The sequence below is a fragment of the Brachybacterium paraconglomeratum genome (assembly GCF_039541415.1).
In the GTDB taxonomy this organism is placed as follows: domain Bacteria; phylum Actinomycetota; class Actinomycetes; order Actinomycetales; family Dermabacteraceae; genus Brachybacterium; species Brachybacterium paraconglomeratum_A.
Genome location: NZ_BAABGE010000007.1, coordinates 283,737 through 341,200, shown reverse-complemented (window position 1 = coordinate 341,200; position 57,464 = coordinate 283,737). Strand labels below are relative to the sequence as shown.

Below are 57,464 nucleotides of genomic sequence, written 5' to 3'. Positions count from 1 at the left end.
GCGAATCCTTCGTGCATGGTCGTGGTCATCATGACTCCACCGTAGGAGCCCTCCACCGTGCCCGGCAATCATGGGCGACCGAGCGGTCGACGATCAGCGGTCGACGATCAGCGGTCGGCGATCAGAGGTCGAAGACCCGCAGCACCACCGCATGTGCGCTCCCGGAGGCCGCTCCCCCCTCGGCGAGGATCTCGGGGATGAACTCCTCGGGGCGCGGATGGCCCTCGACGTGGGCGAGATAGGCCTCATGGGCACGTAGCGAGTCCACCGCCGCCTGCACCTGTGAGGCGTCGACGGCCTTGGCGTGGGTCGGCGCGGGGTGCCCGGCCACCAGTAGCGCACGGGCGCTCCACGGTGCGAGCCCCTCGACCTCATGCAGCTCCCGGAAGACCCAGGGGTTCGCCGCATCGCGAGCGCCGTCGGCCGCGGCCAGCCCGGCGACCCGGTGGTCGGCCTGGTTGAGCCCGCCGTAGGCCTCCACCTCGAAGTTCGCGGTGAGCACCAGGTCGGGCCGCAGCTGCCGCACGACGCGGGCGATGTCCCGGCGCAGCGCGAGGGAGGCCTCGAGCATGCCGTCGGGATTGTCGAGATACCGCAGCTCGGAGACGCCGACGATCTCGCGGGCCCGGCGCTGCTCCCGCTCGCGCAGCGGGCCGACGATGGCCGGATCCTCGGCCATTCCGGCCTCGCCGCGGGTGAGCAGGAGGTAGCTGACCTCGATCCCCGCCTCGGTCCACGCGGCGACAGCGGCAGAGGCGCCGTACTCCATGTCGTCGGGGTGGGCGACGATGCACAGCACACGCTCGACCCCCGTCTCGGGCAAAGTGGTGAGCAGAGTCTGTGCCATCTCGTCCATAGCCCCCACCTTAAGCGTGCTGGCGCTCGGCAGCGAGGTCCTTGACCAGGCGCGACACGGCGGCCCGGCCGGCCCGGTTGGCGCCGATGGTCGAGGCGCCGGGGCCGTAGCCGATCAGGTGGATCCGCGGATCGTGGGCGACGGCGGTGCCATCCATCGTGATGCCCCCGCGAGGATTGTGCAGGGACAGCGGCCGCAGGTGACGCAGCTCGTGGCGGAACCCGGTCGCCCACAGCAGCACGTCCAGCGGCGTGTGGGAACCGTCCGCCTCCTGCACCCCGTCCGGGGTGAGGGCCGTGAACATCGGCCGCCGCTCAAGGACCCCTCGCCGCCGGGCCTGGCGCAGCTCCGGGGTCCAGGCGAGTCCGGTCGCAGAGACGACGCTGCGCACCGGGAGCCCCTGCCGCACCCTCTCGGTCACTCCGGCGATGACCTCCCGTCCCACCTCTTCGGTGAACGGTCGGTCGGCGAAGACCGGCTCGCGGCGGGTGTACCAGAAGGTCTGCCCCACCTCGGCGATCTCGAGCAGGTGGCCCAGCGCGCTGATGCCACCGCCGATGATCCCCACCCGCTTGCCGGCGAAGTCCTCGGCTCTGCGGTAGTCGGCGGTGTGCAGCTGGCGGCCGCGGAAGCTCGTCGCCCCGGGGTAGGCGGGTCGGAACGGCCGGGTCCAGGTGCCGGTCGCATTGAACACGGCACGCGTGCGCACGGGCGGCCGCCGCACACCGTCTGCCCCGACCGAATGCACCAGCAGCGGGAGCGGCCCGTCGCTGTCGGGATCTGTCGACGGATCGTCCTCCACCAGCGTCACCCGCACCGGGCGCTCGATCGGCACCTCGAAGCGCCGTTCGAAGTCGGCGAAGTAGTCCGGCACGGCCTGGTTCGAGGGCTGATCCGCGGCCGCCTCGACGACGGGCATGCCCGGCAGCTCACGGATCCCGTTGACCGTCGCCATCGCGAGGCTGTCCCAGCGGTGGCGCCAGGCCCCGCCCGGGCCCGCCTCCGCGTCGAGGATCACGACCTCAAGCCCGCCTCGGCGCAACAGGTGATAGGCGGCGGAGAGACCCGCCTGTCCAGCCCCGATCACCACCACATCCACGGTGCGCGCTGAGCTCTCCATACCCGGCACAACGGCACCCGCTCGCGGATTCTTCCCCGAGGCGATCGGAGTCACGCCGCCGTCGGCACCGTCGTGCTCACCACCCGGGCCGCCTGGAGCCCCCGTGCGAGATCTGCCCACAGGTCCTCGAGGTCCTCGAGTCCGACGCTGAGTCGCACCGTGCCCGGCCTCACCCCGCAGGCCGCGCGCTGGATCTCGCTCAGATGTGAATGGGTGGTGCTCCCCGGATGACAGACCAGCGAGCGAGCATCTCCGAGGTTCACCGCGATGGTCCACAGCGACAGCGCATCGCAGAAGGCCGCGGCCGCTGCCTCTCCTCCTGCGAGCTCCAGGGAAAACACCCCGGAGGTGCCCCGCGGGAAGTCTCGCCGCGCGAGGTGCGCATCCGGGCGACCCGGGATGCTGGAGTGCTCGACCGTGCTCACCCCCGGCAGTCCATGCAGCCGGCCAGCCAGCGCTGCGGCGTCCGTGCTGACCTTCCGCATCCGCAGGTCGAGGGTCTCGATGCCGACCAGGATCTGCTGGGCGCTCGCGGCAGGCAGGGTGGTGCCGAAGTCGGTGACGTACTTGGCACGGGCGTAGGCCAGCAGCCCGGAGCCTCCGCGACGGTACTCGTCGGCGAAGGTCACGCCGAAGCGCCGATTCGGGGTGGTGAGCTGCTGCCAGCGCTCCGGCCGCCGCCGTGGATCGAAGCGGCCGGTGTCCACGATCAGCCCGGCGATGGTGGTGCCGTGCCCGCACAGGTACTTGGTGGCGGAGTGGACCACCAGGTCGGCGCCGTGCTCTCCGGGCCGGTAGAGAGCCGGGCTCGCAAGCGTGGAGTCGACCACCACGGGGACATCGTGAGAATGGGCGATCGCGGTCAGTGCTGCGAGGTCCACGAGCTGGGCGCCGGGATTCGCGATGGATTCCACGATCGCCGCCCGGGTGCGGTCGGTGAAGGCGGCCTCCCACGCCGGAAGGTCCCATGGATCTGCCACCGTGCAGGTGACACCGAAGTCGGCGAGGGTGTCATCGAGGACCTCGGTGGTGCCGCCATAGAGCCGTGAGGAGGCGACGACATGTCCGCCGGGGGCGACCAGGGCACACAGGGCGATGGTGGTCGCGGACTGTCCCGAGGCGACAGCGATCGCGCCGATCCCCTGTTCCAGGGTGCTGATCCGCTGCTCGAGCACTGCTGTCGTGGGATTCCCGGAACGGGAGTAGGCGAAGCCTTCGGCACGTCGCTCGAACAGCGCCTTGAGCGAGGAGTGGGAGGCCTGGGCGTAGGCGCTCGAGGCGTAGACGGGCGGGGTCAGCGCGCGGTGGCCGTCGGCGGCTGGACCCCATCCCGCGTGTATCCCTGCCGTGCTCATAACGCCTCCTCGAGGTCTCCGGTGCTCACCGGACCATCGTCGGACGGCGCGGCGCCAGCGCGCGAGAACTATGACGGAGTGTGGCTCTCCGCGATCGCTGTGCCATCCACTGCTGTGCCATCCGCTGCCCAGATCCCCGAGCTGCCCCGCCGATGGGAGCCCAGCAGGTGGGTGTCGACCACCCCCAGCGCCTCCATCAGCGCGAACATGGTGGTCGGGCCGACGAACCGGAACCCGCGGCGTTTGAGCTCCTTCGCGAGCGCCACCGATTCCTCGCTCGTGGTGGGGACCTCCGCCGGCGTGCGGGGCTGTGGAGTCTGCGCAGGCTGGTAAGACCACACCAGATCCGCGAGCGTGGTTCCCGGCCCCCGCTCGTCCCGCAGGGCGATCGTCGCGCGGGCGTTGGAGAGGGTCGCCTCGATCTTTCCGCGGTGCCGGATGATCCCGGTGTCCGCGAGGAGCCGTTCGACATCCTCGGGGCCGAAGTTCGCGACGGCCTCGACGTCGAAGCCCTCGAACGCCCGCCGGAAGCCCTCCCGACGGCGCAGGATCGTGGCCCAACTCAGCCCCGATTGAAAACCTTCGAGCGCGAGCCGCTCGAAGACTCCGCGCTCGTCGCGCACCGGCATGCCCCACTCAGTGTCGTAGTAGAGGCGCAGATCGTCGTGCGTGGAGGCCCAGGCGGGGCGGGCCAGCTCGTCGGCGCCGATGATCAGATCCATGCTGCGTGCCCAGCCTCAGTCATCGATCCGGCCGACCGGCTCACGCTTCTCGGCCTGGAACTGGTCCTCGATACGACCCAGGGCCCAGTAGGCGGAGATCGAGATCTGCTCGCGCGGGATCCTCGCTTCCTTCACCAGCACCCTGCGCAGCAGTTTGGTGATGCCTCGCTCGACGTGGCAGAAGACCTGCAAGCCCTCGTGGTCGCTGAGCTCGAGCGCGGCGACCCGGTCGACCAGCAGCTGACGCTCACCGATCAGCCAGTGCAGCTCGACCCCGGCGGGGTGCTCGAGCGTGAGGCGATCCTCTTCACTGTCCAGCTGGATCAGCACCGTGCCGACCGCGCCGGGGTCCATCGACTCGAGGGCGGCGGCGATCGCGGGGACAGCGGCGTGGTCTCCGATGATCAGATGGCGACGGGTCTCCGGCTGCGGGGTGTAGCCGCCGCCGGCGCCGGACATGGCGATGCGCTCCCCCGGCTGTGCCTCGTCGGCCCACCGAGCGGCGACACCGTTGTCCGTCCCGTCTCCGTGCAGAACCACATCGATGTCCAGGCGCTGGTGCTCGTCGTCCCAGCGGCGCACCGTGTAGGTACGGCGTGCGGGCATCAGCTCGGGGCTCTGCTCCCGCAGCGCGTCCATGTCATAGGGGGGATGCAGGCCGGCGGCGGGATCCGCGATGAGCAACTTGACGTAGGCATCGGTGTGCTCATTGCGGTTCAGCGCGGCGTAGCCCTCTCCCCCGAGGGTGAGGCGCAGCAGGCGGGGCGAGATGCGGGTCTTGCTCAGCACCTCCAGGACGGCCTGGGTCTGAGGACGGCGCGCAGGGCGCCCCGCGGCGGTCTCGGCAAGGGCGGGCGATTCAGTGGTGGTCTGCATATCCTCCACATTACGCTACGCAGCACTTCCGTAAATGGGGAGGGGAGCGAACGCACCTCCTCTAGGCTGGGCAGATGAGCACACAGCCCCAGCCCGAGGTCGACGCAGTCGTGGTGGGTTCGGGACCCAACGGCCTTGCCGCCGCGGTCACCCTGGCGCGGGCCGGGCTCTCGGTGCAGGTGCTCGAGTCTCAGTCGACGATCGGCGGCGGTGCTCGCACCCTCGACCTCGGCCTGGCGCCCGGGATCGTGCACGACATCTGCTCTGCCGCCCATCCCCTCGCGCTCGCGAGCCCCTTCTTCGAAGCGTTCGATGTGCGGGCCCGCGGGGTCCGGGCGATCGCGCCGAACGCTTCCTATGCCCAGCCTCTGGACGACCAGCCAGCGGCGATCGCCTGGCGCGATGCCGAACGCACTGCGGACGGCCTCGGCGCCGACGGCTCCGCCTGGCGCGCCACCATCGGCACCCTCGCCCGGTATCAGGACCTCGTGGTCGAGCTCGCCCTCGGGGACAAGCGCTCGATCCCCCTCTCACTGCTCACCCCGCGGACTCTGCTGGCCGCGCCCGTCTTCGGTGCCCTGATCGGCCTGCAGGGCACGCCGGCGTGGGATCTGCCCTTTCGCACCGAGCGGGCCCGTGCCCTGCTGGGCGGCGTGGCCGCGCACGCCATCGGCACGATGCCCTCGCTCGCGCTGTCGGCGACCGCGGGGCTGCTCAGCGCGATCGGCCATGGGGTCGGCTGGCCGATCCCCGTCGGCGGCTCGCAGTCGATCATCGATGTCCTGGTGGAGGATCTCCGCGCGCATGGCGGGCAGATCATCACCGGTCACCATGTGCGCAGCTGGCGCGACGTGCCCCCCGCGCGTGCGGTGCTGCTGGATACCCCGGCGGGCGCCGCAGCGGACATCCTCGCGAACCGTCTGCCCGCATCGCTCGAGCGGGCGCTGCGCCGCTTCCCTCACGGCGACGCCGCAGCGAAGGTGGACTTCGTGCTCTCCGGCCCAGTGCCCTGGCGAGATCCGGAGGTCGGCGAGGCGGGGACCCAGCATCTCGGAGGCACTCGTGCCCAGATGGCTCATGCCGAGGCGCAGGTGGCGGCAGGGCGCGTCCCCGAGCAGCCGATGACGCTGGTCAGCGATCCGTCCGTCGCAGATCCCTCCCGCATGCACGGCGGCCTGCGCCCCCTCTGGGCCTATGCCCACATGCCCGCCGGGGACACCACCGACCCCACCGAGCTGGTGACCCGCCAGATCGAGCGTTTCGCCCCTGGGTTCCGCGACCTGATCGTCGCCTCGCAGGGAATACCGGCCTCACAGATGGCCCTGCACAACCCCGCCCTCGTCGGCGGCGACATCTCCATGGGCCGAGTCACCATGGCCGGGATGATCGCCCGTCCGACCGCACGCCTGGACCCCTACCGCCTGGCGGAGACGGGTTGGTACCTGTGCTCGCAGGCGACCCCGCCGGGTCCCGGAGTGCACGGGATGTCCGGCTGGCACGCCGCACGCCGGGTCCTCGCCCACGAATTCGGGATCGGCGAACTGCCGGACCTCTCCCCAGCGCCGACACAAAGGATTTCTCCGGCACTCGGCGACTGACCTCTCACACCTCGCGCCCTCTGTGTTGAATTGCTTTACCACATGCCACAGAATGGCTCACCGTGAATTCTTCAGACGGCCCAGCAGCCGATCCGACCGCTCCGCGCGCGGATCCGCACAACCCCACCGGCCGCAGCTTCCTGGGCCAGCCCGGGCCGCTCGCGAACCTGTTCAGCGTCGAGCTGTGGGAGCGGTTCAGCTTCTACGGGATGCAGGGCATCCTCGCGATCTACATGTACTTCTCCGCCACGCAGGGCGGGCTGGGGATCGACGAGACCGTCGCCCTCGGCATCGTCGGCGCCTATGGCGGCTCGGTGTACCTCTTCTCGATCCTCGGCGCGCTGGTCTCCGACCGCCTGCTGGGTCCGGAGAAGACCCTCTTCGGCAGCGCCGTGATGATCATGCTGGGGCACATCGCCCTGGCGTTGGTGCCGGGGGTCCCCGGCCTGATCGCCGGCCTGCTGCTGGTGGGCATCGGCTCGGGCGGCCTGAAGTCCACCGCCGCGACCCTGGTGGGCTCGCTGTACTCCCGCGACGATCCGCGCCGCGACGCGGGCTTCTCGATCTACTACATGGGCATCAACATCGGCGGCCTGCTGGGCCCGCTGATCACCGGCTTCGCCCAGCAGCTCTGGGGATTCCACCTGGGCTTCGCGCTCGCGGCCGTGGGCATGGCGGTAGGCCTGATCCAGTACGCGCTGACCCGCAAGGGCCTGCCGGAGAGTGTCCACGCCGTCCCGGATCCGCTGCCGCGCTCGCAGTACCCGCTCTGGTCCGGAATCGCTGTGGGCACCGTGGCGCTCGTGCTGGTGCTCGTCCTCACCGGAGCGCTCAATGCCGGGAACCTCGCCACCGTCGTCTCGGGCCTCGCCGTGGTCGGCGCCATCGTCATCTTCGCGCTGCTGCTCACCTCGAAGAAGCTCGATGCCGACGAGCGCTCCCGCGTGGTCTCGTTCATCCCGCTGTTCATCGGCACGGCCGCCTTCTTCGCGCTGTTCCAGCAGCAGTTCACCGTGATCACCCTGTACTCGGACACCCGCCTGGACCGCGAGATCTTCGGCTGGGAGATGCCGATCTCGTGGGTGCAGTCCTTCAACCCGTTCTTCATCATCGCGCTGGCCCCCGTGCTGGCTGCTGTCTGGACGAAGCTCGGCCCGCGCCAGCCCTCCACCCCGCGGAAGTTCGGCGTGGGCATCATCCTGATGGGCTCTGCCTTCCTGCTGTTCCTGCCGATGGCCTCGGTGGTCAAGGTGCCAGTGATGTGGATCGCGCTGATCATGCTGGTCGCCACGGTCGGCGAGCTGTGGCTCTCCCCCGTCGGCCTCTCGCTCGCCACCAAGCTGGCGCCGCGCTCCTATCCGGTGATGATGATGGCGCTGTACAACCTCTCGGTCGCCCTGGGCACCTCGCTCTCCGGGTCACTGGCGACGTTCTACTCGGCCGAGAACGAGGTCGCGTACTTCGGCGCACTGGGCGCGGTCACGATCGGGATCGGTGTGCTCATGCTGCTGATCGCCAAGCCCGTGGGCACCGCCATGCGCGGCGTGCGCTGAGCCTCAGCTCCCCAGCACCGGGAGCAGCACGCCGATCACGGCGCACACGATGCCCAGCGCCCCGGCTGCCCGTAGCAGCAGCCGGGCGCCGGGATCCTCCCAACCCTTGAGCAACCCGAGGGCCAGGAAGAGGACGAAGCAGAGCACCGCGATCGCGCCGACGACGCTGAGCAGGACGATCATCGCCGATTCCCCACCACGGCGAAGCTGACGCCGATCACTGCGCAGAGGATCCCGAGGCCCCCAGCAACGGCGTTCAGCGTCGCTCCCGCATCCCCGCTGATCACGAGGGAGAGGACGAAAGCCAGGACGGCGAGCAGCCCGACCACGGTGATGGCGACGAGCTGGAGGCGGCGGATCGGAGAGGCGGCGTGGGGCTCTGGGGTAGATGCCATCCCCTCACCCTAGGAAGTTCCGAACAAGTGTCCAAGGAGTCACTTGGCGCAGCTCAGTCCCGCAGCAGCGCCACCACCGCCACCAGCAGCGCTCCCGAACCGGTGAACCGACCCTGATCCTCCCTGAGCGCCCCGAGCGCGACCAGTGATTCGAGGTCATGCCTGACCCCCATCCACCGTGCCACCTCGTCACGGTCCTCGAGCACCTCCGGGTCCGCGCTGCGGAGGTCCCGCATCTCCAGCCCGCCCTCGCGGCAGGCGATCATCAGTGCGGCCAGCGTGTCCGGCATCCCGCGGAAGCCGCCGTCCTCGACCTCGCGAGCATCTCTCCCCAGCAGCAGCGCGGTCAGCACCGCATGGCCGAACTCGACGAACCCGGCAGGGTCCTGCGCGGCAGCGACGAACGGGATCGGCCCCCGCTCGCGATGCACGCGGCCGGCCCTCACCTCGAGCCAGCCGCCGTCGCGCAGCGTCACCCAGGGGCCGACGAGCTCCGGGTGGTCCCACATGCTGCGGACCCCGCGCACGTCCTGCTCGATCCCGCACCGTGCCAGCAGCTCCCCAGTGTCCGCACGCCCGAGCGCACCGGTGGCAGTGATCCGCCGCCCCTGGCCGACGAACTCCAGCAGGGCGACCGTGCAGCGCACGAAGCTGTTGCCCGCGTAGACCTCGGGATCCTGCTCGAGGTCGAGCGACATCAGCGCCTCGCGGGAGGTGGACGGCTCGGGCAGGAACCAGGGCCAGCCGGCGGGTGCGGGGTCGTGCGCTTCCTCTGCCACGGCTCGCAGCGCGGCTCCTCGGTCATAAGGCCGGGCGGGGTCAGCGAGCCGTCCCGTCTCGCTCAGGGCGACGCGCTCCTGGTCCGCCAGCGAGTTGTACCAGTGCATATAGGCCGCGAGCTCCCGCTCGTCCTCGAGGTCGATGCCAAGGTGCATCCCGTACCCGAGGATGTTGGTGGAGAAGGAGCGGCGGGTGGGGTCGTCGGCCGCTTCAAGGGTCGCGAACTCGAGCTCGGTGAGCACCGCGGGCGCCGCGCTGGCGCTCATCGACTCGGAATCCCAGCGCCCGGTCTCTCGCAGGTAGGTGAAGAACCGCGTCAGCGTGGGCACCATGTCCATCACCTGCTCGCGCGGCTGAATCACGGTGCGCGGAACCACCTCGGTGAGCAGTGCGATGACCAGCGACTCGGTCCAGTGGCCGGGGTTGGAGCTGTCCAGTCGATCGGCTTTGAGCCGCAGGAGGGTCTCCAGCGTGCGGACTTCGTCGACGGCCGGGGCGTCCTCGTCCGCCGTGACCCTCCAGGTCCCATATTCGGACAGCACCAGCTCACGCTCGCGCTGCTGTGCCTGCTGCTCGTCCGTCATCCCTCCAGCATGACGGCCCGAGCGGTCGCGTGCCAACGGCGGCTCACAGCGTTCCCCGCCGTGCGGTGCCCGCGTCGAGCATCCGCTGGGCCCGGGCGATGGTGTGGGAGTCGTAGGCCCCAATCGAACGCGCCTCGTTGAGCGCATCCTGCTGGACCTCCAGCAGCAGCTGGCTGAGCTCCGGCAGCTGCGCCTTCAGCGGTTCCTGGACTCCTGCCGGCTGCGGCTCCTGCGTGCGGCTGTGGAGTCGCCGGAACTTCTCCAGCACGGCGCTGTCGAAGGGTTCACCGCCGCGGCGTCTGAGGTCCGGGTTGTCCAGGACCTGCACGGCGGAGGCCTCCCGCAGCTCCCCCAGCAGGAGCGACAACTCTCGCTGGGCCTGCTCCTCGTCGGTGCCGCGGATGCCGAGCACCCGGATCAGCAGCGGCAGGGTCCCGCCCTGACCCACCAGGGTCACCACTGCCACGACGAAGGCGAGCAGGACCAGCTGCGAACGGTAGGGGAAGTCCAGGGGCAGAGACTGGACGGCGGCGAGGGTGACCACTCCGCGCATCCCGGCCCACGCGATCACCGCTCCCCCGCGCAGTCCCAGCCCGTTGCCGGCGTAGAAGCGGGCGTCGGCCTGATGGCGCTGCAGCCAACGTTCGATGCGCGCCCGACGGGGATGCTGCGGGAGCCTGTCGTCTTGGGAGACCTGGTCGAGGATCTCCTCGAACCGCCGAGCCTTCTCCAGATGACCGGAGCGGCGGCGGCGCGCGGCGAGCACCACCGGGACCACGAAGACCGTGCGGATCACCGCCAGAGCCAGCACCATCGCGATCCCGATCCAGACCGAGTCGGTCACGGAGAGCCCGGCGCTGCGCACATCGGCGACCAGCGTGCGCAGCTGCAGACCCATCAGCAGGAACACCCCGTTCTCCAGCAGCAGCTGGATGGTGAGCCAGTTCAGCCGCTCGGCGGTCCTCCCCTGGACGCTCAGCCGACGCACGCCACCAGCACCCGTGGCCAGGCCAGCCGCCACCACGGCCAGCACTCCGGACGCCCCCAGAGCTTCGGCAGGGAGGAACGCGATGAACGGCACCACGAAGGAGATCGCCGTGGTCAGGGCGGGCTGGTCGATTCGGGACCGTACCCGGACCGCGAGCACGCCGACGAAACCGCCGATCACCACCGCGATCACCACCGCGTAGGCGAAGTCCCCGGCCGCCTGCCAGAAGGAGAAGGCACCGGCGGTCGCGGCCACGGCGGTGCGCAGCAGCACCAGCGCGGTGGCGTCGTTGACCAGCCCCTCGCCTTCCAGGATCGTGAGCAACCGAGGTGGCAGCCCGAGTCGCTTGCCGATCGTGGTCGCGGCAACCGCATCCGGCGGGCTGATCACGGCGCCGACGGCGATCGCGGCAGCGATCCCCAGATCCGGGAAGATCCACCACAGCAGGGCACCGGTACCGAAGGCGGAGACCAGCACGAGCACCACCGACAGCGCGCCGATGGTTCGCAGATCACGACGGAAGTCCACCACTGGCATGTTCACCGCCGCGGAGTACAGCAGCGGCGGCAGCACCCCGGCGAGGATCAGCGCCGGGTCCGGAGCGATCGGCGGCATCCCGGGCAGGAAGCTGAGCCCCAGCCCGAGCAGCACCAGCACAATCGGAGTGGCCACTCCGAACTTCCCGGCGAAGTAGGAGGACGCGACGATCAGCAGCACGCCGACGACCGCGACGAGCTCGAGCTGTTCGACTCCCATCCCCAGAGCTTAGGACCACGGCACGCGCTGTTCGGTCGCCGTGCAGGTCCTGGACACCCGACCGTCCGCAAGAATTCGATGGTGGGGAGGACACTGATCGGAGACACTGGAACTACCCGGGCTGACTACAGCAGCCGATGGGCGGAGGTGACGCAATGGCACAGGTACGGGTCTACAACCTCGGATTCGACCCCGACACCGGGGTCGGCGAGCTCCTGCACACCACCAGCGTGCGCCACGCCTTCGGCATGATCCGGCGAGAGGTCGCGCATCCGGTCGAGCTCACGATCATCCAGGACAGGATCATCCCCACCGCCCTCGAGCTGTCCCGTGAGCTGAGCGGTGCCTGGGTGGAAGGTGCCGGGCAGCGATCGATCGGATTCTCCTACCGGTCGATCCATGAGCGGGATCGCTGGACCTGTGCGTACTGCCGTCGGCGCGTGTCCAAGAGCCCGCCCTGCGAGGGCCTGCTCGCCACGGTGGACCACATCCTCCCGGTCTCTCGCGGCGGCCCGTCGTCCTGGACCAATCTGGTCTCCGCGTGCAAAGAGTGCAACAACCGCAAGGCAGATCGCACCCCGGAAGAAGCGGGGATGCCGTTGCGGGTGCATCCCTATGACCCGGCTCTCGTTCAGAGGTTCCTCGGGGGCGCACGCCGGCTTCCACTGCTGATCAGCAGGTGACCTTCACCAGGCACTATTCGGCAACGTGAGCATCGCCGCACTCCCTCTCATCAGCAGATATCTCATCTATGAGTTACGGTCACGAGATGACTGAGAACGAGGACTACCTGGCACGGATCGGCACCTTGATCCGCGACGCCCGTCAGCACTCCGGCCTCACCCAGGCCCAGCTCGCCGCCGAGCTCGGCACGAGCCAGAGCGCCGTGAACCGCATCGAGAAGGGTCAGCAGAACCTCACCTTGGAGACCATCTCGAAAATCGGATCCGCTCTCGACTCCGAGCTGGTGGGACTCGGCGCTTCCGGCGCGAGCCACCTGCGCGTGCAGGGCGAGACCACCCTGTCCGGCGCGATCGACGTGAAGTCGTCGAAGAACGCCGGCGTGGCCCTGCTGTGCGCGTCGCTGCTGAACACGGGGACCACCGTGCTGCGCAAGGTCGCGCGCATCGAAGAGGTCAACCGTCTGCTCGAGGTGCTCACCTCGATCGGGGTGAAGGCCACCTGGCTCAACGAGGACAACGACCTCGAGCTGCGCGTCCCGGCCACCCTGGACCTCTCCTCGATCGACGCGGACGCCGCCCGCCGCACCCGCTCGATCATCATGTTCCTGGGCCCGCTGCTGCATCGCGCCGGGAAGTTCCAGCTCCCCTACGCCGGCGGCTGCGATCTGGGCACACGCACCGTGGAGCCGCACATGTCGGCTCTGCGCCACTTCGGCCTCGAGGTGGTGGCCACCGATCACCACTACCAGGCCAGCACTTCTCCTGTCTCCGGCAAGCGGCGCCCGATCGTGCTCACCGAGCGCGGCGACACCGTCACCGAGAATGCGCTCCTGGCCGCTGCGCTCTATGACGGCGAGACCCTCATCCGCAATGCGAGCCCGAACTACATGGTCCAGGACCTGTGCTTCTTCCTTGAGAAGCTCGGCGTGACGATCGAGGGCATCGGCACCACCACGCTGCGCGTGCAGGGGAAGCCCGCGATCTCCACCGATGTGGACTACGCGCCGAGCGAGGACCCGATCGAGGCGATGAGCCTCATCTCTGCAGCGATCGTGACGCGGTCCAGCATCACGGTGCGCCGGGTCCCGATCGAATTCATGGAGATCGAGCTGGCGCTGCTCGAGGAGATGGGCCTGCAGTACGACCGCTCCGAGGAGTACCTGGCGGAGAACGGCAAGACTCGTCTGGTGGACATCACCACCTATGCCTCGGATCTCAAGGCCCCGATCGACAAGATCCATCCCATGCCGTTCCCCGGTCTGAACATCGACAACCTCCCGTTCTTCGCGGTGATCGCGGCGACCGCGGAGGGGCAGACGATGCTCCATGACTGGGTGTATGAGAATCGGGCGATCTACCTCACCGAGCTGACCAAGCTCGGCGCGAATGTGAAGCTGATGGATCCGCACCGGGTGCTCATCGAGGGCCCGACGCGGTGGAGCGGTGCAGAGCTGGTGTGCCCGCCCGCGCTGCGCCCGGCCGTGGTGATACTGCTGGCGATGCTCGCTGCGAAGGGCACCTCGGTGCTCCGGAACGTCTACGTCATCAACCGCGGCTACGAGGATCTCGCGGCACGGCTGAACAAGCTGGGTGCTCGGATCGAGACGTTCCGGGATATCTGAGCCTGGGGCCTGAGGCCTGAGGCCTGAGGCCTGAGGCCTGGGGTCCGAGGCCTGGGGTCCGAGTCCTCGGGCCTCAGCCTTCGTGTCGGTTCAGAAGGGTGGTTCGGTCTCGTCGTAGGTGAGGCCGGGTGGGATGATGCGGCGGCCGCGGTGTTTGGCCCACGCGGCGCGGCGGTCTTCTGCCGCGCGTTCTTGCCGGGGTCGGGCTTTCTCTTCGGCGTGGAGGCGCAGCGCGTCCTCGTGGGCGCGTTGGTAGGTCCGCCAATCCCGTTCGAGGATCCGGGCGAGGCGTGGGGTCAGCAGATCCGTGTCCTCTACCGTGCGTAGCCGGATATCCCGCCCGATATCCCACGTCGTCGCGAGCGGCCCAGCGGTCGTGGTCCCGTCACCACCAGCGGGGTCATCGGCCGGGTCACGTTCGGGGTCGATCATGCCAGCGGTCTTCTGTTTGTGGTGGAGCCAGCAGAGGCGGTGCAGATTCCATAGCGAGGTCTGCCCACCCTGGCCCGGGTGGTCGTGGTCGTATTCGATGATGTGGTCATCCTCCGCAGCGATCACCGTCGCCCGGGTGCAGCCCGGCACCGCACACACGGGGTGCCGCAGCCGCAGCTGCAACCGCATCTGGGCGGTGGGTGAGTACGTCTCCGCCGTCACCGGCAGGTACGCGCCGGTGATCGGGTCGGTGAGGATCCGCTGCCACGTCGGCTCACCCGCAGCCAGGTCTCGGGCGAGCTCTGCGGGCAGGGGCGTCATCCCATCCAGCAGCGCCGGCGCGTCACTATGCCCCATCAACGTCAGGGCCGGGACGGTGACCAGGATCTTGTACGGCCGTGCCGTCTCCTCGACCGGATCGATATCCAGGACCGAATGCGTCAAAATCGCATACCTCAGCGTCCGGAGCGACAAGGCCGTCCCTCGGTCGGCGAGGTCACGATCAATATCGAACGGCAACGGCCCCTCCGCCCCGGCTTCGAGCGCGTGACGCTGAGCCTGCTGGACGGTGCGGGCGGCGATATCGAGCCGGTGGGCAAGGGCCTGGATCTCCGGGATCGGACCGGTCACCATCAGCGACGCGGTCCCCGTCTCGGTATCAACCCCCACGATCTCCACATTCCGTGACTGCGACGGCAGGGCAGGCAGAGTCCCGGCGGTCGCGAGAGCGACACCGAGCCGGACCTGCTTCTCGAACGTGTCCTGCGAGACCGACGGGATCTCGACCGCAGCCATATGCGCATCCACCTCCCGCGCCTGGTCCTCGGTCAGGCGACGGGTGTGGCGGATCAGGTAATGGTGCCAGTCCTCGGGCAGCTCCCCGCGCCGCAGATACGTGAACGTCACCGGCATCCACGCAACCGCCAGATGCGCATCACGCACCATCGCGTGGGCCTGGAGATAGGTGCACCGCAGCCCGGCGGCGACCTTCAACGCGGTGATGTCCGCGTCATCGAGCACGCCCTGCACCTCGGGATCCTCCCGAAAGAACGTCGAGAGCTGACGCAGCTGATGCGCCCGCAGACTCGCCCGGAACCGCATCGTCCGATGCAGATCCATCACCCGCCCCGCATCCAAACTCCCCGGCACAGCCTCAGCGAGGATGTACTCCGCATCCAACTCCCGCCGCGCCCGCACCCTCCACGCCGGCAGGCCTACCGGAGCGGTACCGGGCTCGGCAGAGGAGCCGGGCGCGGGCGCGGGTTCAGCGGGAGCATCAGGCGCACCAGGCTCCGCTACGGCGTTGGGCGAATCTACGGCACCGGCGACAGCGGGGACCGAGGAGCGCGCGGCAGAGACATCGCTGTCAGCCGCGGCTTGCTCGGCAGGACCGTCCTCACGCGCAGGGGCCCCGGCCGGCTGCTGACCCGCCGCGTCGTCGGACGCGAACTGACCCTCCTCGAACTCACCCACCGAAACCCCTCCTCCCCGCACACCAAAAACCTGTTCATCAATTCTGCGACACCCCTCAATACTAATTCCCCACCGCCGCTTACTGAAGGGTCAGTGCGAAATGGGGATGAATCTGTGGATAACCCACGAGTGGGGAGGAACCGTCGCACAAAGGGAAGGCAGACGAGGTGCCATTGAGGTGCCATTGAGGTGCCAGCGAAGCGTGAATTAGGCGCCACTGAAGCGCAGCTGGGGCACCGGTAGGCATGATTGAGCACCAGCGGAACACCGCCACCGGGGCACGACGTACCTGGTGGTGCGTCCGGAACCCGCCAAGAGGGCCAGCGGCGGCGGCGCCCGCAGGAAACATGTTCCGCCTAGACGAACAATGTCGGCGACTACAACGTCGAACGGAACGCCGAAGTAACTATCTAATTGTCAAGACCCGTCCCGAGAACGTGGATAACTCGCACTGTGGAGGAACGGTGCACCCATATCGACCGTGGCGGAAGCGGCTGTCTTCCCGATGCGTCCGCCATTCCGGAGCGACGAATGCACGGCACTGGGCCGACGGCCGTGCGACCCATGCATCCGGGGCGCTCCAGGTGACCGATCTCAGTCAGTGCGGGCCCATGGCTACGCGATGCTCCCCTGCCGAGCCCACACTTCCGCCCCCGCCAGGATCTGCTTGGCCGCGACATCCGCCCCCGCGAGCAACGGAGAGGGAACCCCAGGGGTGGCGCCGATCGCGGAACCCGGCTGGGTCGATGCTGCAGGGATCCCGAGGACGATCACGGACTGATCCACCGTGCCGTCGGCTGCGATGAGGTTGTGCCCTCCGAGCACCTCGTCGGAGATCTCGGCCTGGGTGGCCTCCATGCTGTCGGTCTGCACGCCGTCCACAGCATGAATGCGGGCACGACCAGTGTCGAGCAGGGAACGCAGCAGCGGATCGCTGGTCTGCGGGATCTTCCCCTTCGACATCCGTGTCTCCAGCAGGACGGCGGAGGTGACCACCCGCCCGGTGACCGGAGACGCGGCGCGGAAGAGGCCGGAGGTCTCGTCGGCCTCGACCACCATCTCGGGACCGATCAGCTCCACCACCCCCGCCTCGATCAGGGCGAGCACGAGGCGCACCCGCTCGGCGGGAGGCCCGGAGGCGAGCGCCAGGGAATCGCCATCGAACCAGCCCAGCACATCCCGGGCGAGGGACTCACCGGTGAAGGCGCCGAGCCTGGTGAGGCGGCCGATACGGCGGCGCAGCGCCCCCATGGCGCCGTTGACCGCTGCGCGCGGGTGCCGCCAGGGATCGGACATCGAGCCCAGCTCGTCGGTGATCAGTCGCCGCACCCGCTGCGACCAGTCCTTCGCCCCGACCGGTTCGCCATGGGTGGGGCGGTGCAGCTCATCAAGGGTCCAGGTCCACTGAGGATCGATGACTGCGGCCGCGAGCACCGCATCGACCGCGTTCTGCGTCTCGGCGATGTCCAGTCCGGGGAGCCATCCTTCGGCCACTGCGTCGGGCGTGAACTCGGTGAGGGCCTCGAGGTAGACGCGGGCGAACTCCCGGGCGAGGACCGGCCAGACCTCCGCCCGGAAGTCGACGTCGGAGCGCCCGCCCAGGGCAGCGAACCACTCCTCTTGCGCCCAGCGAGGCGCAAAAGGTCGCACCGAGCGGCCGCCGTCGGGCTTGGAGCGGTAGGGGACGCCGCGCCGCGAGCCGACCACCAGCTGCGGTTCGAGACCGCTGGGGAGGTAGCGCAGGCGTCCTCGGGGATCGCCGTCGACCGGGGTGAACTCTCCGCCCCACTCGGCCGCCAGCTGCCCGATCACGTCGAAGAAGTTCGCCCCCAGACCTCGTACCAGCACGGTCTCTCCCGCGGGCAGGCCGGTGTACGAACGTTCGGCGGGCATGCCGGGCTCGACGTAGCGCAGCGCGAAGCGATCGGCGAAGTCGACCAGGGCGGTGACCTCGTGGCTGCGCTGTGACTGGACCATCCCCTGGGCGAGCACCACGGTGGGCGCGGCCAGCCGCTGCCCGTCCCGGAGGACCACGACGGTCTCCGCGCCCTCCCGCTCGAGATCGACGGCGAGGCCCACCACCTCGGTGACCTCGACTGCGCCGGTGGCGATCGCGGCATCGAGCTGGTCGCGGAAGTACACGCCCTGCAGGCGCCGCGTGGGGAAGGAGGCGCCGGTGAGCTCGGCGGCCTCTGCGAGCACCCACTCCCCCACCGGATGGCCGCCGTCGGCGCGGATGCGGCGAGCCCAGTCCACCAGGTCGGGGCCGGGCGCTGCGGGGCCGCTCATCCGGGTGGAGTCGTCGGGGTAGACGGTCGTGGCGTCGGCCTGGGTGTTGTTCAGGTACTGCGCGGGCTGGTCGATCAGCCAGGTCGCGCCAGGACCGACAGCCCATGCGTCGATGACGGCGAGGCGCACAGGCCCGGTGCCGGCGGCGTGGACGCGGGCTGCGGTGCGCAGCACGGTCGCGACGCCGCGCGGCCCGCCGCCGACGATCACCGCATCGAAGTGGTCAGACGCGGCGGTGCTCATCGGACCGTGGCAGGGATCTGGTCCGCGTGCGGTGCCTCAGCTGCCTCCAGCTCGTCGAGCCGGCTGCCGGTGCGGGTGAATCCGGCAGCATCGACCCGCGGGCGCACCTCGACGGCATCCTCACGCTCGAACACCTCGACGTCGACTTCGTAGACGGAGCGCAGGATCGGTCCCTGAAGTGCCTGGGCCGGCGTGCCGTCGGCGACCAGGTGTCCGCCGTGCAGCACGATCACCTGATCGCAGTAGCGGGCGGCGTGGTTGAGGTCGTGGATCGCGATCAGGGCGCTGATCCCCTCCTCGCGGGTGATCTGCCGGACCAGCTGGAGAGTTTCGATCTGGTAGCGCAGGTCCAGGGCGGAGGTCGGCTCGTCGAGCAGCAGCACGCGGGGATCCTGGGCGAGCGCGCGGGCGATCATGGCGCGCTGCGCCTGTCCCCCGGAGAGCTCGGACATCGACTGCTCGGCGATGTCGCTCAGGCCCATCCGCACGATCGCGTCCTCGACCTTCGCACGATCCGCGGCTCCGGGGGAGATGCCGAAGTGAGGGGTGCGGCCCAGCATCACGGCCTCGCGCACGGAGAGGTCGAAGGGGGCGTCCCCCGCCTGCGGCACATAGGCGACGATCCGGGCGAGCTCGCGGCGGCCGAGGCTCGCGATGTCGCGGCCCTCCACGGCGATGCGGCCCTGCTTGGCGCGGTGGACCCCGGCGAGAGCTTTGACCATGGTCGACTTGCCGGAGCCGTTCGGTCCCAGCAGGGCGCAGAACGCCCCGGCGGCGACCTCGAAGGTGATGTCCTCGAGAATCGTGCGAGTGCCGTAGGAGAAGGAGAGGTCGGAGACGGAGAGGCTCACTTCAGACTGTTCCTTCGCGTGAGGATGAGATAGATGAACACGGGGCCGCCGATGAAGGCGACCACGATACCGACGGGCACCACCGCCGGGGCGATGACGGTGCGGCCCACGGCGTCGGCGACCAGCAGCAGCATCCCGCCGGACAGTGCTGCGAAGGGCAGCAGGTGGCGGTGGTCGGCGCCGATCGCGAGGCGCGCGATGTGGGGGCCGACGAGACCTACGAAGCCGATGATCCCGCAGAAGGAGACCACCACCGCGGCCAGCACGACGGCCAGCGTGATGAGCCCGATCCGCACCGGGCCGACGTTGACGCCGAAGCTGCGGGCGGCGTCGTCCCCGGCGAACGCGATCGCGTTGAGGTCCCGGGAGAAGAACAGCGTCACCGGGATCGCGATCACGGTCAAGGTGCCGACGATCAGCACGTCCGACCAGGTCGCGTCGTTCACGGAGCCGAAGGTCCAGCGGATGATGGCCTGCAGGGTGTTCTCGTTGGCGGTGAACTGGAGGGCTGAGGTGAGCGCCTCGAAGATCTGGGTCATCGCGATGCCGAGCAGCAGCAGGGTGGCCACGGCCATCCGGCGCGCGGTGGCGATGCCGAGCACCACAGCGGAGACCGTGAGCGCCATGATCATGGCCCCGGCGATGGTTGCCCACACGGGCAGCTGGTTGGTGCCGGCCAGGGTGATCACCAGCGCTGCGCCGAAGGCCGCGGCCGGGGAGACGCCGAGGGTGAAGGGGCTGACCAGTGGGTTCCGCAGCAGCCCCTGCATGAGCACACCGGAGACCGACAGCGCGGCGCCCGCCGCGAAGGCGAGCAGCACGCGCGGCAGCCGCAGCTGGGTGATGACGGCATAGGACGGGGCGAAGTCGGCGCTGATGGTGCCGCCGAAGATGCTCACCTGGAGGGAGCGCAGCACGTCGCCGAAGCCCACCCCGGCGGTGCCGATGGTGACGGAGGCGATCAGCGCCAGGGCGGAGACCACGGCGCCGACGGCGAGGACGAGGGACTTGCGCAGTTCGCGCCGCCGGGCCGGTTCAGCCGACGTCGGGGCCGGCACCGGGGTGGGCGCGGGCTGCTTCTGCAGAGTCGCGGTCATGCCTGCGGTCCCTGGACATAGGCCGACGGATCGCTCAGCTCGGTGTTCTGGAACTCCGTCACCCAGCGGGTGAGGAACTCCTCGGGTACGACGCCGTCCATCGCCTCCGGATGCAACCAGCTGCCGAGGTAGAGCGCGCCGATCGACTTCCCGAGCGCGCTGGTCGCCCAGCCGTTCGCGATCGCGACACGGCCCTCGGACACTGCGCTCAGCCCGGCCCAGCCGGGTCGGCCCGCGAGATCCGCGCGCAGGGCGTCGAAGCGGTCGACGGGTTCGGCAGAGGGCTCGAACTCATGCATCACGAACTGCGGGTCGCGCAGCACCACCTCGGAGGGGTCCACGGTCAGCTCCTCCTGGGCGTCACCCCCGGAGGCGTCGTCGAAGATGTTGGAGCCGCCGGCCGCCTCGATCATGGCGTGGAAGCCGGAGCCGGGAAGCGTGGTCAGGTACGGCTCGACCGTCTCGAAGTAGACCGGGACCGGCTCCACGTCGGCCAGATTCTCCTCGAGGATGCCGGAGATCTCGGCCCGGAAGTCGAGCACCTGCTGGGCCCCGTCCTCGAGTCCGAAGACCTGACCGAGCAGGGTGAGAGTCGCATCGACCACCTCGGTGTCCCAGGCGGTCGCGATGACGACGGGGATGTCGAAGGCGGAGAGCTGCTCGAGCGCCTCCTGCCAGACGGCGTTGCGCGGGAGGATCACGACGTCGGGGCGGAGCTCGGCGATGGCCTCATAGTTGAGCTGGTCGAGACCTTCGGCGATCACCTGGTCCTCGGCGAGGTCGAGATAGGGCAGCCGGTCCAGGGAGGCCCGGTCCACGCCGATGACGCGGTCGCCGGCGCCGATGGCGCGCACGAACTCGTTGGAGTAGCTGTTGACGACGACGGCGGTCTGCGCGGGGCCGGGCAGGACCACCTCGCGGTCCTGGTCGTCGACGATCGTGAGCTGCTCAGCGGTGTCGGCCTGTCCTTCGACGGTGACCTCGCCGCAGGCGGCGAGGCCGAGGACGGGAAGTGCGGCGAGAGCGGTGCCGAGCACGGTGCGGCGGGTGAGCCCGCGGCGGGGGGATGCGGTGGTCATAGGTCCTTCTTCAGGGTGGTTCAGGCGGGGAGCGAGGGGTCGCCGAGGCTGAGCATGAGGCGGTTCGCCCAGGCGAAGAAACCGGCGGCGGTGAACAGGTCGGTGATCTCGTGATCGCTCAGGCCGAGCGCGCGCAGCGGCGCGATCGGCACCGCTGCGGGGCGGGGGCGAGAGAGCTCGGCGGCGGCGTCGATGATCGCGTTCCAGCGTGTGTCCTGGTCGTCGGCCAGCGGGGCGAGCTGTGCGGCGATCCAGTCGGCGTCGCGCTCGAGGGTTGCGGCGAGCAGGGAGTCGACGTCGTCCTCTCGCTTGGAGAAGCCGGCGGCCTTGCGCGCGTGCACGGAGGCGCAGTAGATGCAGTCGTTGACCTTGCTGGCCACCGCGGCAGCCAGTTCGCGCTCGGCCTTGGGCAGGCCGTCACGGGGCAGGAAGATCGCATTGTCGAGCTCGCTGCGAGCCCGGGTGATGCCGGGAGTGAGGGAGAGCATCCGGAAGTAGACGCTGTTCACGCTCGCCTTGGACGCGAAGGACTCTCGCTGCTCGTCCGTCAGCTCGTCCTCGGCAGGGACCTCGATCCACGGCTCCCACTCGAGCTGGTCCCGGGTGAAGGCCGCAGGGCGGGTGCGCCCGGTGGGGGTGGTGCCGCCATGTGCGACGGCACGGCCGCGGGATCGCGGGATGCGGGTGGGGGCGTCGGCCGACGGGACGTCGATCCCCTGCAGCGCGGCGAGACCGGCGACCAGCCGTTGGAGGTAGCTCTCGAAGGCCACCAGCTGGCTGATCAGCACCACGGTGCGGGAGTCGTGACCGGCGGCTGCGAGCCGCTCCTGATCGGCGAGGGTGGCGAGCGCCGGGGAGATCGAGAGCAGATCCACCTGGTCACGGAGCACGGCGAGCGCGGGATTGCTGGAGATCGGGTCGGCGGCGGTGAGCTCCAGGGAGGCCCCCTGGGTCCGGTGCCAGATCGCGAGGACGCCGCTGCCCTGCCAGTCCGCAGTGACGGCGGCGAGCGCGTGCAGCACAGGAGCTGGGAGCACCTGGGGTTCGCGGTAGAGCGCGTCATAGGCGCTGCGGGTCTGGGCGAGCACCTCCGGGCGCAGCGTCCCCAATGCCGCACTCGCCTCCCCGGCTCCGGTGAGAACCGCGTCGAGGATCTGGTGGGCGTCGAAGGACTGCTGCTGATCGGGCATGCGGTCATCTTATGCTCCCCAAAAGGCTCACTAGGGTTCGGGGCGGTGTGGAAGGTGTCACCAGGGGTCGAGGTCAGCGCGGTATCCTGCCATGAGCTCGTGCGCCATGTGCACGGCGACCAAGGAGGACCATGGCGCCCACGATGAAGGAGGTCGCGGCGAGGGCCGACGTGTCGACGAAGACCGTCTCCCGCGTCGTGAATCGTCATCCGAGCATCAGCGATGCGGTGCGCGAACGCGTGCAGAGCGCGATCGACGAGCTCGGCTGGACGCCCAATGCGCATGCGCGCTCTCTGCGTACCGGCCGCTCCGGGCTGATCGGGCTGTCCCTGGTGGATCTCAAAGCGCCGACCACAGCACGCCTGGCTCAGGAGCTGGTCATCGAGGCCGAGCGGCAGGGCCTGCGCGTCTCGATCGAGCCCTCCCGGGGGCAGGCCGAGCGGATCATGCAGACCTTCGCCTCCCGGGGCGCTCTCTTCGACGCGGTGGTCCACATCGGCCCGCTCCCCCGCGACTGCCAGCCTCCCGCCTTCGACCCGGGTCGGCCCATCATCGGACTGTGCACGGCGTCGAGCCTCGAGGATCCCGTCGTCCTGGATTCGATCGACAGCGACGACGCCGGCGCGGCGCAGGCCCTCACCCGGCACCTGCAGCGGGTCCATCATCAGGACGTGGTGCTGCTGGGTCGCGAAGCCGAGCTGCCTGACCCCTTCTTCGGCCAGCTGATCGACTTCTATCCCGACGCCCCCGTGCTCCGCCCCGAAGCTCGCCCGGGCACCCGCTCCACCCACATCGCCGACCGTGCAGCCGGCCGGGAGCTGGCGGCACTGACCCTGGAGCAGCACCCCTGGGCTCGGGCGCTGGTCTGCGCCGACGACGAGCTCGCGATCGGGGCGCTCTCGCTGCTGCGTGAGCGGGCGCTCGACGTCCCCCTCCAAGTCGCACTGACCGGCTACGGCAATATCGACGATGGACGGTTCTCCACTCCCTCCCTGACCACGGTCGACCTCGACCTGCCGGAGATCGCCCGGCGGGCGATCGAGCTGATCTCTCGGCGCACAGGCGGGGACAGCAGTGCACCGCAGCGCAGCGTAGTGCCGACCACCCTGATCCGCGCGGAGTCCACCCTCGGGGCGACGCACACAGAGCATCGGGGGACACGGTGATGCGGGTGACCCTCGCCGATGTCGCCGCGGCCGCCGGGGTCTCCGCAGCGACCGTCTCTCATGTGCTGCGCGCACCAGAGCGCACCGATGGGACGATCCGGGTCTCCTCCATGACCAGGGAGACGGTGCATCGCGTGGCACGAGAACTGGGCTATGTCCCGTCGGCCGCGGGGCGCGGACTGGCACTGGGTGCGTCCGAACGCATCGCGATCATGGTGCCCAATCTCGTCCAGCCATATTTCGCGCGGATGGCCGAGGCACTGATCCTCGCCCTCGAGGAGCGCGGCCTGAGCACCACCCTGAGGCTCTCTCATGACGCGGAGGCGGAGCGGGACGCAGTGCTGGGCCGCACCACGCAGGACGTCGCCGGTCTGATCGTGTGCCCGCATTTCCTCTCCGAGGAGCTCCTGGGGGGAGCCGGACCCGTACTGCCGACGGTGCAGGTGGGAGGCGTGCCCACCCCAGGGATCGATGCAGTGGTGATGGGAGAGCAGGAAGGATTCCTCGCCGCGACCCGGCACCTGCTCGACCTCGGCCGGCGGCGGATCGCGTACGTGGCCGATCCCTGGCTGCCCTCTCTTGGGGGCCCCCGCTATCGCGGATACCACGATGCCCATACCGAGCGGGGCCTCGAGATCGACCCGGCCCTGGCCATCCAGGGCACGGACTGGGACCGCAGGGAGACCGGCCTCGAGGCCATGGTCGGCCTGCTGCGCTCCGGTGCTCCATTCGACGCAGTCATGTGCATCAACGATGCGGCCGCCGTGGGCGCCATGCGCGCCGCCTCGCTCGCCGGTCTGCGGATCCCGCAGGACGTCGCCTTCACCGGCTTCGACAACACCGAGGAGGCCGCCTTCACCACCCCGCCTCTGACCTCGGTGGACCCGGGAGTGCCGGAGATGGCGCAGCGTGCCGTCGCGATGCTGAGCGCACGGCTGGCGGGTGAGGACGGCCCGGCGCGGCGCGAGTGCGCACCGCTGGAGCTGATCGTCCGCGCCTCCACCGGCGGCTGACCGCGCCCCAGGAAATCCGCGCCCGAGGTCACACAGCGGACAGAGGCTTCCAACGTTGTGTCCCCTCTTGACAACGCTTAATCGACAATTCAGGATGGCCTGCATCACATCTCGACGAGGAGTTCTCTGTGCCGTCCCCTTCCCTGCACTCCACCCCCCGCATGGCGCCCGCGCTCCCCCGCGCCGCACGCCCGTCGGGGCTCCGCCCGCTGGATCTCTCCCAGGTGGTGCTGCACGCCCGAGGCAGCCTCGGCGCCTGGCAGGAGCTGAACGCCGCCGCCACCATCCCCCACTGCATCGAGCAGCTGGAGACCTCCGGGGTGATCGACAACTTCCGACGGCTGGTCGGGGAATCCGGCGCGAAGCATCGCGGCTTCGTCTTCGCCGACTCAGATCTCTACAAGGTCATCGAAGCCGTCGCCTGGGAGATCGGCCGCTCCGGCACCACGGCGCACACCGCCTGGCTCGACGAGATGATCTCGCTGATCGCCCGGACCCAGGAACCCAGCGGCTACCTGCAGACCTGGATCCAGGGCGTGCACCCGGAGAAGAAGTTCGCGGAGCTGCACTGGACGCATGAGCTGTATGTGCTCGGTCATTGGCTGCAGGCGGGCATCGCCCTGGCCCGCACCGCCGATCGCACGGACCTGCTCGACCTCGCGCTGCGCTTCGTGGACCTGGTGGAGCGCCGCTTCGGACCCGGCCGCGAGGACGGTATCCCGGGACACCCCGAGATCGAGACCGCCCTGGTCGAGCTGTACCGCCACACCGGCGAGCAGCGTCATCTGGATCTGGCCCAGCACCTGATCGATCAGCGCGGGCGCGACCTCCTCCCCGGCGGCGGCCTGGGCAATCACTACTTCCAGGACCATCTGCCGGTGCGCGAGGCCGTGGACCCCACCGGCCATGCGGTGCGCCAGCTGTACCTGAACGCGGGCGTCAGCGATCTCTTCCTCGAGACCGGCGAGGCCGCGTTGGGTGAGGTCATGGACGAGCAGTGGGATCGTGCCCACACCCGCAAGATGTACCTCTCCGGCGCCTTCGGCTCGCGTCATCGCGATGAGTCCTTCGGGAACGACTACGAGCTGCCCTCGGACCGTGCCTACGCAGAGACCTGCGCGACCATCGCAGACCTGCACTGGACCTGGCGGATGATGCTCTCCGGTGATGATCCCCGCCATGGCGACATCATCGAGCGGGAGATCCACAACGCGCTGGCCGCGTCGCTCGACGCCACCGGCACCCGCTTCTTCTACTCCAACCCGCTCCAGCGCAGGCCGGACCGATTCGACGAGGAGAACGCCCCGGCTGAACGGCGGGAGTGGTACTCCTGCGCCTGCTGTCCGCCGAACATCGCCCGCACCATCGCCCAGTTCGGGGCCTACGTCGCAGCGTGGCGCTCGGGAGAGGCGGGGCCGAGCCTCGAGCTGCTCCAGCTCACCGACATGTCCATCGCGCTCCCTGCCGAGGTGGGCACCGGCACCCTGCATGTGGAGACCGACTATCCCGCGTCCGGTGTGCTCGGCCTGCGCCTGACACCGCTGATCGCTGCGGAAGGTGCGCGCCTCGGAGTGCGGATCCCGGGCTGGGTGCGCAGCGGATCGGTCACTGCCGCCGACGGGGCCGAGCGCCCCCTGCGCGCCGAGGAGCTCTCCGCCCAGCGGCTCGAGCTCGCTCTCGAGGACGTCGACGGCACGGTGATCACCCTGGACATGCCTCCGCGCTGGACGCGATCGCACCCACGCGTCGATGCGACCCGCGGCTGCGTGGCGCTCGAGCGAGGACCGATCGTCCACTGCCTCGAACAGGTGGATCTGCCGAGCGGGGTCGAGGTCGATGACCTGCTCGTGCCCACCGACGCGACGGCGTGCATGAAGGAGGACGGCAGTCTCGAGATCTCGCTGCTGCACCGGCCCGACGGAGGGGAGCTCTACCGCTCCGCCGACGACGAGGCCCCGGCCCGCCCCGAGGCAGAACGGATCACCGTCACCACGACGCCCTTCTCCCGCTGGGGCAATCGCGGGCCTGGAGCCATGCGGCTCTGGCTCCCGCTCGAGCACTGACCATCCATCCCCGCCGTTCACCACCCCACCCCCTCAGGAGACAAAGATGTCGATCCACCGCCCGATCCCTTCCCGCCGAGGCCCCCGCCGGCGGACCGTCCTCGGTGGGCTCGCCGCCACCGCCGCCGTCGGCAGCACGCTCTCTCTGAGCGCCTGCGGCGGGAACGCCAGCAGCAAGGAGGGCGAGCTGCGGATCCTCGTCGTCAAGCACGCCTTGACCAAGCCCATGGCCGAGATGGCCTGGACCGCAGCTCTCGAGGAGGCCGCCGGGATGCCGATCGTGTGGGAGGAGGTCTCCGCGGACTGGGACCAGAAGAAGTCCACGATGCTCGCCGCCGGGGATATCCCGGATCTGATCGTCGGCACGCAGGCCATCAACGACACCGATCTCGCGACCTACGGCTCCCTCTTCGCGAACCTCGCAGAATCCCTGGACGCCCTCCCCAATGTGGTCGCCATGCTCGAGGAGAAGCCGGAGCTGAAGGCCCTGGCCACCCAGCCCTCCGGTGAGATCTGGTCGGTACCGGGATACAAGCGGTTCTGGCCGCCCACCGTCCAGCACCAGTACATCAACCGGCAGTGGTTGGACACGCTCGGCCTGTCGATGCCCACCACCTGGGACGAGCTGTTCGATGTGCTCGTCGCCTTCAAGGAGGGCGATCCCACCGGCACCGGCGCGCAGGTGCTCCCGATGGACTGGAGCCCGGTGGACACCGGCGGCTTCGGCTATTTCCAGTCGATCCTGCTGCTGGGCAGCATGGGCCTCCCCCTCGCGGGAGGCGGCGGGCAGGGCTACTACCTGCAGGACGGCAAGGTCGGCAACTTCCTCACCGACGATCGCTACCGCGAGGTGGTCACCTTCCTGGCCCGCTGCCAGGAGGCAGGGCTGCTCTCGAGCGAGGTGATGACCCAGGACTACTCCGCCTATCAGTCGGTGGCCCGTGGCCCCGGCGATGGAGTCGCGTCCGTCGGCTTCACCTGGGGATGGACCCGCTCGGACAGGTTCGGGCCTGAGATCTACGAGCAGTACGAGGCGATCGGCGTGCTCGAACACGCAGCGGGCCAGCCCGAGCCGGTCACCTGGAGCTTCGACCAGTACGGCGAGAACTTCCCGGGCAATCAGGTCGCGCTCTCCGCCGAGTCCAAGAACCAGGACGCCGCGCTCAAGGTCATCAACACCTTCTACGACCAGGAGATCTCGATCCAGGTCCTGTTCGGGGATATCGGCCCGAACATCGAGAAGACCGGTGAGAACTCCTACAAGGTTCTGCCCGCGGAGGACGGCACAGACCCGTCGACCTGGAAGTGGACCTCGACCCTCGCGGACAACGGGCCGATGTGGATCCGAGACACCATCGAGGTGGAGCTCCCCACCGACCTCCAGGAGGCGGTGGACGAATCGGTGCCGCTGCAGCCGGCGATCGACAACATGGAGCTCGACCTGGACGTCTACCCCGGCTTGTTCATCAAGATGACCAAAGAGGACCTCAACGCCATGAGCCTGGTGGACACCACGCTGATGAACACGGCGATGACCCGGTTCGCCGAGTGGGTCACCTCCGGTGGCATCGACGAGGGCTGGGACGCGTACGTCGCCACGATCGAGGAGAGCGGCGTGGCCGAGAACGTCGCCACCCGGCAGAAGTACTACGACGACTACATGGCCTCGACGTCGTGAGCGCCGGGACCACCACGGACGCGGAGGCGGCGGGACCTCGTACCCAGCGCTCCGATGCCGTCCCCGCTGAGAGAGGCCCCAGAGCTCCGTCGAAGGTGCGCCGCCACCTGGGCCGGTACTGGCAGCTGTGGGTGATGCTGGCGCCCGCGCTGGGGTTCGTCATCGTGTTCGCCTATGTGCCGATGTACGGGATCCAGCTGGCATTCCGCGAGTTCGACTTCACCAAGGGACTCACCGGTGGGGAGTGGGTGGGGCTGAAGTACTTCATCCAGTTCTTCGAGAGCCCGCTGTTCGGCGACCTCATGCGCAACACCGTCATGATCAGCCTGGCCACGCTGGTGCTGGGCTTCCTCACTCCGATCGCGCTGGCTCTGGTGATCAACCAGATCCTCCGCTCACGGCTGCGCCGGATCGTGCAGACGGTGACCTACCTGCCGCACTTCATCTCGATCGTGGTGATCGTGGGCATGCTGCAGGTGTTCCTCTCCCCCAGCTCCGGCCTGATCACCCGCTTCCTCGCCTTCTTCGGTCTGGACGGCGTCAACTTCCTCGGCAGCACCAGCGCCTTCGTCCCCGTGTACGTGCTCTCGGACATCTGGCAGCACACCGGCTGGAACAGCATCATCTATCTCGCGGCGCTGGCCGGGGTGAACACCCAGCTGTACGAGGCGGCACGCATCGACGGCGCCTCACGGCTGCAGATCATCCGCAATGTCGACATCCCGGCCCTGGTGCCCACGATGATCATCCTGCTGATCCTGAACATGGGCGGTGTGCTGAACACCGGCTTCGAGAAGGTGTTCCTGATGCAGAACACGCTGAACCTCCCGGTCTCGGAGGTCATCGCGACCTACACCTACAAGATCGGCATCCTCTCCAGCCAGTTCAGCTATTCCACGGCGATCGGGCTGTTCAACACCATCATCAACTTCGCGTTCCTGGTGATCGCCAACCAGATCTCCAAGCGCGCCTCCGACACGAGCCTGTGGTGAGGGGCCCCATGACCACCGAGACCGCTGAGACCACTGAGACCACACGCCGTCCTGTCCCTCGCAGCTCCCCTCGCCGGCTGGGCCGCCGCCTGACCGGCAATGACATGGTCTTCACCGTCGTCATCGCTCTGATCTGCGCAATAGTCCTGTTCACGACGCTCTACCCGCTGTACTTCGTCATGATCGCCTCCATCAGCGATCCGACGGCTGTCGCGACGGGAAGGGTCGCGTTCCTGCCGAAGAACATCAGCTTCTTCGGATATCAGCAGATCTTCGAGGACACCCGCATCTGGGTCGGGTACCGGAACACTCTGATCTACAGCGTGGTGGGGACGGCGCTGAACCTCGTGGTCACGCTGCCTGCGGCCTATGCGCTCTCGCGGCGTGAATTCCGGCCGCGACGCCCGCTCATGCTGATCTTCGCCTTCACGATGTTCTTCAGCGGCGGTCTGATCCCGACCTACCTGCTGTACCGGGATCTGGGGCTGCTGGACAACTGGCTGGTGTTCATCCTCCCCTCGGCGCTGAATGTGTTCAACCTGATCATCGCGCGAGCATTCTTCGAGAACTCACTGCCCGAAGAGCTCTTCGAGGCCGCCATGATCGACGGCGTGGACTACTTCCGCTTCTTCACCACCATTGCGCTGCCGCTGTCCAAAGCACTGATCTCCCTGATCGGCCTGTACTACCTGGTGCAGCACTGGAACGACTTCTTCACCGGGCTGATCTTCGTGCGGGACTACGACAAACAGCCTCTGCAGATCGTCCTGCGGGACATCCTCCTGTCCAACCAGGCCTTCTCCGGTGGCGCCGGGGGTGCGGGAGGTTCGGGAGGTGCCTACGGGCAGCGCTACGCCGACCAGATCAAGTACGGGGTCATCATCGTCTCCACGCTGCCCGTCATCATCCTGTACCCGTTCCTGCAGAAGTACTTCGAGAAGGGCGTGCTGATCGGGTCGGTGAAGGGGTGAGCGCCCTGGCCCCGGCGCGGCCGGCGAGGCTGATGCCTCAGCTGGTGCGCTGGCACCTGGTCGTCGGTGAGCTGGCGCTGCGACTGTTCCTGCTGCAGCTGCTCTGGGTGCTCGGCACCCTGGCCGGTGCGGTGGTGTTCGGAGCGCTGCCGGCGACGGCAGCGCTGTGCACCGTGCTGAGGGAAGACCGGCTCGAGCAGATCGCGGAGGAGGCCGGGGAACGTCCGCGCCCCAGGCCCCGGCTCTGGAAGGAGTTCTGGGGCGCCTGGCGCAAGGAGTTCTGGCGGGCCCACCGCCTGGGTGGGGTGCTGCTGCTGGGATGGCTGCTGCTCGCCCTGGACCGCGCAGTGCTGACCGGAGTCGCGCTGGGATCCATCGCTCCGCTGGTGAGCGGGCTGGTGGTGGTGCTGACGGTGGTGCTGGTGCTGCTGAGCGCCGTGGTGTGGCCGCTGGCCGCCCACTTCGCCGACCCCATCGGCCGGGTGCTGCGGATGGGCCTGGTGCTGCTGCTGCGCCGGCCATCGATCGCACTGTTCACCGCAGTCCTGCTCGCCGCAACGATCTGGGTGGCCCAGACCGTTCCCGGGCTGGTGCCCGTGTTCGGCATCGCCCTGCCTGCGTGGGCGGTGACGAGGTTGATGTGGCGTTCCGGTGCGATGCCGCTCAGCTCGTGATCAGCCTTCGAGCCAGCGCGGCTCCACCAGAGTGATCCGGGGCCCGGCGCCGTCGATCTGGAGCAGTCGCACCAGCTCTCCGACGGCGAGCTCGCTGATCTCCACGCGGCGAGGATCGATCTGCGGCACCGCGGCCAGCAGCGGACTGATATCTGCCAGATACTCGCCGCTGAGCCCGATGAGCAGTCGCGTCTCGTCCACCAGTGCGCCGGCGGCGGCCATCGCGAACAGCACCTGACGCACACCGGTGATGCCGAACAGGGCGGTGCGCTGCGTGGGGAGCGTGATCCGCAGCGCCCTGTCCGGTACGTCGGCGAGCGCTCCGGCGTCGAGCACCACCTCGAGCTGCGCCTCCTCTGCGGCGTCCTCGACCCCGGCCAGGAAGCGGGAGACGTCATTGCGTGACCGTCTGCGGTCCGGCGCACCGAACAGCAGCAGCCGATCACAGCCCTCCTCGAGGGTCCGCTCCACGACCATCTGTCCCAGCATCTCGAAGTCGAGGTCCACGACGGAGCCCTGGGGGAATTCCTCGGGCTTGCCGATCGTCACGAAGGGCAGCCCGGAGTCGATCACCGGGGCGACGCGCTCGTCGAACCGGTCCAGCTCCATCAGGATCAGGCCCTCGCACACCCCGGTGCGGACCACCCGCCGAATCCCTGCCGCTCCCTCCTGCGCAGTGACCAGCAGGATGTCGTAGCCGTGTCGGCGGGCCTCGCGGGCGATCGCCGCGATGAAGACCATCAGCACTCCATCGTCAGCCCCGGTCTCGGGGACCATCAGGCCGATCACGCCGCTGCGCCGGGAGCGCAGGGTGCGAGCGCCGGAGTTGGGGTGATATCCGAGCTTGGCGATCGCGTCCTCGACCCGGACACGGGTCTCCTCGGAGATCGGGCGGGAGCCGGTGAGCACATAGCTCACGGTGGATTGGGAGACGCCGGCGAGCCGAGCGACGTCCTGGCTCGTCGGGGCTTTCGCCCTCGCCGCTGTCTTCCTCACCGCCACGCCCGGTCTCCCTCCCCGGATGTGCTCACCCGATGCTCAGCCCCGCGCTGCCAGTCTTCCATGACTGCAGAGCTGAGCTGCGCCCGTCTTCGGAATCCAGGATCCGAGCGGCGGCGAGCGCCTCCTCGAGCAGGTCCGCGAGCTGCACTCGGGTGCCGGTGTCGGCCGCGCGGACCGCCGCTTCGACGATCGCCTGGGTCCATACATTCCCGTGCACCTCGGAGTCCGGCATCGGCCCGCCGCGCAGCGCCGCGCAGAACCGCGCGAGGGAGTCTGCCAACTCCCAGCGGGCATCCGGTGCAGGAGTGCGGCCGAGGACGACCTCTGCGGCTTCCTTCTCGGCCCGGTGGGCGGCAGGCACGGTCTCGCCGTCCCAGAGCACGCTCCCGAGCTCGCAGCTGATCCGCCACTCGCCGTTCCAGCTGGTCTCGGCCCCCGGGGCGGCCCAGGAGCCGGCGAAGGTGTGCACGGTCCCGCTGTCGTAGGTGATGGTCACCGTGGCGGCGGTGTCTCCGGCGTACCAGCTCCAGGAAGGGTTGTAGGAGGCGGCGGTGACGGCGAGCGGATTGCCGTCGACCAGCACCCGACCGGCGTCGAAGGCGTGGATCGCCATGTCCACGATCAGCGGGTGATCCATCTCGTCGCGGAAGCCGCCGAAGCGGGGCGCCTTGTAGAAGCGGGTGTCCACGATGCCGGCACCGCCGAGCTCGTCGGCCAGGCGCCGCGCCTCGTGCAGGTGGGGGTTGTTGCGCCGGGACTGGGAGACCATGAACAGCTGCCCGGTGGCCTCCGCATGGCCGGCGAGCGAGACCGCCTCGGCGAGGGTCGCAGCGCACGGCTTCTCCCCCAGCACCGGGAATCCGGCGTGCAGGGCGTCCGCGGTGACGGCGTGGTGGGCGGCCGGGATCGTCACGTCGATGACCGCCTCCGCGCCGGAGCGCCGGGCGACCTCGAGGGCGTCGGTCCCGGTGACGATCCCGGCCTGCTGCTCCTCGGGCACCACCTCGGAGACCGCGCGTTCCGCGGCTCCCTCGAGCAGGTCAGCCACCCCGACCAGCCGGGCCGCGTCGCTGCGCAACACCGTGCTGATCCACGCTCGGCCCATGCCGCCGGCGCCGATCACGACGACCGGGACGGGGGTTGGTGCTGTTGCGGCGGTGTGCGTGCTCATGCGCTCTTCCCTGCTGCTGCGGCGTCGCCCACGCCCTGGCCGACGGCGCCGGTGGTGAACCATTCGGTCTCATACCGGTCCAGGAAGGGCACTTCGCGGTCGGCGACCGCCGGCCGGGCCCACTGCACGCTGTTGGCGATCACGCGCCGGACCGCCTGGTGCTGATAGACGGGATAGTCCTGGTCACCGGGGCTGAAGTAGAAGATCTTGCCCTTGCCTCGCCGGAAGGTGCAGCCGGAGCGGAACACCTCTCCCCCGCTGAAGGAGGAGACGAAGACCAGCTCATCGGGCACCGGGATGTCGAAGTGCTCCCCGTACATCTCCTGCTCGGGGATGACGATCGGGTGCGGTACGCCCTCGGCGATCGGATGTGAGGGATTCACGGTCCATACCAGCTCACGGTCGGCCTCGTTACGCCAGCGCAGCGTGCAAGTGGTGCCCATCAGCCGGACGAACGGCTTGGACCAGTGCCCCGAATGCAGGACCACCAGGCCCATCCCGGCCAGCACATGCTTCTGGACCCGCTCGGCGACCTCGTCGGACACCTCGTCGTGGGCCATGTGCCCCCACCAGGTGAGGACGTCGGTCGCCGCGAGGACCTCTTCGCTGAGCCCATGCTCAGGATCGTCCAGGAGGGCGAAGCGGGTGGTCACCTCATCGCCGAGATTCTCGACGATGCCGTCGCGGATCGCGGCGTGCATCCCTTCGGGATAGTGCTCTCGAACGCGCGCATCGCGCTGCTCGTGGCGGTTCTCGCCCCAGACGGTGACGCGCAGGGGGCTGGTGCTAATGGCCATGGATGTCCTTCGGAAGGGCGGAGCGGCAGGAGACGAACGGGCGAAGATGCTCGAGGCTCTTCATCGACCAGCGTATATCGATACGAATCGACACGTGGGCGATTCACCCCTGTCGCCGCGGACTGCTCGCGTCGCCGGGGCCACATCCCGAGGCCTTATCCGCGCCCGCCCGCACCTTCGCAGGTGGACGGTGCTAGCGTGCCGGGGTGACCGTTCCGGATGTTCGTCCCAGCTCCCCGTCCGCCGCCGCTATCGGCTTCGATCGCGAGAAGTACATCGGGCTGCAGTCGCGCCACATCCAGCAGCGCCGCGAGGAGATCGGCGGGAAGCTGTACCTGGAGATGGGCGGCAAGCTCTTCGATGATCACCACGCCGCGCGGGTGCTGCCGGGCTTCACCCCGGACAACAAGATCGCGATGCTGCACCGGCTCAAGGATGAGCTGGAGATCCTGGTGTGCCTGAACGCCAAAGACCTCGAGCGCCAGAAGGTCCGTGCGGATCTGGGCATCACCTATGAGGACGACACTCTGCGTCTCATCGACGTGTTCCGCGAGCACGGCTTCCTGGTGGAGAACGTGGTGCTCACCCAGCTGGAGGACTCCAACCAGGTCGCGCACGCCTTCATCGAGCGGCTGCAGCGTCTGGGACTCAACGTCGCCCGGCACACCGTGATCCCCGGCTATCCGCAGGACACGGAACGGATCGTCTCCCCGCAGGGCCTCGGGGCGAACGAGTACTCCCACACCACCCGGGACCTGATCGTGGTGACTGCGCCGGGTCCGGGCTCCGGCAAGCTGGCCACCTGTCTCTCGCAGATCTATCACGATCATCAGCGCGGGATCAGCTCGGGATACGCGAAGTTCGAGACCTTCCCGATCTGGAACCTGCCGCTCGCGCATCCGGTGAACCTCGCCTATGAATCGGCGACGGCAGATCTTGATGATCTGAACCTCATCGACCCCTTCCATCTCGCGACCTATGGCAAGCAGGTCACCAGCTACAACCGTGACGTCGAGGTGTTCCCGCTGCTACGCACGCTGCTGGAGCGGCTGACGGGCGACTCTCCCTACGCCTCACCCACCGATATGGGGGTGAACCTCGCCGGCGACTGCATCGTGGATGACGAGGTGTGCAGGGAGGCGTCGCGCCAGGAGATCATCCGCCGCTACTACAAGGCGCTCATGCATGAGCGGATCAATGACGAGGACAACATCGTCTCCCAGCGGATCGGGATGATCATGTCCAAGGCGGGCTGCGTGCTCAGCGACCGGGCGGTGGTGGAGCCGGCGCTCGCGGTCGAGGCCCGCACCGGGGAACCGGGCGCCGCGATCCAGCTGGCCGACGGCAGGATCATCACCGGCAAGACCTCGCCCCTGCTGGGCTGCTCGGCGGCGATGTTGCTGAACGCGCTCAAGCACCTGGCCGGCCTCGCGGACTCCGTGCAGCTGCTCTCCCCCACCTCGATCGAACCGATCCAGACTCTGAAGACGGAGCATCTGGGCTCCCGCAATCCGCGCCTGCACACCGACGAGGTGCTGATCGCGCTATCGGTCTCGGCATCCACCGATGAGAACGCGCGTCGGGCGATCGACCAGCTGCGCAGCCTGGCAGGCTGCGATGTGCACACCACCACGATCCTGGGCACCGTCGACGAGGACATCTTCCGCAACCTCGGGATCTCGGTGACCTCCGAGCCGAGATTCCTGCACAAGGCGCTCTACCACAAGCGCTGAGCCGGCTGAGTGCTCAGGCCGGCGTCATGACCTCGAGGCGGTTACCGAAGGGGTCCCGGGCGTGGAAGCGGAGGAATCCGTCGAAGGTGTCGCGCTCAGCCCAGGAGACCTCGCAGCCGATCCCCTCGATGCCGGCCGCCATCGCCTCGAGCTCGGACAGGTCGTCCACCACCAGTGCCGGGTGCGCCTTCCGTGCCGGGATGAAGGGGTGGTCGATGCCGAGGTGGATCTCGGCGACCACCTGTTCGCCGTCGAAGGCGCGGAACCAGCAGCCACCGCGTCCGGCGAGCGCGGCGGGCTTGTCCACCTCGGTGAGGCCGACCGCCTCTGCGTAGAAGCGTCGTGCAGCGGCCTCCGAGCCTCGGGGCATCGAGACCTGAACGTGGTGCAGCTTCACAGCATCTCCTAAGTTATCTTGACTTCAAGATAACATGGCCGAGACCGTCCCTGCCGCACCCCCGTGCGATCGCCTCGCAGCGCCCGCCCAGCGCATGGAGATCGACGGCGATCTGGCTCTCCAGCTCGGCCCGGAACTGCTCCGCATCCGGACCTGTCCACTCCAGCGTCGAGGCCGAGGTGAGCAGCTCCTGCGTGAGATCGCCGATCCGCGTGCCGGCCCCTTTCACGATCTCGGCGAAGGAGAGGAGCTGGTCGGTGTCCGCCCCGTATCCGGCACCGGTGCGGGATACGGTGAACGCTAGATCACCCCGTCGCGACCCGCCATGGGGAGAAGGACCCATCCACCAGGAGAAGCCATGCAGCGTCCCCTCGCCCTCCGCACGGGCAAGGCCCTGGCGCTGCTCGCGGTGGTGGTGCCACTGGCCGCCTGCGGCATCGGCACCACCACTCTGCCTGCCTCCGAGGCCGTCACGCACTACGAGAGCCTCGTGGGAGCGCTCGGTGACGCGCTCGGTGACGACGGCGCCACCTGGCAGCAGGCACCGGAGACCCGAAAGGTCGCGGGCGAGAACGGGGCCTGCCGCTTCACGCCGGGCACCTGGGACCCCGAGGCCCCGTTGCCGGCTCCGGACGGCGACGACGGCTGGACCGACCGCATCACGAGCGTGAACGCCGTGGTGGAGGGCTACGGGTTCGCGTCGATCGAGGACGTCACCGAGCAGGGCTCGCGGTCCTTGCTGGAGACTGCCGACGAGCATGGTGCAACGCTGCTGATCACCGCTGAGGGCCAGATCCGGATCCAGCAGGCCGCGGTGGATGCCGCACCCTGCTCTCCGAAGTCCCTCGGGATCGGCTGACCCGCGCCTGCGGGGCCGCTCGAGCAGCCGGGTGAAGGTCCTCGCGCTCGCTCACGCGCTGTGGCTGTGGGAACCGTCGACGGTTCAGCCCTCGACGGTGCGGAGAATCCGCGCTGGCGAGCCGACCATGAGCGCCCTCGCAGGAACGTCTTTGGTGACCACCGACGCCGCCGCGATCACGGCATCGTCGCCGATCGTGACCCCGGGCAGGATCGTGACGTTCGCGCCGATCCAGACGTTCTTGCCGATCACCACCGGGGAGGGATGCAGGTCCCCGCGGCGGCTGGGGGCGAGGTCGTGGTTCAAGGTGGCGATCACGGTGTTGTGGCCGATGAGGCAGTCATCGCCGATCTCGATCCCGCCCTGGTCCTGGAAGCGGCAGCCGGCGTTGAGGAACACCCGCTTGCCCAGGCGGATGTTCTTGCCGAAATCGGAGGTGAACGGCGGGAAGAGGGTGACGCTCTCGTCGATCTCGCGCCCGGTGAGCTCGGCGAGCAGCTCCCGCACCCGCACCGGCTCGTGGTACTTGCCGTTGAGCTCCCCGGTGATCCGCAGCGCTTCCTGGCTGGTCTCATGCATCACGGCGTGCAAGGGAGAGTTCGCCGGCACGGTCTCGCCGGAGTCGAGAGCATGGAGCAAGTCGGTGAGAGTCATGGAGCCGCCTTCTACGGGATCACTGCGCCGACATCACGGGGCGCGCTGATCCAGGGTAGCCATCGTGCGACGTGTCCAATGGGGGAGACCCGACGTGAGAGAATTTTTCGGTCTGCGCGCCGGATCGGGGATATCCGGCGCGCGGCCATCACCGTGCCCGTCGACCGTTGCGGAAAGCCGTGCTCTACTGGGCAGATGACAACGGATCTCTCCCACCGCCGCCGGATGACCCGCATTGAAGCATTGGGCTGGAATCCAGACTGGTCCGTCGGGGACATCCGCCTGATCGGCGAGAACTTCGATCGGGTGGAAGCGGTGAGCTTCTACCGCACTGCGTCCAACGGCAGCGTCACTGCGCAAGATGGTGAGGGGCGTTCGGTGATGTACCTGTACCCGGGTTACGTCGAGTTCCGCAAGGGGCTCGCACCCGAGGACCGTCCCGAGCCGGACTGGCATGGGCTCGCACTGTCTTCCTTCCGCCCGCGCTCGGCCACCACGACCAAGGGCGAGGAGCGGCTCAGCTTCTGCCCGAGCTGCTTCTACGCACTGCCGGCGACCGGGGTGTGTGACACCTGCGATTGAGCCGGACTTGGTGCGGAGGCTTCCAGCCCTCCCTCACATCAGCTCATCGGCGAGTTCCAGCTCCAGCATTCGGCCGAGCGATCGCACCTCGGCGTGCACGGCGCGGGTGACGCTCGGCGCCCAGTCGGTCGAGGGTCGCAGCGAATGGACCTCGAGCACTCCATGGGCGTGGTCGGCCTCGAGATCAGCCGTGCCGATCAGCGCATCGCCGTGCAGGATCGGCAGTGCGTAGTAGCCGAAGCGGCGCTTCGCCGCGGGCACGTACATCTCCAGCGCATAGTCACTGTCGAAAAGTTCCTTGAGCCGGTGCCGATCCAGGACGAAAGGATCGAAGGGCGACAGCAGCGCGGTGCGTCCGCGGAAGGATGGCTCCTCCAGCGGCGCGGGGTCCACCCGCCAGCGTCCGCGCACGCCCTGGATCATCACCTCCTCCCCCACCGTGCCGACGCCGGGGTCGCAGTCGGGGCCGGAAGCCCGGGCGATGCCCTGCACCCTGAGCCTGCCCTCGTTGCGGAGGCGCTCGGCCTCCGCGAACGGTACGGCCGTCACCTCCGGGAATACCCGCTCGGCAAGATCCCAGACGCGCTGGCGCCCTTCGCGATGGGACACGGCGACCTGGCCTCTGTCGGCGAGGCGCTCGAGCATCATCACCACGCTCTTGTCGTTGTTCCAGCCGCTGGAGCGATGGGGGACGGGAAAGGAGACCTCCAGCTCCTTCGGCGGCAGCGGACCCTCCGAGCGCAGAGTCTGCAAGATCTCCTCCGCCGCAGCTCGGTTCGCCTCGACCCAGCGAGCCTGCTGGGCGGCGAACGGCGTTGCAGGCTCACCGGGCCAGGCCTCCATCTGCGCACGATGCAGCGCATACCGTTCGGCGCGCTGGAGGTTGCCGGCGATCTCGACGAGGAGGCGGTGCGTGCGCAACGAGTCGAGCTCTGCGGGGTCGAAGCGTCGGCCCAGACGCGACCACAGCACGAGCTCGGGGCTCGGGCAGAGGTACGTCGTGAGATCCAGGCGGATCGGCCCCACCGCGCCGATCGCCTCGCGCAGAGTGGTGGGGCGGGGAGAGCCGAGTCCCGCGGCTCGCACGGCGATGCGGCGCGCCTGCTGGAGGGTGAGCTCACGCATGGTCCGATCTCCTTCGGTCATCCGACGAAGGAGTGCCCTGCCTCGGATGCGCTTGATTCTGGCATTGAGCTCCGACGTCTGCAGTGCGCTCTCTGCGGTCCCGCGCGTAGCAGACTCGATAGCCTGGCCTCACCGGCGACGACGCCGGACAGACCTTGAGGAGCTCCATGCCGATCATCCACCCCGCGCAGCCTGACTTCGCCTCGACAGCCGAGGAGAGGGTGTGGGAGCACCTGCGCGATCAGCTGCCGGACGATGCCGTGATGATCGCCGGGCAGCGCCTCACCACCGGCGGTGAGGAGATCGAAGCGGATCTGCTGGTGCTGTGGCCGGGAATCGGCATGGCGGTGATCGAGGTCAAGGGCGGCCGGATCTCCGTGCAGGAGGGGCGCTGGTATCAGGAAGACCGCAGTGGGCGGCGTGAGCTGAAGAAGTCCCCGATCGATCAGGCGCAGACGGCGAAGCATCACCTGATCGGCTACCTCAACAACGCCTCCTCCACACCCATCGGTCGCGCTGTGCACCTGGTGATGCTCCCCTACACGGAGCTGCCACCGGCATGGGAGGTGCCGGAGGCTCCTCGGGAGATCACGCTGGACGTCACCGACCTTCCGCGACTGGCGGATCGGATCGTGCACGCCCTGAATGCGCAGTCGCATATCGGTTACGCACCGCTGGATCCGACCCAGTGCAGCTATGCGGTCAAGGTCCTGCGCCGCACTCATCGCGCCATCGAGAACCATCAGCTGCTGGCCCGTGAGATCGCCGACGCCGGCAATGCACTCACCCGCGAGCAGGAGCGGGCGATCGCGCTGCTGCGCTTCCAGCACCGGGCGCAGATCATCGGCGGAGCCGGTTCGGGCAAGACTCATCTGGCGATGATCAAGGCCCGCACCCTGGCCCGGGAGGGATTCCGCACCGCCCTGCTCTGCTATTCGCGAGGGCTGGCCCGCCACTTCCAACTGCTCGCTGCGACCTGGCCCGAGGAGGAGCGTCCCGCCTATGTCGGCCTCTTCCACGAACTCCCGGTGCGTTGGGGCGCAGAGACCGAGGAGCAGTTCGACGGCGATCCCGCCACCTATTACGAGGAGCACCTGCCCCGCCGGCTCGCGGAGCTCGCCGCCGCTCAGCAGCCGCAGGAGCTGTTCGACGCGATCGTGGTCGACGAGGCGCAGGACTTCGCCGATATCTGGTGGGACGGGCTGCAGCCGTGCCTGCGGAGTCCTGCGGACGGTGTGCTCTTCGTCTTCACCGACGAGCACCAGAGCGTGTTCGATCGGGAGGGCCGCGCCCCGATCACCCTGAACCCCTTCCCGCTGGACGACAATCTGCGCAACACGAAGGCGATCGCCCGCACCTTCGCGCCGCTGACCCCGCTCACGCAGAACCCACGGATGGACGACGGTGCCCCGGTCCGCTATGTCCAGGCCGCCACGCAGGATGCAGTTCCCGCTGCCGACGACGTGGTCGAGCAGCTCATGGACGAGGGCTGGGAGCCGGGCCAGATCGCCCTCCTCACCACCCGCAGCCGCCACCCGGTCCAGAAGGAGCAGGTGGAGCAGTACGGCTATGACGGGTACTGGGATGAGTTCTTCGCCGCGACGGACGTCTTCTACGGGCACGTGCTGAACTTCAAGGGCCTGGAACGGCCCGTGGTGGTGCTCGCCGTGAACGGTTTCGGCTCCGCGGAGCGGGCTGCGCAGCTGCTGTACGTGGGCCTGTCGCGGGCACGTTCGCTCTTGGTCGTGGTGGGCGACGGGGGCGAGATCTGGGACGCTGGCGGCGGCGAGGTATGGGAGCGGATCAGCTCGCCCGCCTGAGCATCAGAGCGACACGATCAGCAGCGTCCCTGCGTAGACCAGTCCGGAGGCGATGAGCACGATCGTGGTGTAGCCGAGGATGTCGCGCATCTTCAGCCCGGCGATCGCCAGCAGCGGGATCGCCCAGAACGGCTGGATCATATTCGTCCACTGGTCGCCGTAGGAAACGGCCATGATGGTGATCGCCGGGTCCACGCCGAGCTCGGCGCCAGCATTGAGCATGATCGGCCCCTGCACCGCGAACTGCCCACCGCCGGAGGGGACGAAGAAGTTCACCAGGCCCGCCGCGAGGAAGGCGAACAGGCCGAAGGTGGTGGTGTTGGAGACCGACACGAAGGCATCGGAGAAGACCTGCACCAGCCCGGAGCCGACCATCATCCCCAGAATCCCGGCATAGAGCGGGAACTGCAGCAGGATCTCACCCACGTTGGAGGCGGCGTTCTTGGTGAGGTGGACCAGCTCGAAGGGGTTCTTCACCAGCAGCAGGATCAGGGCCAGGAAGGACCAGTTCACGGTGTCCAGGGTCAGGGTGCCGCCGCGGGTGAAGTGCAGCACCAGGTACGCCACCAGCGCGAGACCGGTCAGCCCGGTCACCAGGCGGCTCGCGTCGAGCCGGTCGGCCGGGGTCACGATCTTCTCCTGCCCGTCGTCCATCACGTCACGGGCGTCGATGGTCAGCTCCGTGATGGAGTCGCCCTTGCGCGGAGCGACCAGGAACAGGGCGACGGCGACGAAGAGGATCGTCACCACGGCGGCGATCATGTTCCATCCGGAGAAGACGGTCTCGGACATGGGGATCGTCTGCCCGCCCAGCGATTCTGCGAGGAACGAGCCCTCGGTCGCGGCGGTCAGCGGGCCGGAGGCCGAGTAGCCCATGTGCCAGACGACGAAGCCGCCGAAGCCCGCGGCCACCAGCATCGGGAAGTGGAGCTTGAGCCCGCGCTCGCGTCCCTGGTAGGCCACCTCGCGGGCCAGCAGACCGCCGACCACCAGGCCCAACCCCCAGGTGATGAGGGACGCCGCAGCCGCCACCACGAAGACGAAGACGTAGGCCGTCAGCTCGCTCTTCGGGATCGAGGCGAGAAAGGCCAGCAGCTTCCGCACCGGTCCGGTGTTGGCCAAGATGTGGCCCAGCAGCAGGATCAGCGCCATCTGGGTCATGAAGGCCAGCAGTCCGGCAAGTCCGTCTCCCCAGTGGACGACGAGATCGGCGGGCCCGGTGTCGGTGAGGAGCAGTCCGAGGATCGCGACGATGAAGGTCAGGACGATCGAAAACACCAGGGCGGAGGGGATGAAACGCTCCACCACGTGGTTCAGAGGGCGCATGGCGCGTGAGATCGCCGTGCCCTCCTTTCGGGGGCTGCGAGTTTCGGGCGCGCTGGACATCAGGGGTGCTCCTCGGGGAAGTGGGGCCGGTCGGCACTGCTCTGTGCCGGTGACGAGACCCTCAGCGGTTGTGGCGTGGACCACCATAGAACGAATCACGCGATGACGGGCCCCGGCATGCCGCCGAGGCCCGTCACAGTTCTGGATCCGCCGAGGTCACTCGACCTTCGTCAGCTCCGAGAAGTTGATGATGTAGTCCGGGGAGTCGATCGACATCACCTCGGTGAGGTTCGAGGCGTAGTAGCAGGTGTCATTCCCCTCGGTGCCCGATTTGAGGGTGCCGGAGAACGTCACCGTGTCACCGGGGGCGAGGGCCAGCGCCGAGTCGTACAGCTCTGTGCCCTGCTCGATGAGGGTGTTGTCGCTGATATCGGAGAGGGCGTTGTTCCAGGTGCCGATCTCGATGTCTTCCTCGATCGAGATCACCACGACGGCTTTGCCCTCGCCGTTCGCGTCGACCGTCACCACGGTCCCGATCCAGTTCTGCACGGCACCGTCGGGGACGGATTCGCACATCGCGTCGCTGCGCACGTTCAAAACATTGGCGACCTGCAGGTCGGTCTCTGCAGACTCAGCATCGGTGCGGCCCTGGGCGACAGCAGCAGACATCGCCTGCTGCGCAGCAGGAACGTCGGCAGCCGGCACCTCCTCCACGACCGGGGCTTCGACAGGATCCTCCGTCACCGGAGCCTCCTCCGTGACGGCAGCCTCCTCGACGGGGGCTTCCGCGACCGGGGCTTCCTCGACCGGAGCCTCCTCGCTCACAGGCGCTGCGTCGACCACCTCCTCGTCGACCACGTCGGCCGGGGCGGTCGCGACGACCTCCTCGCGCTCACCCGAGGCCTCGCCGCCGCCGCTGGTGGCGAGGTTGGCCCCGCCGAAGATCAGACCGATCACCAGCACGATCGGAGTGACGATCCATGCGATCTTCTTGTTCTTCTCGTAGCCGGCCAGCTGCTGGCCGGTGCTGTCCTTGCCACCGGTGAGCACGATGAGGAGCAGGTCGATGAGCGTCCAGAGACCGGCGCCGCCGCAGGTGATGAGCTTGAGGATGCCGAGTCCCACGAAGCCGCGGTAGAAGCGGTCGGCGCCCAGGAAGCCCAGGAAGAGCGCCAGCAGCCAGGCCACGACGAAGTCCTTCGGCGGCCGCTGCGCCGGGAGCTGGGTGCTGGGCCCGCCCTGGTAGGCGCCGGCAGCGAACTGCGGGGCGGCAGGGGCCGGCTGACCGCCGTAGCTCGGCTGACCGCCGAAGGCGGGCTGTCCGCCGTAGCCGGGCTGCTGCGGCGCAGGCGGATAGGGCGAGCCCTGTCCCGGGGTCTGGGGGCCGAAGCCCGGCTGCTGGGGGGAACCGCCATGAGGCGGAGGCGGGATCGAGGTCATCGAAGCTCCTTGAGGACAGCGGACCAGGGAGTCCGCCAGGGGTGAAAAGGTGGGGCCGATCGGGGTGGATCGCCGGTGATCCACCGGCCCTCCGAACAAGCTGCCTGAATCATCAATCACCGGTGCGACAGACGAACGCACCGCCTCTACGCGAAGGCTCACTGCGGGCGTTCTGTTCTCCCCGTCGCTCTCCCGGAGCACCGTCCACCGTGTCGAAGGATTCGTATGCTCCCCACCGCTCTCGACCGCGATCCACGCCTGGATCGACCGTGGCCCGCCCTGTGGTCCATCGTGCTGGGCTTCTTCATGATCCTCGTCGACACCACGATCGTCACCGTGGCGATACCGCGCATGCAGGCAGACCTCGGAACCGACCTCGCCTCGCTGCTGTGGGTGACCAGCGCGTATCTGCTCGCCTACGCGGTGCCGCTGCTGATCACCGGGCGTCTCGGCGACTGGCTCGGGATGAAGTCGATGTATGTGGCGGGCCTGGCGGTGTTCACCGCGGCGAGCCTGTGGTGCGGGCTGTCCGGCAGCGTCGAGATGCTGATCCTCGCCCGCGTCGTCCAGGGTCTGGGCGCGGGCATGATGACCCCGCAGACGATGTCCATGATCACCAGGATGTTCGCGCCCCAGGACCGTGGCCCGGCGCTCGCGCTGTGGGGTGCGACGGCGGGGGTCGCCACCCTGGTGGGGCCGATCGTCGGTGGCCTGCTGGTGGACGGGCCCGGCTGGGAATGGATCTTCTTCGTCAACCTGCCCGTCGGCGTCCTCGGTCTGCTGCTGGCCTGGCGGAATGTGCCCCGTTTCGCGCGGCGGGCGCACTCCTTCGACTGGCTCGGCGTGGTGCTCTCCGCCGCCGGGCTGTTCCTGCTGGTGTTCGGAATCCAGGAGGGCACCAGCTACGGCTGGGGGTCGATCACCGACTCCCTCAGGATCGGCTCGTGGGACACCCGGGTGCCGATCAGCGTCCCCGGCCTGATCATCGCCGGGATCCTGAGCATGGCGGCTTTCCTCCTCTGGCAGGCGCTGAACCGGCGGGAGCCCCTGGTGCCGCTGTCACTGTTCCGCGATCGGAACTTCTCCGTCGCCAACATCGCCATCGCCATGATGGGTGCGACCGTGCTCACCCTCTCCTTCCCCCTCACCCTGTACTTCCAGCGGGTGCTCGGGATGTCCCCCACCGAGGCCGCGCTGATGACGGCGCCGATGGCGGTGGTCTCCCTCGTCCTCGCGCCCGTGGTGGGCAAGAACATGACCCGGTACAACCCGCGTTGGATGGCCGTGGGCGGCTTCGCCTCGCTCACCGCGGGTCTGTTCTGGCTCTCCCTGCTCATGACGCCCGACGCCTCGATCGTGCTGCTGCTGATGCCCTTCCTGCTGGTGGGCCTCGGCAACGCGCTGATCTGGGGGCCGCTGTCGCTGACGGCGACCCGCAACCTGCCTCCGTCGCAGGCCGGAGCAGGATCCGGGGTGTACAACGAGACCCGCCAGGTCGGTTCGGTGCTGGGCGCAGCGGGGATCGCGACCGTCATGAGCGATCGCATCACGGTGCGCTTCAGCGAGGCGGTCGGAGGCGATCCTGGGTCGGCGATGTCCTCGGGAAGCGACTCGACGAGCGCGGACCTGCCGCCCTTCCTGCTCGCGCCCTTCGCCGCCGCCATGGCGGACGCGATGCTGCTTCCGGTCCTGCTGTCGCTGGTGGGCGTGCTCGTCTCCTTCGCGATCGGCAGGCCGGTGGACTCAGGGGCGTGGACAGAAGACGCCTGAGCGGGCCACCGCGCACAGGTGCCTGGTCAGCGTTCAGGAGGTGCGGCTTTCCACAGCCGCGGCACCTCAGCCACCGCCCCGCGCTCCGCCCGAATACAGTGGCCGGCATGACCTCTTCGCGCGCCGCCGATCCGCTCTCCGCACACCGCGAGGGCGAGGCCGGACAAGGGGATGCGGCGCTGGAGATCCTCTCGACGGTCTTCGGCTATGACTCCTTCCGGGGCGATCAGGCCGCGATCATCGATCAAGTCGCCCGCGGCGGGGACGCCGTGGTGCTGATGCCCACGGGCGGCGGCAAGTCGCTGTGCTACCAGATCCCCTCGCTGCTGCGCGAGGGCACCGGGATCGTGGTCTCACCGCTGATCGCGCTGATGAGCGACCAGGTCGCGGCGCTCGAAGCCGTCGGCCTCCGCGCCGCCTATCTCAACTCCACGCTCGACTTCCATGAAGCGCAGGCCGTCGAGCAGCAGCTGCTGGCCGGGGAGCTGGACCTGCTGTACATGGCGCCGGAGCGACTGGTCCTCCCCCGCACCCAGGACCTGCTGCGACGGGCGCGGCTGGCTCTGTTCGCGATCGACGAGGCGCACTGCGTCTCGCAGTGGGGCCATGATTTCCGTCCCGACTACCTGGGGCTGTCGGTGCTGGCCGAGGCGTTCCCCGCGGTGCCCCGGATCGCGCTGACGGCGACCGCCACCGAGGCCACCCACCGCGAGCTCACCGAGCGCCTGGCGATGCAGGAGGCGGAGCACTTCGTCTCGAGCTTCGACCGCCCGAACATCCAGTACCGCATCGAGCCCAAGGCCACCCCCCGCGAACAGCTGCTGCGGCTGATCACCACCGAGCATGAGGGCGAGTCGGGCATCGTGTACTGCCTGTCGCGCAAGAGCGTGGAGCAGACCGCTGAGGCGCTGGTCGCACGGGGTATCCCGGCTCTGCCCTATCACGCGGGTCTCGACGCGGCGGTGCGGCAGGACCATCAGGAGCGATTCCTGCGCGCCGACGGGCTGATCATGGTGGCGACGATCGCCTTCGGGATGGGGATCGACAAGCCCGACGTCCGCTTCGTCGCCCATCTCGACCTGCCCAAGTCCATCGAGGGCTATTACCAGGAGACCGGCCGCGCGGGCCGTGACGGTCAGCCCTCCACCGCCTGGATGGCCTACGGGCTGGGAGACGTGGTCAGCCAGCGCAAGTTCATCGACACCGGGGAGAGCAGCGAGCTGTTCAAGCGCAATGCCCGCGCGCACCTGGACGCGATGCTCGCCCTGTGCGAGACGGTCTCCTGCCGCCGCGTGCAGCTGCTGAGCTACTTCGGTCAGACAGCGGAATTCGAGAACTGCGGGAACTGCGATACCTGCCTGAACCCGCCGCAGACCTGGGACGCCACCGTCGCGGCGCAGAAGCTGCTCTCGGCCCTGATCCGGCTGGACCGCGAACGGGGCCAGAAGTTCGGCTCCGGGCAGGTCATCGAGGTGCTGCTGGGCAGGGAGAACGAACGCTCCACCCAATCCCGTCACCAGGAGCTGAGCGTCTGGGGCATCGGCAGCGAGCTCAGCGAGAAGGAATGGCGCACCGCGATCCGCCAGCTCCTGGCGCGCGGCATCGTGGACGCCGAGGGTGACTACGGGGTGCTGATCCCCGGCTCCCAGGCTGGGCCGGTGCTGCGCAACGAGGTCGCTGTCGAACTGGCCGTGGATCGCACGCCGGCCCGACCCGCACGTTCCCGCTCCGCGCGCGGCGCCGCTGGGGCCTCTCGAGCGGCCGAGAGTCTCGAGCCAGCGCAGCGGGAGCGCTTCGAGGCGCTGCGCGCCTGGCGCACGAGCGTGGCGAAGGAGAAGCAGATCCCACCGTACATGGTGTTCTCCGACGCCACTCTGGTGGGGATCATCGAGGCCCGCCCGGACTCGGTCGCCCAGCTCGGTGCGGTCAGCGGCGTCGGCGCGAAGAAGCTCGCCGAATACGGGGAGGCTGTGCTCGCGGCACTGCCCGCCTCCTGACCTGCCCGCCCCTGGGCATCATCCGCCACTCGGTATTATCGGTCCTACTGACCAGCATGATCTTCGGGGGAACCACTACGACCGCGCCGTCACCGATGCCCGGAGCGCCGTTCGCGCCTCAGCCTCAGCCCGAGTCAGGGAAGAAGCACCGTCGCCTCCTCGTAGGCATCCTCGCTGGAGCAGGCTGCCTGCTGATCCTCCTGGTGGCGTTGGTGCTGGTCATCGTCCTGGTGGTGCGTGGCGTGGGCGGTGCCGGGGGCGGAGGCGCGGAGCCGAGCGCCGCGGACCTCACCCCCGAGGAGCAGTCCACGGCACTGGTCACGGACTACTTCGCGGCGCTGTCCGCCGGGGACGCGGTCACCTCCCTCGAGCTGCTGCCTCCGATGGACGAGGCCGACGGCGTCCTGCTGCCCGTCGAGGCCTACTCCACGGCGCTCGAGCGCGCGCCCGTCTCCGATGTCGTGGTCGGCACCCCGGAGCTCGATGGCGGCCTGATCAGCGGTACGGTCCCGGTCACCTTCACCGTCGGGGGCGTGAGCGTCTCGGATGAGTACTCGGTGCATGACTACGACGACGATGGCGTCATCGAGCTGACCAGCACCTCCTCGAACCCGGTGGGGGCGTACGGGCTCTCCGGGCTCGGCATGACGCTCAACGGCGTCGAGGTGACCGACGGGCAGAGCCTCTACCTCCTGCCCGGTGGGTACGAGGTCGCCTACTCGCTCGAGCTCTTCGCGCCCTCCTCCACCGATCCGGTGATCATCGGCGAGCACTTCGTCTCCCCCGAATGGCCGGAGCCCCAGCTCACCGAGGAGGGACTGACCGCATTCCGTGGCGCCGTGCAGACGGCGGTCGATGGTTGCCTCGCCCAGACCACGCTCGAGGCCGGCTGCGGCACCGACACCCTCCCGGCCTCCACCGACGATGGCTGGACTCTCACCGAAGGGACCGTGCGCCGCACCCTGCCCGAGGACACCCAGCGGACCATCGACACCATGGAGACGACTTCGAGCTACGACGAGCCCACCTATGTGGAGGGCGAGGTGGTCGGTTCCCTCGACACCGAGATGGATTGCACCAAGGACGGTCAGGCCGGGGTCTGCGAGATGTGGCTCGGCGGCGGGATGAGCGTCCCGCACGTCGACATGGCTGATCCTGAGCTCCCGGTGACCTGGAGCTGAGCGGAGGTCGCCTGTCATACGCCTGCAGGAGACTGTTCGCATGAGCTTCGAATGGGTACGCGGCATCTGCCCCCGCTGCGGCAGCGACCAGGTGCTGCACAGCATCATCGGGATGCCCTTGGCGGAGGCCTACCACTCCTCCCCTCCGTGGGTGCGCTGGGAGGGCTGTACGGGGTTCGGCCCGGACCGCGAGTGCCAGAGCTGCGCCTACTCCTGGTGGAGCCACGACGTCGGCCTCGCCGAAGGTGAAGAGGAAGAGGAAGACGACGACGATGAGACCGAGGATCTGCCGCCCCTGCGCGTGGTCGGCGCGGTAGTCGTCGATGGGGACCGGATCCTCGCCGCGCGGCGCGCGCCGGGGAAGAACGCCGCCGGGCTCTGGGAGTTTCCCGGCGGGAAGATCGAGGCCGGAGAATCTCCGCAGCAGGCTCTGGCGCGCGAGCTGCGTGAGGAGCTCGGCGTCGAGGTCGAGGTGGGATGGCTGATCGGCCGCGGAGAGGCCGTCGTCGGCGACCGCCCCCTCCACCTGGACTGCTACTGGGTGCGGCTCCGCGGCGCCCTGCCCACCGCAAGCACCGACCACGACGCCCTCAAATGGCTCACCCGCGCACATCTCGCCGAGCGGGACTGGGCAGAGCCCGACGAGCCGATCCTCGAGCTGATCCTGGACGGAGCCGAGCCCGTCTTCTCCCCGTCCTGACTATCCTCAGCGCTCGGTGCCGCGCCCCCATTCCTCGGCGAAGGCCTCCCGTCGCTTCTCCTGCTCGATCGGGTCCGGCACCGGCAGCGAGGCGATGAGCTTGCGCGTGTACTCGTGGGTGGGTCGCTGGAGCACGTCCGGGCCGTGGCCGTCCTCGACCAGGTCGCCGCGGAAGAGTACCCCGATGCGATGAGCCAGGGAGTCCACCACCGCGAGGTCGTGGCTGATGAACAGGGCGGCGAAGCCCAGCCGCGTCTGCAGCTCGCGGAACAGTTCCAGCACCGTCGCCTGCACCGAGACGTCCAGCGCGCTGGTCGGCTCGTCGGCGATCAGCAGTTCGGGTTCCAGCACCAGGGCGCGGGCCAAGGAGATGCGCTGGCGCTGGCCACCGGAGAGCTCGTGCGGGTATCGCTCGGCGTAGGCACCGGGCAGCTCGACCGCCTCGAGCAGGGAGCGCACCCGCGTTCCCCGCTCGGCGGGGCTCAGCTGCTGCTCATGCACGATCAGCGGTTCGGCGATGCACTGCTCGATGGTCAGGTGCGGGTTGAAGGAGGTCGCCGGATCCTGGAACACGAACCCGATCCGTCGGCGCAGTGGCTTGAAAGCCTTCTCCCGCATCCCATTCATCTCGTGCCCCAGCACGCTGAGGCTGCCGCCGGTGGTGCGCTCGAGGCCCGCGATCGCACGGCCGATGGTGGTCTTGCCGGACCCGGACTCCCCCACCAGGCCGTACACCTCGCCGGCACGGATCTGGAAGTCCACACCCTTGACCGCCCGGAACGCGGGCTTGCCTATCCGGCCCGGGTACTCGATGACGAGGTCCTTCGCCACTACCACGGGAGGAGCGGCCTCGATCTCCTGCTGCTGCTCGGTGCTCAGCGCGGTCCACGCGGAATGGCGTCCCAGGTGCGGCACCGCGGCGAGCAGCTTCTGGGTGTACTCCTCACGGGGGCTGGCGAACAGCTCCCGCACCCCGGCCCGTTCGATGATCTGCCCGTGGTACATCACCGCGACGGAGTCAGCGAGATCCGCGACCACCCCCATGTTGTGGGTGATCACGATGATCGAAGTGCCGTGACTCTCCCGGATGTCGCGCAGCAGACCGAGGATCTCTGCCTGCACGGTGACGTCCAGCGCAGTGGTGGGCTCATCCGCCACGATCAGCTCGGCGCCCAGGGCGAGCGCCATCGCGATCATGATGCGCTGCTTCTGCCCGCCGGAGAACTCATGGGGGTAGCGGTCGATCCGCTCGGCGGCGTCGGGGATCCCCACTGATTCGAGCGCGCGGATCGCTTCGGCGCGGATCTCCTTCTTGGTGATCTTCGGGCGGTGCGCGCGCAGCCCCTCGCCGAGCTGCCACCAGATGGGGAAGACCGGGTTCAGAGCGCTCGAGGGCTCCTGGAAGATCATCGAGACGTCTTCGCCGCGCATCGCGCGCAGCTGCGCCCCGGACAGTCCCACCAGATCGGTGCCGGAGATGATCACCGCCCCAGAGGACTCCGCCGTCTCGGGAAGCAGTCCCAGCACGGCGCGCGCCGTCACGGATTTCCCCGATCCGGATTCGCCGACGATCGCGAGGATCTCCCCAGGGGCGACCTCGAGGCTCACCCCGTCGACCGCGTGGACGTCACCCCCGTCGGTCGCGAAGTGGACGTCGAGATCGCGGATGGCCAGGCGGGGGTCCTGGTCCGGTGTGGCCGGGTTCTGCGTGGCGGTCATGCCGTCACCTGCTTCTGCGCATTCCTGCGCTGCCTGCGGCGCCCGCGACGGGTGCGCAGGCGCGGGTCGTTGAGGTCGTTGATGGATTCACCCACGAGGGTCACGCCGAGCACGGCCAACGCGATCGCGAGGCCCGGGAACATCCCGGTCCACCAGATCCCGCTGGTCGCATCGGCCATCGCGCGATTGAGGTCATATCCCCACTCGGAGGCGCTGGTGGGCTCGATCCCGAAGCCCAGGAACCCCAGCGCCGCGAGCGTGAGGATCGATTCGGAGGCGTTCAGGGTGAAGATCAGCGGCAGGGTGCGAGTGGCGTTGCGCAGCAGGTGCGTGCCCATGATGCGGCGATGCCCGGTGCCGACGACCTTCGCGGCCTCGACGAAGGGCTCTGCCTTCAGCCGCACCACCTCGGCGCGGATCACGCGGAAGTACTGCGGGATGAACACCACGGTGATCGAGATCGCGGCGGCCGCGATCCCGCCCCAGGCGTTGGACTGCCCGCCGGAGATCACGATGGACATCACGATCGCCAGCAGCAGGGAGGGGAAGGCGTAGACCGCATCGGCCACCATCACCAGCAACCGGTCCAGCCACCCTCCGACATAGCCGGAGAGCAGACCCAGGGCCACCCCGATGAACAGGGAGGCGGCTACCGCGCAGGCCATGACGGCGACAGCGGTGCGGGTCCCGTAGATCACCCTGGAGAGCACATCGAAACCGGTGACAGTGGTGCCCAGCGGGTGGGCGGCCGAGGGTGGCTGCTGGGTGCCGAAGCGGGTGCCGTCCACCGAGGTCTCCGCGAAACCATAGGGCGCCAGAAGCGGGGCGAACAGGGCGGTGAGCAGCAGGATGCCGACCAGCACAGTGCCGGTGAGCAGCATGCCGCGCTGCAGGCCGACGCTGCTGCGCAGGTGGCTGATGACCGGCAGGCGCAGGTACCAGGGGGTGTCCCGTCGGGCGGCGACGGCACCCGCCTCAGCGGCCAGTGCGGTCGCGGCGGGATCGGTCTCACCGACTGGCTCGGGATTCGAGAGCGTCATCGCAGTTCCTCACTCATCTCAATATCTCACTCGCGGGTCGATGAGCGCGGCGATCACGTCGACCACGAAGTTCGAGACCGCGACGATCACGGCGAGCAGCATGACGATGCCCTGCACTGCCACATAGTCGCGGGCCTTCATGTACTCGGCGAGCATGTAGCCCAGGCCGTTCCACTCGAAGGTGGTCTCGGTGAGCACCGCGCCGCCGAGCATCAGCGCGACCTGCATGCCCATCACGGTGATGATCGGGATCAGCGCCGGTCGCAGCGCATGCCGGGTGGTCAGCCGGCTCTCGGACACGCCGCGGGAGCGCGCCGATTCGATGTACTGCATGTCCTGCGTGCCGATCATGTTGGTGCGCACCAGGCGCAGGAAGATGCCGCCGGTGAGGATGCCCAGCGCCACGGCCGGCAGGATCGCGTGACGGACCACGTCACCCAGCAGCTCCATGTCACCCAGCCGCAGCGCGTCCAGCAGGTAGAACGGAGTGGGATTCAGGATCTTGCTCATACTGATCTGCCCGCCGGTGGACAGCCTCCCCGCCACCGGCAGCCAGCCCAGGCCCACCGAGAAGACGAGCTTCAGCAGCAGCCCCACGAAGAACACGGGTGTGGCGTAGCCGAGGATCGCGAGGATCCGCAGCATCGCGTCAGGCCAGCGGTCCCGGGTGCGGGCCGCGATCATCCCCAGCGGGACGCCCAGCAGCAGCGCGACCACGAGGGCGTAGACGACCAGCTCGAAGGTGGCCGCACCGTAGGTGGTCAGCACCTCGGAGACCGGGGTGTTGTCGGAGTAGGTGGTGCCGAAATCTCCGCGCAGCACTCCGCCGAGATAGTCGAAGTACTGCACGATGAGCGGCCGGTCGTAGCCGGCGGCCGCGCGTCTCTCGGCGAGCTCAGCGGGGGTGAGGCGGCCGCCGAGAGCCGCAGTGAGCGGATCTCCGGTGATCCTCATCAGGAAGAACACCATCGTCATCAGGATGAAGATGGTGGGGATGATGAGCAGGAAACGGACCAGGATGTAGCGGCCGAGCCCGCCCCCCGACCCTCGCGTGCGCGGGCGTCGGGGGGCTGCGTCGACCTCGGGCTCGAGGGTGGTGCTCACTTCGAGATCGGCGAGATGCGGAACTTGAACGAGGAGTCCAGGGTGACGCCCTGGACCGCTGCGGTGGAGACCGCGATCTGCGCGCCCTGCAGCAGCGGCAGGGTCGAGATCTCCTCGGCCACGAGATCCTGGATCTCTACGAACAACGCCTCGCGCTCCGCCGGGTCCTGGGTGCCGCGCTGGGTCGAGATGAGCTCGTCGACCTTCGGGTCCGAGTAGTGGTTGACCAGGAAGTTCTCCGTGGCGAAGAACGGTGAGAGGTAGTTGTCCGCATCTGAATAGTCCGGGAACCAGCCCAGCTGGTACGCCGGGTAGACGTCGGTGGTGCGGTCCTTGGAGTACTGGACCCATTCGGTGGACTGGAGGTCGACGGCGAACAGTCCGTCGGCTTCGAGCTGGCTCTTCACCGCGGCGTATTCATCACCGGAGGAGGCGCCGTAGTGGTCGGGGTTGTACTGGAGGCTGAGCTGCACCGGGATCTCGACGCCCGCATCCTCGAGCCGTTTCCGGGCGCGCTCGGCGTCGGGGCCGCCGGCACCGTCGCCGTAGAGGTCCTGGAACTGAGTGCCGGAGCCCGGCAGCCCCTCGGGGATGTACGAGTAGAGCGGCGTGTAGGTGCCGTTGTAGACGGTCTCAGAGATCGCGGTGCGATCCAGCAGGTCCGCGGCCGCCTGGCGAACGGCCTTCGCCTTGGCGGGGTCCGGATCCTCGGTCGCCTCGCCGTAGGGATTGGTCTTCATGTTGAACACGATGTAGCGGATCTCGCCGCCGGGGCCCTCATGGACGGTGACTCCGTCATCGGTCTGGAGGTCGGCGATGTCGGTGGCGGACAGCGAGCGCCACACGCAGTCGATGTTGCCTTCCTGGATGTCCAGCTTCATGTTGTTCTGGTCCGCGTAGTAGGACATCACCACGCTCGAGGTGGCGGGCGTGCCGAACAGGCCCTTGTACTCCGCGAAGGCTTCGAAGGTGACCAGCTCGTTGATCTTCCAGCTGGTGATCTTGTACGGGCCGGAGAAGGCGTCGGCGGCGACGATCTCGTTGTCCGGCAGCACGGCGTCGGCGGGGAACACCTCCGCATCGACGATCGGCCCCACGGGGCTGGTCAGCACATAGGGGAAGGTCTGATCGTTGGGTTCCTTGAGGTGGAACTCGACGGTGAGGTCATCGATGACCTCGACCTTCTCCAGATTGCCCAGCAGGCTCGAGGGACCGTTGGGGTCCGCGATCGCGAGCTGGCGGTCGAAGGAGTGCTTGACGTCCTCGGTGGTCAGCTCGTGGCCGTTGGAGAAGGTGAGGCCCTCTTGGAGCTTCACGGTGAAAACGGTGTCGCTGGTGAACTCCGCGGTCTCGGCGAGGTCGGGCTCGGGCCGGCCGTCCTCGGAGCCGATCGAGGTGTTCAGCAGGTAGGAGTAGCACTGGGTCCACACGGTGGAGGAGCCGTTGTCGTAGGCGGCCGCAGGATCCAGGGCGGTGACCTTGTCGGTGGTGCCGACGGTCAGCTCGCCGCCGCCTCCTGCGTCGGATCCGCCGGAGCCGGAGCCGCCGTCCTCGGTGGTCTGTGCGCAGGCGGTCAGCAGCACGGGCACGCCGGCCATCGACAGCAGCACAGCACGGCGCCTGGGGGTGAAAGCAGCATCGAACATCGGATCCTCCTGGGGGTGAGGGAGGCGCCGCAGAAGCCACGGCGTCGTGGATGGGGCCGTCACATGTGACGTGAGGCACCGCTGGTTCCCCGCAACTTAACAGCGTCCTACTGCAAGACCTACGCACCGCTTCGGCATGGCGTCCCCCGTGACTGAACCGTGACCAGCCCTTCAGGCCAGGTTGCTCAGGCGTCGTTCCACCACCGCAGCACCCTCAGCCCCTGCAGGGTCAGCCAGGGCGAGGGCTCGCCGACGGGCACGTCGACCTCGAACCAGACCGCCCCGGGCAGCGAGTGCTGCTGCAGCCAGGTGCCGTCGCTCTGCTGAGCAGCCTGGACCAGCTCCGCCGCCTCCTGCATCCGCGGATCGCGCCGATCGGCGAGCCGGAGATGGTCCAGGGCGCGCAGGGCGGAGTAGATGTGCCGCGGCGGATACAGGAAGTGGTCCACCCAGGGCCCTACCAGCTCGCCCGTCGTGCGCCGCCGAGTCAGGTTCCGCTCGAGCAGGTACTCCTCCCCCGCTGCCCGGGCCGCGCGGGTCGCCTCGGTGCCGCCGGTGGCCTGCTCGTGGAGCAGCAGGGCCCGCAGCGCGTTGAGCGTGGAGTGGAAGCTCGCTCGGTGCGAGCCGTTCTCCCACTCGCAGTTCCATCCGCCCTCCTCCAACTGATGGGAGAGGAACCAGCTCACGAGCGGCTCGACGTCGGCACCGAGCCACAGGCCGTTGGCGAGCGTCATCGCATTGATGCAGACATCCGACTCGCCTCCCCAGTACGGCAGGGTCGGGTCGTGCTCCCAGCGCGCATGCTCGGCGAGCCTATCGGCGGTGCCCCGCGCACGCAGCGGAGCAGCGTCCATGCCCCACTCGCGCAGGGTGGTGAGAGACCAGGTGGTCGCGGTCCACGGCTGGCCAGGCAGGTCCTGATTCGCGGGATCCTCGAAGAAGCCGGCGGGGAAGAATGCGCCGCCGGCCCACATCCCGGTGACCGGGTCCTGGTGGGCGAGCAGCGCGGCACCGAACCCCTCCTGGGAGATGCGGGCACGGGTGGCCTGCCAGGTCCCCTCCGGGGCATCGAGCAGATCGCGCTGCACCTGCCAGCGCAGCGCGGGGTCGGTGTCCAGGAGCCAAGGGATCACATCATCAGGGGTCATTGCTCGATCCTCCTCGCGAACTGCCGCGCGGACAACCCCGCGCCCGGCCTAGGGTGCGCTCATGCTCCGTCCCTTCACCGCCGGAATCGTCTCCGGTCTGGTCGCCTTCACCAGCTCCTTCGTGGTGGTGCTGACCGGGCTGCACGGGGTGGGCGCCTCAGCACAGCAGGCGGCCAGCGGACTGCTCGCGGTGAGCATCGGGATGGGCCTGGCCTCGATCCTGCTCGCCTCGTGGACCCGGCTCCCGATCACGATCGCGTGGTCGACACCGGGCGCGGCCCTGCTGGCCACCACCGGCGCAGTCGAGGGCGGCTGGCCCGCCGCCATCGGCGCCTTCCTCCTGGTAGGTGTGCTGGTGGTCCTCACCGGGCTGGTGCGTCCGCTGGGACGGCTGATGGCCCGCATCCCCACTTCGATCGCACAGGCGATGCTGGCCGGAGTGCTGCTGCAGCTGTGCCTCGGTCCGGTGCTCGGGGTGGCGGCGAATCCGCTCGCGGTGTTGCCGGTGGTCCTGGTCTGGGTGATCGCCCAGCGGGTGGCTCCGCGCTGGGCCTCCCCGCTCGCCTTCGTCGCCGCCGCGGTGGTGATCGGAGTGGAGATGGCCAGGTCGGGGGTGAGCCTGGCCTCGATCCCGCTGCAGCCGGTGGTCGAGCTCACCGCACCGGCGCTGACTCTCGGCGCAGTGCTGGGGATCGCCCTGCCTCTGTATCTGGTCACGATGGCCTCGCAGAACGTGCCCGGGGTCGCGGTGATGAAGGGTCTGGGCTACGAGGTGCCGTGGCGGCGCACCATGGTGGTGACTGGGCTCGGGAGCCTCGCGACGGCTCCAGCAGGAGGCCATGGGATCAACCTGGCCGCGATCACCGCCGCGCTGGCCGCTGGTCCGGAGGCCGGGGAGGACCGGGATCGGCGCTGGATCGCGAGCGTCACCTCGGGGGTGCTGCTGGTCCTGCTCGGGCTCGGCGCCGCCGCCTGTGCGCAGCTGATCGCGCTGGCACCCGTGGGCGTGATCCCGGCGGTGGCGGGCCTGGCGCTGATCGCGACCTTCGTGGTCTCCCTGCGCGCCGCCCTCGAGGAGCGCTCCGAGCAGCTGCCGGCCGGAGTGACAGTGCTGATCGCAGCGTCGGGCATCTCCGCGGGAGGGGTCAGCGCGG

General features: G+C 68.9%; 49 protein-coding genes (2 of these 49 cut by a window edge). 20 read left to right on the top strand and 29 right to left on the bottom strand.

Translation table 11 applies throughout. The features are described 5' to 3' along the window. From ABD893_RS10810 to ABD893_RS10785, 6 genes are all read right to left on the bottom strand, one after another. Positions 1-32 carry the 5' end (the start) of a transketolase gene (locus tag ABD893_RS10810; RefSeq protein ID WP_345079607.1) on the bottom strand. The gene continues 1,867 nt to the left of window position 1, outside the view, so only the first 32 of its 1,899 coding nucleotides appear in the window; the start codon lies at positions 30-32; its stop codon lies off the left edge, out of view. An 89-nt stretch (positions 33-121) separates the two neighbouring features. Beyond that, positions 122-856 (bottom strand): PIG-L deacetylase family protein, encoded by a 735-nt coding sequence (locus ABD893_RS10805; protein WP_425548371.1) that lies wholly within the window; start codon positions 854-856, stop codon positions 122-124. A gap of 10 nt (positions 857-866) precedes the next feature. After that, complete coding sequence (locus ABD893_RS10800) at positions 867-1,976, bottom strand: FAD-dependent oxidoreductase (RefSeq protein ID WP_345079604.1); 1,110 nt, start codon at positions 1,974-1,976, stop codon at positions 867-869. A gap of 50 nt (positions 1,977-2,026) precedes the next feature. Next, a complete protein-coding gene (locus ABD893_RS10795; protein ID WP_345079601.1) occupies positions 2,027-3,331 on the bottom strand; it encodes an O-acetylhomoserine aminocarboxypropyltransferase/cysteine synthase family protein in 1,305 nt (434 codons plus the stop codon). Positions 3,332-3,399: 68 nt separating this feature from the next. Beyond that, a complete protein-coding gene (locus ABD893_RS10790; RefSeq protein WP_345079598.1) occupies positions 3,400-4,053 on the bottom strand; it encodes a DNA-3-methyladenine glycosylase I in 654 nt (217 codons plus the stop codon). A 15-nt stretch (positions 4,054-4,068) separates the two neighbouring features. After that, positions 4,069-4,929, bottom strand: a complete 861-nt coding sequence (locus tag ABD893_RS10785; RefSeq protein WP_345079595.1) for a siderophore-interacting protein — start codon at positions 4,927-4,929, stop codon at positions 4,069-4,071. 74 nt (positions 4,930-5,003) lie between these two features. Between ABD893_RS10785 and ABD893_RS10780 the strand changes: the two genes are divergently transcribed. Both ABD893_RS10780 and ABD893_RS10775 read left to right on the top strand, forming a co-directional pair. Beyond that, positions 5,004-6,527 carry a phytoene desaturase family protein gene (locus ABD893_RS10780; protein ID WP_345079592.1) on the top strand — a complete coding sequence of 508 codons (1,524 nt, stop codon included), beginning with the start codon at positions 5,004-5,006 and terminating at the stop codon, positions 6,525-6,527. A gap of 62 nt (positions 6,528-6,589) precedes the next feature. Beyond that, entirely contained in the window at positions 6,590-8,080 is a 1,491-nt protein-coding gene (locus tag ABD893_RS10775) for a peptide MFS transporter (protein WP_345079589.1), read from the top strand. Positions 8,081-8,083: 3 nt separating this feature from the next. Here ABD893_RS10775 and ABD893_RS10770 read toward each other — a convergent pair whose 3' ends face one another. The 4 genes from ABD893_RS10770 to ABD893_RS10755 are packed head-to-tail and all read right to left on the bottom strand — an operon-like array spanning position 8,084 to position 11,583. After that, complete coding sequence (locus tag ABD893_RS10770) at positions 8,084-8,263, bottom strand: hypothetical protein (protein ID WP_345079586.1); 180 nt, start codon at positions 8,261-8,263, stop codon at positions 8,084-8,086. Further along, a complete protein-coding gene (locus tag ABD893_RS10765; protein WP_345079583.1) occupies positions 8,260-8,475 on the bottom strand; it encodes a hypothetical protein in 216 nt (71 codons plus the stop codon). Before ABD893_RS10765 ends, ABD893_RS10770 begins: the two co-directional genes overlap by 4 nt. A 53-nt stretch (positions 8,476-8,528) precedes the next feature. Further along, positions 8,529-9,839 (bottom strand): hypothetical protein, encoded by a 1,311-nt coding sequence (locus ABD893_RS10760; protein WP_345079580.1) that lies wholly within the window; start codon positions 9,837-9,839, stop codon positions 8,529-8,531. 43 nt (positions 9,840-9,882) lie between these two features. Continuing rightward, positions 9,883-11,583 (bottom strand): cation:proton antiporter, encoded by a 1,701-nt coding sequence (locus tag ABD893_RS10755; protein WP_345079577.1) that lies wholly within the window; start codon positions 11,581-11,583, stop codon positions 9,883-9,885. Between the two features lie 155 nt (positions 11,584-11,738). Between ABD893_RS10755 and ABD893_RS10750 the strand changes: the two genes are divergently transcribed. Both ABD893_RS10750 and ABD893_RS10745 read left to right on the top strand, forming a co-directional pair. Then, positions 11,739-12,266, top strand: coding sequence for an HNH endonuclease (locus ABD893_RS10750; protein WP_345079574.1), 528 nt, complete (start codon positions 11,739-11,741; stop codon positions 12,264-12,266). An 86-nt stretch (positions 12,267-12,352) separates the two neighbouring features. Next, positions 12,353-13,888 (top strand): UDP-N-acetylglucosamine 1-carboxyvinyltransferase, encoded by a 1,536-nt coding sequence (locus tag ABD893_RS10745; protein ID WP_345079571.1) that lies wholly within the window; start codon positions 12,353-12,355, stop codon positions 13,886-13,888. 90 nt (positions 13,889-13,978) lie between these two features. Here the strand turns inward: ABD893_RS10745 and ABD893_RS10740 are convergent, their stop codons facing one another. From ABD893_RS10740 to ABD893_RS10715, 6 genes are all read right to left on the bottom strand, one after another. Then, entirely contained in the window at positions 13,979-15,793 is a 1,815-nt protein-coding gene (locus ABD893_RS10740) for an HNH endonuclease signature motif containing protein (protein ID WP_345079568.1), read from the bottom strand. Between the two features lie 615 nt (positions 15,794-16,408). Next, entirely contained in the window at positions 16,409-18,325 is a 1,917-nt protein-coding gene (locus tag ABD893_RS10735; RefSeq protein WP_345079565.1) for an FAD/NAD(P)-binding protein, read from the bottom strand. Next, entirely contained in the window at positions 18,322-19,176 is an 855-nt protein-coding gene (locus ABD893_RS10730) for an ABC transporter ATP-binding protein (protein WP_345079562.1), read from the bottom strand. The genes ABD893_RS10735 and ABD893_RS10730 overlap by 4 nt, the downstream gene beginning before the upstream one ends. Then, entirely contained in the window at positions 19,173-20,273 is a 1,101-nt protein-coding gene (locus ABD893_RS10725; RefSeq protein ID WP_345079559.1) for a FecCD family ABC transporter permease, read from the bottom strand. Before ABD893_RS10725 ends, ABD893_RS10730 begins: the two co-directional genes overlap by 4 nt. Continuing rightward, a complete protein-coding gene (locus ABD893_RS10720) occupies positions 20,270-21,352 on the bottom strand; it encodes an ABC transporter substrate-binding protein (RefSeq protein WP_345079554.1) in 1,083 nt (360 codons plus the stop codon). The genes ABD893_RS10725 and ABD893_RS10720 overlap by 4 nt, the downstream gene beginning before the upstream one ends. Positions 21,353-21,372: 20 nt before the next feature. Next, on the bottom strand, positions 21,373-22,542 hold the full coding sequence (locus ABD893_RS10715; protein WP_345079552.1) for a peroxidase-related enzyme: 1,170 nt from the start codon (positions 22,540-22,542) through the stop codon (positions 21,373-21,375). Between the two features lie 131 nt (positions 22,543-22,673). Here ABD893_RS10715 and ABD893_RS10710 point away from each other — a divergent pair, with 131 nt between their 5' ends. The 7 genes from ABD893_RS10710 (at position 22,674) to ABD893_RS10680 (ending at position 31,099) form a co-directional block, all read left to right on the top strand. Beyond that, positions 22,674-23,708 carry a LacI family DNA-binding transcriptional regulator gene (locus ABD893_RS10710; RefSeq protein WP_345079549.1) on the top strand — a complete coding sequence of 345 codons (1,035 nt, stop codon included), beginning with the start codon at positions 22,674-22,676 and terminating at the stop codon, positions 23,706-23,708. Then, on the top strand, positions 23,708-24,721 hold the full coding sequence (locus tag ABD893_RS10705) for a LacI family DNA-binding transcriptional regulator (RefSeq protein ID WP_345079545.1): 1,014 nt from the start codon (positions 23,708-23,710) through the stop codon (positions 24,719-24,721). Before ABD893_RS10710 ends, ABD893_RS10705 begins: the two co-directional genes overlap by 1 nt. Positions 24,722-24,849: 128 nt before the next feature. After that, positions 24,850-26,784 (top strand): glycoside hydrolase family 127 protein, encoded by a 1,935-nt coding sequence (locus tag ABD893_RS10700; protein WP_345079542.1) that lies wholly within the window; start codon positions 24,850-24,852, stop codon positions 26,782-26,784. Positions 26,785-26,830: 46 nt separating this feature from the next. Beyond that, positions 26,831-28,462, top strand: a complete 1,632-nt coding sequence (locus ABD893_RS10695; RefSeq protein WP_345079539.1) for an extracellular solute-binding protein — start codon at positions 26,831-26,833, stop codon at positions 28,460-28,462. Beyond that, positions 28,459-29,454, top strand: coding sequence for an ABC transporter permease (locus ABD893_RS10690; RefSeq protein WP_345079537.1), 996 nt, complete (start codon positions 28,459-28,461; stop codon positions 29,452-29,454). The genes ABD893_RS10695 and ABD893_RS10690 overlap by 4 nt, the downstream gene beginning before the upstream one ends. Positions 29,455-29,462: 8 nt before the next feature. Beyond that, a complete protein-coding gene (locus tag ABD893_RS10685; protein WP_345079535.1) occupies positions 29,463-30,425 on the top strand; it encodes a carbohydrate ABC transporter permease in 963 nt (320 codons plus the stop codon). Beyond that, positions 30,422-31,099 (top strand): YesL family protein, encoded by a 678-nt coding sequence (locus ABD893_RS10680; RefSeq protein WP_345079532.1) that lies wholly within the window; start codon positions 30,422-30,424, stop codon positions 31,097-31,099. The genes ABD893_RS10685 and ABD893_RS10680 overlap by 4 nt, the downstream gene beginning before the upstream one ends. Here ABD893_RS10680 and ABD893_RS10675 read toward each other — a convergent pair whose 3' ends face one another. Genes ABD893_RS10675 through ABD893_RS10665 form a run of 3 tightly spaced genes read right to left on the bottom strand, consistent with a single transcriptional unit; the run spans position 31,100 to position 34,069 of the window. After that, positions 31,100-32,101, bottom strand: coding sequence for a LacI family DNA-binding transcriptional regulator (locus tag ABD893_RS10675; protein ID WP_345079529.1), 1,002 nt, complete (start codon positions 32,099-32,101; stop codon positions 31,100-31,102). It abuts the gene before it with no gap. Between the two features lie 25 nt (positions 32,102-32,126). Next, positions 32,127-33,272 (bottom strand): Gfo/Idh/MocA family protein, encoded by a 1,146-nt coding sequence (locus ABD893_RS10670; protein ID WP_345079526.1) that lies wholly within the window; start codon positions 33,270-33,272, stop codon positions 32,127-32,129. Beyond that, positions 33,269-34,069, bottom strand: coding sequence for a ThuA domain-containing protein (locus ABD893_RS10665; RefSeq protein WP_345079523.1), 801 nt, complete (start codon positions 34,067-34,069; stop codon positions 33,269-33,271). The genes ABD893_RS10670 and ABD893_RS10665 overlap by 4 nt, the downstream gene beginning before the upstream one ends. 206 nt (positions 34,070-34,275) lie before the next feature. On the opposite strand from ABD893_RS10665, the gene ABD893_RS10660 reads away from it, so the two are divergent. Then, positions 34,276-35,802: a DUF1846 domain-containing protein gene (locus ABD893_RS10660; protein WP_345079520.1), complete on the top strand. Its 1,527-nt coding sequence runs from the start codon at positions 34,276-34,278 to the stop codon at positions 35,800-35,802. Between the two features lie 13 nt (positions 35,803-35,815). Here ABD893_RS10660 and ABD893_RS10655 read toward each other — a convergent pair whose 3' ends face one another. After that, positions 35,816-36,199, bottom strand: coding sequence for a VOC family protein (locus ABD893_RS10655; protein ID WP_345079517.1), 384 nt, complete (start codon positions 36,197-36,199; stop codon positions 35,816-35,818). Between the two features lie 358 nt (positions 36,200-36,557). On the opposite strand from ABD893_RS10655, the gene ABD893_RS10650 reads away from it, so the two are divergent. Then, entirely contained in the window at positions 36,558-37,058 is a 501-nt protein-coding gene (locus ABD893_RS10650) for a hypothetical protein (protein WP_345079514.1), read from the top strand. An 84-nt stretch (positions 37,059-37,142) separates the two neighbouring features. On the opposite strand, the gene ABD893_RS10645 is transcribed toward ABD893_RS10650, so the two are convergent. Continuing rightward, a complete protein-coding gene (locus tag ABD893_RS10645; protein WP_345079511.1) occupies positions 37,143-37,712 on the bottom strand; it encodes a DapH/DapD/GlmU-related protein in 570 nt (189 codons plus the stop codon). A gap of 195 nt (positions 37,713-37,907) precedes the next feature. Here ABD893_RS10645 and ABD893_RS10640 point away from each other — a divergent pair, with 195 nt between their 5' ends. Next, positions 37,908-38,294 (top strand): hypothetical protein, encoded by a 387-nt coding sequence (locus ABD893_RS10640; RefSeq protein WP_345079508.1) that lies wholly within the window; start codon positions 37,908-37,910, stop codon positions 38,292-38,294. A 33-nt stretch (positions 38,295-38,327) separates the two neighbouring features. Here the strand turns inward: ABD893_RS10640 and ABD893_RS10635 are convergent, their stop codons facing one another. Then, the gene (locus ABD893_RS10635; protein ID WP_345079505.1) at positions 38,328-39,419 is read right to left on the bottom strand and encodes a DNA glycosylase AlkZ-like family protein; all 1,092 of its coding nucleotides are present in this window, start codon (positions 39,417-39,419) and stop codon (positions 38,328-38,330) included. Positions 39,420-39,586: 167 nt separating this feature from the next. On the opposite strand from ABD893_RS10635, the gene ABD893_RS10630 reads away from it, so the two are divergent. Next, a complete protein-coding gene (locus ABD893_RS10630) occupies positions 39,587-41,239 on the top strand; it encodes an NERD domain-containing protein (protein WP_345079502.1) in 1,653 nt (550 codons plus the stop codon). 3 nt (positions 41,240-41,242) lie between these two features. On the opposite strand, the gene ABD893_RS10625 is transcribed toward ABD893_RS10630, so the two are convergent. Both ABD893_RS10625 and ABD893_RS10620 read right to left on the bottom strand, forming a co-directional pair. Then, positions 41,243-42,625, bottom strand: a complete 1,383-nt coding sequence (locus tag ABD893_RS10625) for a short-chain fatty acid transporter (RefSeq protein WP_345079499.1) — start codon at positions 42,623-42,625, stop codon at positions 41,243-41,245. Between the two features lie 156 nt (positions 42,626-42,781). Continuing rightward, complete coding sequence (locus tag ABD893_RS10620) at positions 42,782-44,005, bottom strand: TM2 domain-containing protein (RefSeq protein WP_345079496.1); 1,224 nt, start codon at positions 44,003-44,005, stop codon at positions 42,782-42,784. 225 nt (positions 44,006-44,230) lie between these two features. On the opposite strand from ABD893_RS10620, the gene ABD893_RS10615 reads away from it, so the two are divergent. From ABD893_RS10615 to ABD893_RS10600, 4 genes are all read left to right on the top strand, one after another. Further along, positions 44,231-45,775, top strand: a complete 1,545-nt coding sequence (locus ABD893_RS10615) for a DHA2 family efflux MFS transporter permease subunit (RefSeq protein WP_345079493.1) — start codon at positions 44,231-44,233, stop codon at positions 45,773-45,775. Between the two features lie 107 nt (positions 45,776-45,882). After that, positions 45,883-47,772, top strand: a complete 1,890-nt coding sequence (gene recQ / locus ABD893_RS10610) for a DNA helicase RecQ (RefSeq protein ID WP_345079488.1) — start codon at positions 45,883-45,885, stop codon at positions 47,770-47,772. A gap of 56 nt (positions 47,773-47,828) precedes the next feature. After that, positions 47,829-48,953, top strand: a complete 1,125-nt coding sequence (locus ABD893_RS10605; protein WP_345079485.1) for a hypothetical protein — start codon at positions 47,829-47,831, stop codon at positions 48,951-48,953. 40 nt (positions 48,954-48,993) lie between these two features. Continuing rightward, entirely contained in the window at positions 48,994-49,653 is a 660-nt protein-coding gene (locus ABD893_RS10600; RefSeq protein ID WP_345079482.1) for a (deoxy)nucleoside triphosphate pyrophosphohydrolase, read from the top strand. 6 nt (positions 49,654-49,659) lie between these two features. Here ABD893_RS10600 and ABD893_RS10595 read toward each other — a convergent pair whose 3' ends face one another. The 5 genes from ABD893_RS10595 to ABD893_RS10575 all read right to left on the bottom strand — a co-directional run bounded on the left by ABD893_RS10595 (position 49,660) and on the right by ABD893_RS10575 (position 56,310). Further along, on the bottom strand, positions 49,660-51,372 hold the full coding sequence (locus ABD893_RS10595) for an ABC transporter ATP-binding protein (protein ID WP_345079479.1): 1,713 nt from the start codon (positions 51,370-51,372) through the stop codon (positions 49,660-49,662). After that, entirely contained in the window at positions 51,369-52,412 is a 1,044-nt protein-coding gene (locus tag ABD893_RS10590) for an ABC transporter permease (RefSeq protein WP_345079476.1), read from the bottom strand. Before ABD893_RS10590 ends, ABD893_RS10595 begins: the two co-directional genes overlap by 4 nt. A gap of 18 nt (positions 52,413-52,430) precedes the next feature. Next, the gene (locus ABD893_RS10585; protein ID WP_345079473.1) at positions 52,431-53,516 is read right to left on the bottom strand and encodes an ABC transporter permease; all 1,086 of its coding nucleotides are present in this window, start codon (positions 53,514-53,516) and stop codon (positions 52,431-52,433) included. Further along, positions 53,513-55,162 carry an ABC transporter substrate-binding protein gene (locus ABD893_RS10580; protein ID WP_345079470.1) on the bottom strand — a complete coding sequence of 550 codons (1,650 nt, stop codon included), beginning with the start codon at positions 55,160-55,162 and terminating at the stop codon, positions 53,513-53,515. The genes ABD893_RS10585 and ABD893_RS10580 overlap by 4 nt, the downstream gene beginning before the upstream one ends. A 185-nt stretch (positions 55,163-55,347) precedes the next feature. After that, positions 55,348-56,310, bottom strand: a complete 963-nt coding sequence (locus ABD893_RS10575; protein ID WP_345079467.1) for a squalene cyclase — start codon at positions 56,308-56,310, stop codon at positions 55,348-55,350. Positions 56,311-56,371: 61 nt separating this feature from the next. Here ABD893_RS10575 and ABD893_RS10570 point away from each other — a divergent pair, with 61 nt between their 5' ends. Then, on the top strand, positions 56,372-57,464 hold the 5' portion of the coding sequence (locus tag ABD893_RS10570; RefSeq protein WP_345079464.1) for a benzoate/H(+) symporter BenE family transporter. It continues 74 nt past the right edge of the window; only the first 1,093 of its 1,167 coding nucleotides appear in the window; its start codon is at positions 56,372-56,374; the stop codon falls past the right edge of the window.

Bases quoted from the DNA above. Each gene is read 5' to 3' on its own strand.
- ABD893_RS10805 (WP_425548371.1), bottom strand. From the start codon at position 856: ATGGACGAGATGGCACAGACTCTGCTCACCACTTTGCCCGAGACGGGG.
- ABD893_RS10800 (WP_345079604.1), bottom strand. From the start codon at position 1,976: ATGGAGAGCTCAGCGCGCACCGTGGATGTGGTGGTGATCGGGGCTGGA.
- ABD893_RS10795 (WP_345079601.1), bottom strand. From the start codon at position 3,331: ATGAGCACGGCAGGGATACACGCGGGATGGGGTCCAGCCGCCGACGGC.
- ABD893_RS10790 (WP_345079598.1), bottom strand. From the start codon at position 4,053: ATGGATCTGATCATCGGCGCCGACGAGCTGGCCCGCCCCGCCTGGGCC.
- ABD893_RS10785 (WP_345079595.1), bottom strand. From the start codon at position 4,929: ATGCAGACCACCACTGAATCGCCCGCCCTTGCCGAGACCGCCGCGGGG.
- ABD893_RS10780 (WP_345079592.1), top strand. From the start codon at position 5,004: ATGAGCACACAGCCCCAGCCCGAGGTCGACGCAGTCGTGGTGGGTTCG.
- ABD893_RS10770 (WP_345079586.1), bottom strand. From the start codon at position 8,263: ATGATCGTCCTGCTCAGCGTCGTCGGCGCGATCGCGGTGCTCTGCTTC.
- ABD893_RS10765 (WP_345079583.1), bottom strand. From the start codon at position 8,475: ATGGCATCTACCCCAGAGCCCCACGCCGCCTCTCCGATCCGCCGCCTC.
- ABD893_RS10760 (WP_345079580.1), bottom strand. From the start codon at position 9,839: ATGACGGACGAGCAGCAGGCACAGCAGCGCGAGCGTGAGCTGGTGCTG.
- ABD893_RS10755 (WP_345079577.1), bottom strand. From the start codon at position 11,583: ATGGGAGTCGAACAGCTCGAGCTCGTCGCGGTCGTCGGCGTGCTGCTG.
- ABD893_RS10750 (WP_345079574.1), top strand. From the start codon at position 11,739: ATGGCACAGGTACGGGTCTACAACCTCGGATTCGACCCCGACACCGGG.
- ABD893_RS10745 (WP_345079571.1), top strand. From the start codon at position 12,353: ATGACTGAGAACGAGGACTACCTGGCACGGATCGGCACCTTGATCCGC.
- ABD893_RS10735 (WP_345079565.1), bottom strand. From the start codon at position 18,325: ATGAGCACCGCCGCGTCTGACCACTTCGATGCGGTGATCGTCGGCGGC.
- ABD893_RS10725 (WP_345079559.1), bottom strand. From the start codon at position 20,273: ATGACCGCGACTCTGCAGAAGCAGCCCGCGCCCACCCCGGTGCCGGCC.
- ABD893_RS10720 (WP_345079554.1), bottom strand. From the start codon at position 21,352: ATGACCACCGCATCCCCCCGCCGCGGGCTCACCCGCCGCACCGTGCTC.
- ABD893_RS10715 (WP_345079552.1), bottom strand. From the start codon at position 22,542: ATGCCCGATCAGCAGCAGTCCTTCGACGCCCACCAGATCCTCGACGCG.
- ABD893_RS10710 (WP_345079549.1), top strand. From the start codon at position 22,674: ATGGCGCCCACGATGAAGGAGGTCGCGGCGAGGGCCGACGTGTCGACG.
- ABD893_RS10705 (WP_345079545.1), top strand. From the start codon at position 23,708: ATGCGGGTGACCCTCGCCGATGTCGCCGCGGCCGCCGGGGTCTCCGCA.
- ABD893_RS10695 (WP_345079539.1), top strand. From the start codon at position 26,831: ATGTCGATCCACCGCCCGATCCCTTCCCGCCGAGGCCCCCGCCGGCGG.
- ABD893_RS10685 (WP_345079535.1), top strand. From the start codon at position 29,463: ATGACCACCGAGACCGCTGAGACCACTGAGACCACACGCCGTCCTGTC.
- ABD893_RS10670 (WP_345079526.1), bottom strand. From the start codon at position 33,272: ATGAGCACGCACACCGCCGCAACAGCACCAACCCCCGTCCCGGTCGTC.
- ABD893_RS10665 (WP_345079523.1), bottom strand. From the start codon at position 34,069: ATGGCCATTAGCACCAGCCCCCTGCGCGTCACCGTCTGGGGCGAGAAC.
- ABD893_RS10650 (WP_345079514.1), top strand. From the start codon at position 36,558: ATGCAGCGTCCCCTCGCCCTCCGCACGGGCAAGGCCCTGGCGCTGCTC.
- ABD893_RS10645 (WP_345079511.1), bottom strand. From the start codon at position 37,712: ATGACTCTCACCGACTTGCTCCATGCTCTCGACTCCGGCGAGACCGTG.
- ABD893_RS10640 (WP_345079508.1), top strand. From the start codon at position 37,908: ATGACAACGGATCTCTCCCACCGCCGCCGGATGACCCGCATTGAAGCA.
- ABD893_RS10635 (WP_345079505.1), bottom strand. From the start codon at position 39,419: ATGCGTGAGCTCACCCTCCAGCAGGCGCGCCGCATCGCCGTGCGAGCC.
- ABD893_RS10630 (WP_345079502.1), top strand. From the start codon at position 39,587: ATGCCGATCATCCACCCCGCGCAGCCTGACTTCGCCTCGACAGCCGAG.
- ABD893_RS10625 (WP_345079499.1), bottom strand. From the start codon at position 42,625: ATGTCCAGCGCGCCCGAAACTCGCAGCCCCCGAAAGGAGGGCACGGCG.
- ABD893_RS10620 (WP_345079496.1), bottom strand. From the start codon at position 44,005: ATGACCTCGATCCCGCCTCCGCCTCATGGCGGTTCCCCCCAGCAGCCG.
- ABD893_RS10615 (WP_345079493.1), top strand. From the start codon at position 44,231: ATGCTCCCCACCGCTCTCGACCGCGATCCACGCCTGGATCGACCGTGG.
- recQ (WP_345079488.1), top strand. From the start codon at position 45,883: ATGACCTCTTCGCGCGCCGCCGATCCGCTCTCCGCACACCGCGAGGGC.
- ABD893_RS10605 (WP_345079485.1), top strand. From the start codon at position 47,829: ATGATCTTCGGGGGAACCACTACGACCGCGCCGTCACCGATGCCCGGA.
- ABD893_RS10600 (WP_345079482.1), top strand. From the start codon at position 48,994: ATGAGCTTCGAATGGGTACGCGGCATCTGCCCCCGCTGCGGCAGCGAC.
- ABD893_RS10595 (WP_345079479.1), bottom strand. From the start codon at position 51,372: ATGACCGCCACGCAGAACCCGGCCACACCGGACCAGGACCCCCGCCTG.
- ABD893_RS10590 (WP_345079476.1), bottom strand. From the start codon at position 52,412: ATGACGCTCTCGAATCCCGAGCCAGTCGGTGAGACCGATCCCGCCGCG.
- ABD893_RS10580 (WP_345079470.1), bottom strand. From the start codon at position 55,162: ATGTTCGATGCTGCTTTCACCCCCAGGCGCCGTGCTGTGCTGCTGTCG.
- ABD893_RS10575 (WP_345079467.1), bottom strand. From the start codon at position 56,310: ATGACCCCTGATGATGTGATCCCTTGGCTCCTGGACACCGACCCCGCG.